The following is a 50,344-nucleotide window of genomic DNA, read 5'->3' on the forward strand; positions in this document are numbered from 1 at the left end:
GTTCCTGGTCGGCGAACACGCCTTCGAAGAGCATGCTCGACAGGTAGCGCTCGGCCGAGTCGGGGATGATCACGACGATGGTCTTGCCCTGCATCGCCGGCTCCTGCGCCAGGCGCACGGCGGCGGCCATGGCGGCGCCGCTGGAGATGCCGCAGAGCATGCCTTCTTCCTGCATCAGGCGCAGGGCCATGGCGCGGGCGTCGTCGTCGGTGACCTGCTCGACGCGGTCGACCATGGCCAGGTCGAGGTTCTTCGGCACGAAGCCGGCGCCGATGCCCTGGATCTTGTGCGGCGCGGGCTTGACCTCGGCGCCGGCCAGGGTCTGGCTGATCACCGGCGAGCTGGTCGGTTCCACGGCCACCGAGAGGATCGGCTTGCCCTTGGTGTTCTTGATGAAGCGCGACACGCCGGTGATGGTGCCGCCGGTGCCGACGCCGGCGACCAGCACGTCGACCGCGCCGTCGGTGTCGTTCCAGATTTCCGGGCCGGTGGTCTTCTCGTGGATCGCCGGGTTGGCCGGGTTGTCGAACTGCGCCGGCATGAAGTACTGGCCGGGGTTCTCGGCCAGCAGCTCCTCGGCCTTGGCGATGGCGCCCTTCATGCCCTTGGCCGGCTCGGTAAGCACCAGCTCGGCGCCCAGGGCCTTGAGCACCTTGCGCCGTTCCAGGCTCATCGAGGCGGGCATGGTCAGCACCAGCTTGTAGCCGCGCGCGGCGGCGACGAAAGCCAGGCCGATGCCGGTGTTGCCGGAGGTCGGTTCGACGATGGTCATGCCGGGTTTCAGGCGGCCGCTGGACTCGGCATCCCAGATCATGTTGGCGCCGATGCGGCACTTCACCGAGTAGCCGGGGTTGCGGCCCTCGATCTTGGCCAGGATGGTGACCCCGCGCGGAGCGATACGATTGATCTGGACCAGCGGCGTGTTGCCGATGGACTGCGCGTTGTCTGCGAAGATGCGGCTCATGATGAGTGTCCTTGTGGATCGATGCTGACCCACCAGCCTATTCCCCGGCGTCGCGGGCGTAAAGCCGCGAAACCGGCGGAAAGGTCGGCTGCAGCGCGTCGGCGTCGGTGAGAGGGTGGCGTGGTGCCGGTAGCGCTCGACGAATGGATGGGCGGCTGCGCATTCAGTGACTGAATGCCATGCCTGCGTTCACAGTCGACGGAGCTGCGCGGTATAGTCGCAGTCTGTCTCCCAGTTCCTACAGCCCGGGCCCAGGCCCGGCGTATACCGTTCGAGGATTCCCCGATGAAGTTCGAAGGCACCCAGTCCTACGTCGCCACCGACGACCTCAAGCTGGCGGTGAACGCCTCCATCACCCTGCAGCGCCCGCTGCTGGTGAAAGGCGAGCCGGGCACCGGCAAGACCATGCTCGCCGAACAGTTGGCTGAAGCCTTCGGCGCCAAGCTGATCACCTGGCACATCAAGTCCACCACCAAGGCCCACCAGGGTCTCTACGAATACGACGCGGTGAGCCGCCTGCGCGACTCGCAGCTGGGCGTGGACAAGGTCCACGACGTGCGCAACTACATCAAGAAGGGCAAGCTCTGGGAGGCCTTCGAGGCCGGCGAGCGGGTGATCCTGCTGATCGACGAGATCGACAAGGCGGACATCGAGTTCCCCAACGACCTGCTGCAGGAACTCGACAAGATGGAGTTCTACGTCTACGAGACGAACGAGACCATCAAGGCCAAGCAGCGCCCGATCATCATCATCACCTCGAACAACGAGAAGGAACTGCCGGACGCCTTCCTGCGCCGCTGCTTCTTCCACTACATCGCCTTCCCGGATCGCGAGACCCTGCAGAAGATCGTCGACGTCCACTACCCGGGCATCAAGGCCTCGCTGGTCAGCGAGGCGCTGGACATCTTCTTCGACGTGCGCAAGGTGCCGGGCCTGAAGAAGAAGCCCTCCACCAGCGAACTGGTCGACTGGCTGAAGCTGCTGATGGCCGACGACATCGGCGAAGCCGTGCTGCGCGAACGCGATCCGACCAAGGCCATCCCGCCGCTGGCCGGCGCCCTGGTGAAGAACGAGCAGGACGTGCAACTGCTCGAGCGCCTGGCCTTCATGAGCCGCCGCGCCAGTCGTTAACTTTCGGGCTGCTGCGCGTCGGCCATGCTGCGTTGGAATCAGACTCGGAAAGCTCATTTACAATCGTAAACTCCGCTTCCTCGTCTGATTCCGCCTTGCCTGGCTCTAGCTCGCAAGCCCTTGCACCGAGTGCAAAGGAGCGTCGCTCCTGTACCAATGAATCAACGAGGGTGCAGCCATGCTGCTCAACCTGTTCAACGAAATGCGCGCGGCCAAGGTGCCGGTGTCGGTGCGCGAGCTGCTCGACCTGATCAACGCGCTGCAGCAGCGCGTGGTGTTCGCCGACATGGACGAGTTCTACTACCTGTCGCGTACCATCCTGGTGAAGGACGAGCGTCATTTCGACAAGTTCGACCGGGCCTTCGGCGCCTATTTCAAGGGCCTGGAGAAGCTCGACGACCACCTCAAGGCGTTGATTCCCGAGGAGTGGCTGCGCAAGGAGTTCGAGCGCCTGCTGACCGACGAGGAACGCGCGCAGATCCAGTCCCTCGGCGGCCTGGACAAGCTCATCGAGGAGTTCAAGAAACGCCTGGAAGAGCAGAAGGAACGCCACGCCGGCGGCAACAAGTGGATCGGCACCGGCGGCACCAGCCCGTTCGGCTCCGGCGGCTTCAACCCCGAGGGCATCCGCGTCGGCGACGCCGGCAAGCGCCAGGGCAAGGCCGCCAAGGTGTGGGACCAGCGCGAGTACAAGAACCTCGACGACCAGGTCGAGCTGGGCACCCGCAACATCAAGATCGCCCTGCGCCGCCTGCGCAAGTTCGCCCGTGAAGGCGCGGCGGAAGAGCTGGACATCGACGGCACCATCGACCACACGGCGAAGGACGCCGGGCTGCTGAACATCCAGATGCGCCCGGAACGCCGCAACACCGTGAAGCTCCTGCTGCTGCTGGACATCGGCGGTTCGATGGACGCCCACGTGAAGGTCTGCGAGGAACTGTTCTCGGCCTGCAAGACCGAGTTCAAGCATCTCGAATATTTCTACTTCCACAACTTCATCTACGAGTCGGTGTGGAAGAACAACCTGCGCCGCTCCAGCGAACGCACCGCCACCTTCGACCTGCTGCACAAGTACGGGCCGGACTACAAGGTGGTGTTCGTCGGCGACGCGGCCATGGCGCCCTACGAGATCACCCAGGCCGGCGGCAGCGTCGAGCACTGGAACGAGGAAGCCGGCTACGTGTGGATGCAGCGCTTCATGGAGAAGTACAAGAAGCTCATCTGGATCAACCCGTACCCGAAGGACACCTGGAACTACACCGCCTCCACCGGCCTGGTGCGCGAGCTGGTGAAGGAACAGATGTTCCCGCTGACCCTCAGCGGTCTGGAAGAGGGCATGCGCTTCCTCTCGCGCGGCTGACGCGCGTATCCCCGTAGGAGTCGGTTCGAAGCACGGTTGCGGCTATCGTCTTGCCAAATCCCATGCCCGCGGCGGTAACATCGCGGGCACGGCGCACCGCACCGATGGGCAAGACATGACCGGCACCAGCTTTTCCCGCAACACCTGGCTCAACTCCCTGCACATGGCTTCGCTGACCGTTTCCCTGCTGGAAGCGGAAGGCCACGGCCTGGAAAGCATCCTCGAGGGCAGCGGCATCACCGCCGCCGACCTGCTCGACCTGCGTCGCCTGGTCAGCCCCTGGCAGGAGCAGCAGGTGTTCGCCAACGCCCAGCGCCTGGCCGCCGAGCCCGCGCTGGGGCTGCGCCTGGGCCTGCGCACACGGATTTCCGCCTACGGCCTGCTGGGTTACGCGCTGCTCTCCGCGCCGACCCTGGGCGAGGCGCTGCGCATCGGCCTGAGCTACCCGGTGCTGCTGGGCACCTACTTCCACCTGGCGCTGAGCGTCGAGGGCGACGTCGCCTGGCTGGTGGCCACCGGCTATAGCGAGGACGAGGCGCTGCGGCCGTTCAACACCGAGCTGTGCCTGGGCTCGCTGAAGGTCACCTGCGGCGACCTGCTGGGCCAGCCGCTGGACCTGCGCCGCGCCGAGTTCGAATACAGCGTCCCCGCCGAGCGCGAGGCGGCCTACACCAAGGGCTTCGGCTGCGGGCTGCGTTTCGGCGCCGCGCGCAGCGCCATCGGCTTCCCGGCCACCTGGCTGGAGCGGCGCCTGCCGTTGGCCGACCCGGTGACCCATCGCGAGATGCTCGAACAGTGCCGCCGGCAGAACATCGAGCTGGCCGCGCGCCGCGCCTGGCTGGACAAGGTGCGCGGCATCCTCGGCGAGCGCCTGCAGTCGCCGCCCGGCCTGGAAGAACTGGCGCGGCGCCTGAACTGCTCCTCGCGCAGCCTGCGCCGGCACCTGCAGCAACAGCAGACCAGCTACCAGCAACTGCTCGACGAACTGCGCTTCGCCCGCGCCAAGGAACTGCTGCAGGGCGGCGACATGCCGATCTACCGCATCGCCGAGGAACTCGGCTTCAGCGAAACGGCCAGCCTGCGCCACGCCTTCCAGCGCTGGAGCGGCCAGCCGCCGAGCCATTTCCGTGCCTGAACCCTTCGGCGGATAACGCTTGAGGCGTTATGCGCCCTACGCAATGGCCACCTCCGCCATTTCCGCGCGGGACAATGCGTAGGGCGAATAACCGTTCGCGGTTATCCGCCGCCAGCCGGAACGTTGGTGTTCGGGGGGAATGGCGGATAACGCTTGAGGCGTTATGCGCCCTACGCAATGGCCACCTCCGCCATTTCCGCGCGGGGCAATGCGTAGGGCGAATAACCGTTCGCGGTTATCCGCCGCCAGCCGGAACGCTGGTGTTCGGCGGGAACGGCGGATAACGCCTACTCATGGACGCGCCTCCAAGATCAGGTTGAACGGCGTTTCCGCCGCGCGGCGGAAGCGGCTGAAGCCGGCTTCCTCGAACACCGCGCGCAGGCGCGCTTCGCCGGCCTGGGCGCCGAGGCCGAGGCCGACTTCCTGGGACAGCGAGTTGGGCGTGCAGATGAAGGTCGAGGCGGCATAGAACAGCCGGCCCACCGGGGTCAGGTTGTCGTCCAGGCTGTCGCCGGCGTAGGGCTCCACCAGCAGCACCGTGCCGTCCGGCGCCAGGCGCTGCAGGGCGTGGCGGGCGGCGCCTACCGGGTCGCCCATGTCGTGCAGGCAGTCGAAGAAGCAGATCAGCTCGTACTCGCCCGGGTAGTCCTTGGCGCTGGCTGTGGCGAACCGCGCGCGCTCCTCGACGCCGGCTTCGCTGGCGCGCTGCGCGGCGGTTTCCACCGAGGGCGCGTGGTAGTCGAAACCGGCGAAGCGCGAGGCCGGGAAGGCCTTGGCCATGATGATGGTGGAGGCGCCGTGACCGCAGCCGATGTCGGCCACCCGTGCGCCGCTTTGCAGCTTGGCGACCACGCCGTGCAGGGCCGGCAGCCACTCCTCTACCAGATGCGCGCGGTAGCCGGGGCGGAAGAAGCGCTCGGTGCCACGGAACAGGCAGGGGTGGTGGTCGCCCCAGGGCAGGGCGCCGTCGCCGCGCATGGCGGCGATGAGCTTGTCCTTGTCCTGGTACAGCGAGGCCAGCACGCTAGCGCCGCCGGCCACGTACACCGGCGAGTCCTCGATGGCCAGCGCCAGGGCCTGTTCCTCGGGCAGGCGGAAGCTGCCGCCGGTGTGCTCCAGATAGCCGGCGGCGGCCTGCGCGCTGAGCCATTCGCGCAGCAGGCGCGGGTTGCAGCCGGTACGTTCGGCGAGGGTTTCCGGGCTGACCGGCTGGCCGTCGGCCATGGCCCGGTACAGGCCCAGTTCGTCGCCGAGGATGACGTTGGCGAGCAGCGCCGCGCCGCCCATGTCGGCGACCAGGCGGCCCATGAATGCGTTGAGTTTGGCTTCGTCCATGACGGCTCCTCCGCTGGGAGCGGCGGGTGACGCTCCGGGAATCGGGGAGTGCCGGCTCTCCATGGGCGCGGCGGACGGCGGGGCAGGGCGCCGGCCTGGGACGGGCGCGTGCCGGCAGCCGCAGTTCACGCGTCGTTGCCGGCCCGGACGGGCGCGCCCTCGGCGGGGCGTCGCTCCAGTCTACCGCCGTGGCGCGCGCGGGGCGGCCGGGGCGACGCCCGGCGCTGGCGAAAGGGATAATGCCAATTGGGTCTGCACAGGTTGCTGGCGCAATGCCATAACTGCATCCGCCACCTTTCGGGAGACGTCGCGATGAACAGCGCCGAACAGCAGCTCAACCGCACCCTGCACAGCCTGGTCTACAACCTGGAGCTGGCCTCGCACAACATCCGTACTTCGATGGCCTTCGTCGACGACGCGGTGCTGGCGCGGCTGATGGGCGCCGACGCGCAGCGCCTGAACCTGGCGGCGGAAGTCATGCACAACCTGCTCGGCGAACTCGCCCGGGGGCGCCTGAGCTGCCCGCAGGCGTGAGCCTTCAGCGGCCCTCGCCGAGGCCGCCGTTCTGCATGATCTGCGCGATGATCGGCACCGGGGTCATCAGGTGCGTGCGCATCATCTCGCTGGCGCGCGCGGCGTCGCGGGCGAGGATCGCCTCGACCAGCGCGGCGTGCTCCTGGCGCTTGAGTTCCAGGGCCTGCTCGGAGAACACCGTCTGCGTCAGCCACAGGTGGCGGTAGCGCTCGGCCTGGTCGAACAGATAGGTGCGCGCCTGTAGCAGGTGCTTCGAGCCGCAGCCCTGGGCGATGGCGCTGTGGAAGGCCTTGTGCCGTTCGTCCCAGACGTCCAGGCGCTGCTCGCGGGTCTTCACCTCGACCACCTTGGCCAGGGTATGCGAATGCGCCAGCACCTGCGCCTCCCAGGCGTCGTCGCCGCGCTGGATGGCCAGGCCGACGATCATCGCTTCGAGGTTGGCGCGGGCGTCGTAGATGTCGCGCATCTCTTCCAGCGACATGGGCGCCACCCGGTAGCCCTTCTGGCTGATAGCCACCACCAGGTGTTCCGCCACCAGTTGCGACAGGGCCTCGCGCAGCGGGCCGACGCCCAGGTCGTAGCGCTCCTTCAGGGTGCTCATCAGCAGCTTTTCGCCCGGTTTGAAGACGCCGCGGATGATGTCCTTCTTGAGCCGCTCATAACCGCTGACGGCCGAGTTCTGACGGGGGACGATCGCTTCCAAATCCAGCTCCTGTGGGCATTTGCGCTGGATCATACCCAAATGTCGGATGGACGAAAAACAATAGACAAGGCATTGCTTTGTCGTCGAACAATAAAAATGTAGACATTTTTAGTTTGTGGCGATATTTTTCTCCTGCCCGCCTGATCCAGGTCATTGCCGGACGGCGCCACCCCATCATTGCCAGGACACCGCCATGAACGCCTTCACCTCCATCCAGGACCTCGTCATGCCCCTGCCGCTGGAGACCCGCGGCTACTCGGTAGCGCCGTCGGCGCAGTCGCCGCGCCTGCTCGAGCTGACCGTCGCCCGCGAAACCGTGGCGGCCTTCGTCGAAGCCGTGGCGCAGTGGCCGGTACAGGCCCTGGAGTACAAGTCGTTCCTGCGCTTCCGCGTCGCCCAGATCCTCGACGAGCTGTGCGAAGGCACCCTGCGCCCGGTGCTGCTGAACACCATCCTCGACCGTGGCACCGGCGGCCTGCTGGTCAAGCCCGAGGGCCTGGATGACGTGGCCCAGGCCGAGGACATGGTGAAGTTCTCCACCGCCGTCGCGCACCTGATCGGCCGTTCCAACTACGACGCCATGAGCGGCCAGTTCTACGCCCGCTTCGCCGTGGTCAACAGCGACAACTCCGACAGCTACCTGCGCCAGCCGCACCGCGTGATGGAGCTGCACAACGACGGCACCTTCGTGAATCAGATCACCGACTACGTGCTGATGATGAAGATCGAAGAGAAGAACATGGAGGGCGGCGACTCCCTGCTGCTGCACCTGGACGACTGGAGCGAGCTGGACGAGTTCTTCCGCCACCCGCTGGCGCGCCGCGAAATGCGCTGGACCGCGCCGCCGAGCAAGAAGGTCAGCGAGGACGTGTTCCACGCGGTGTTCGACACCGACGCCGAAGGCCGCCCGACCATGCGCTACATCGACCAGTTCGTGCAGCCGAAGGACTACGAGGAAGGCATCTGGCTGAACAGCCTGTCCGACTCCCTGGAAACCAGCCCCGGGAAGATTTCCGTACCGGTGCCGCAGGGCTGCTTCCTGCTGATCAACAACCTGTTCTGGCTGCACGGCCGCGACCGCTTCGTGCCGCACGAAGGCCTGCGCCGCGAACTGATGCGCCAGCGCGGCTACATCGCCTACCAGAAGCCGCTGTACCAGCGCGGCCAGTAATTCCCCCAGCGTCACCCTTCCCCCGGGAGCGAGCTGGCTCGCGAAGGTCCGCGCACGGTCTTCGCCGGCCGGCTCGCTCCTGTGGGGTTTTTCAGCTGAGCCAGTGCGCGAGGTAATTGGCTGTGTACGATTTCATCATCATCGGCGGCGGCATCGTCGGCATGTCCACCGCGATGCAACTGACCCAGGTCTACCCGGACGCGAAGATTCTCCTGCTGGAGAAGGAATCCGGCCCGGCCCGTCACCAGACCGGGCACAACAGCGGCGTGATCCACGCCGGCGTGTACTACACCCCGGGCAGCCTCAAGGCGAAGTTCTGCCTGGCCGGCAACAAGGCCACCAAGGCCTTCTGCGACAAGCACGGCATCCGCTACGATGAGTGCGGCAAGCTGCTGGTGGCCACCAACGAGCTGGAGATGCAGCGCATGGGCGCGCTCTGGGAGCGCACCGCGGCCAACGGCCTGGAGCGCCACTGGCTGTCCGCCGGCGAGCTGCGCGAGCGTGAGCCGAACATCGTCGGCATGGGTGGCATCTTCGTGCCTTCCAGCGGCATCGTCAGCTACGCCGAAGTCACCGCCGCCATGGGCCGCGAGTTCCAGGCCGCCGGTGGCGAGATCCGCTACAACGCCGAAGTGACCGGCCTCGACGAGCGCGCCGAGGAAGTCATAGTGCGCACCACCGACAACGAGTTCCGCGGCCGCTACCTGGTGACCTGCTCGGGCCTGATGGCCGACCGCGTGGTGCGCATGCTGGGCCTGGAGCCGCAGTTCATCATCTGCCCGTTCCGTGGCGAGTACTACCTGCTGCCCAAGCAGCACAACCAGATCGTCAACCACCTGATCTACCCGATCCCCGACCCGTCGATGCCGTTCCTCGGCGTGCACCTGACGCGGATGATCGACGGTACCGTCACCGTCGGCCCCAACGCCGTGCTGGCGATGAAGCGCGAGGGCTACCGCAAGCGCGACATCAGCGTTTCCGACATGTTCGAGACCCTGACTTCGCCGGGCATCCTCAAGGTACTGGCGAAGAACCTGCGCCCGGGCCTGATCGAGATGAAGAACTCGCTGTTCAAGGGTGGCTACCTGAAGGAAGTGCAGAAGTACTGCCCGAGCATCGTCAAGGCCGACCTCACCGACTACCCGGCCGGCGTGCGCGCCCAGGCGGTGTCGCGCGACGGCAAGCTGATCGACGACTTCCTCTTCGTCAACACCAAGCGCAGCGTGAACGTCTGCAACGCGCCGTCGCCGGCCGCCACCTCGGCCATCCCGATCGGCGCCTACATCGTCGAGAGGGTCCGCGAGCAGGTCGCGGCGCAGGGCGGCAACTTCGTCACGGCCGCCACCCCGGACACCACCCTGGACAGCAACCTGCGGGCCGCCGGCTGAGCCGCCCGACACCTATAACGAGGAAGAACGCGTGCAACTCAAAGACTCCAGCCTGTTCCGCCAGCAGGCCTACATCGACGGCTCCTGGGTGGACGCCGACAGCGGCCAGACCCTGAAGGTCAACAACCCGGCCACCAACGAGATCATCGGCAGCGTGCCGAAGATGGGCGCCGCCGAGACCCGCCGCGCCATCGAAGCCGCCGACCGCGCCCTGCCGGCCTGGCGCGCGCTGACCGCCAAGGACCGTGCCAACCGCCTGCGCCGCTGGTTCGAGCTGATGATCGAGAACCAGGACGACCTGGCTCGCCTGATGACCATCGAACAGGGCAAGCCGCTGGCCGAGGCCAAGGGCGAAATCGCCTACGCCGCGTCCTTCCTCGAGTGGTTCGCCGAAGAAGCCAAGCGCGTCTACGGCGACATGATCCCCGGCCACCAGCCGGACAAGCGCCTGATGGTGATCAAGCAGCCCATCGGCGTCACCGCGGCCATCACCCCGTGGAACTTCCCCTCGGCGATGATCACCCGCAAGGCCGGCCCGGCCCTGGCCGCCGGCTGCACCATGGTCCTCAAACCCGCCTCGCAGACCCCGTACTCCGCCCTGGCCCTGGCCGAGCTGGCCGAGCGCGCCGGCATCCCGAAAGGCGTGTTCAGCGTGGTTACCGGCAGCGCCGGCGAAGTCGGCGGCGAGCTGACCGGCAACCCGATCGTGCGCAAGCTGACCTTCACCGGCTCGACCGAAATCGGTCGCCAGCTGATGGCCGAATGCGCCAAGGACATCAAGAAGGTCTCGCTGGAGCTGGGCGGCAACGCACCCTTCATCGTCTTCGACGACGCCGACCTGGACGCCGCCGTGGACGGCGCGCTGGTCTCCAAGTACCGCAACAATGGCCAGACCTGCGTCTGCGCCAACCGCCTGTACATCCAGGATGGCGTGTACGACGCCTTCGTCGAGAAGCTGAAGGCGGCGGTCGCCCGCCTGAGCATCGGCAACGGCCTGGAAAACGGCGTGACCACCGGCCCGCTGATCGACGCCAAGGCCGTGGCCAAGGTCGAGGAGCACATTGCCGACGCCGTGGGCAAGGGCGCCAAGGTCGTCGCCGGCGGCAAGCCGCACGCCCTGGGCGGCACCTTCTTCGAGCCGACCATCCTGGTCGACGTGCCGAACAACGCCGCCGTGGCCAAGGAAGAGACCTTCGGCCCGCTGGCGCCGCTGTTCCGCTTCAAGGACGAGGCCGACGTGATCGCCATGTCCAACGACACCGAGTTCGGCCTCGCCGCCTACTTCTACGCCCGCGACCTGGGCCGCGTGTTCCGCGTCGGCGAAGCGCTGGAGTACGGCATCGTCGGTATCAACACCGGGATCATTTCCAACGAAGTCGCGCCGTTCGGCGGCATCAAGGCCTCGGGCCTGGGCCGCGAAGGCTCCAAGTACGGCATCGAGGACTACCTGGAAATCAAATACCTGTGCATCGGCGTGTAAGCCGCGGCCACCCCCATTCCTGACCTGGAGACAGCTATGAACAGCAACCAGAGCCTGCAAGAACGGCGCATGGCCGCCATCCCGCGCGGCGTCGGCCAGATCCACCAGATCTACGCCGAGCGCGCCGAGAACGCCACCATCTGGGACGTGGAAGGCCGCGAATACCTGGACTTCGCTGGCGGCATCGCCGTGCTCAACACCGGCCACCTGCACCCGAAGGTGATGGCCGCCGTGCAAGCGCAGATGGTCAAGCTGACCCACACCTGCTTCCACGTGTTCGGCTACGAGGGCTACGTGGCCCTGGCCGAGAAGATCAACAAGATGATCCCCGGCGACTTCGAGAAGAAGACCCTGCTGGTGACCACCGGCGCCGAAGCCGTGGAGAACGCCATCAAGATCGCCCGCGCCGCCACCGGCCGCAGCGGCGTGATCGCCTTCACCGGCGCCTACCACGGCCGCACCCACTACACCCTGGCCCTGACCGGCAAGGTAGTGCCGTACTCCGCGGGCCTGGGCCTGATGCCCGGCGGCGTGTTCCGCGCGCAGTACCCGAACGCGCTGCACGGTGTGTCGGTGGACGACGCCATCGCCAGCATCGAGCGCATCTTCAAGAACGACGCGCAGCCGCGCGACATCGCCGCGATCATCCTCGAGCCGGTGCAGGGCGAGGGTGGCTTCAACCCGGCGCCGAAGGACTTCATGCAGCGCCTGCGCGCCCTGTGCGACGAGCACGGCATCGTGCTGATCGCCGATGAAGTGCAGACCGGTGCCGGGCGCACCGGCACCTTCTTCGCCATGGAGCAGATGGGCGTCGCCGCCGATCTGACCACCTTCGCCAAATCCATCGCCGGCGGCTTCCCGCTGGCCGGTGTGGCCGGCAAGGCCGAACTGATGGACGCGGTGGCCCCGGGCGGCCTGGGCGGCACCTACGCCGGCAACCCGATCTCCTGCGCCGCCGCCCTGGCGGTGATCGAGGCCTTCGAGGAAGAGAACCTGCTGCAGCGCGCCCAGGCCGTGGGCGAGATCCTCGGCGCCGGCCTGCGCCAGATCGGCGAGCGTCACGCCTGCGTGGGCGACGTGCGCATCCTCGGCGCCATGGTCGCGGTGGAGCTGTTCCAGGCCGACGGCCAGACCCCGGCCGCCGAGCTGACCGCGAAGATCGTCGCCAAGGCCCGCGACAAGGGCCTGGTGCTGCTGTCCTGCGGTACCTACTACAACGTCCTGCGCATCCTCGTGCCGCTGACCGTCAGCGACGCCGACCTGCAGCGCGGCCTGGGCATCATCGGCGAGTGCTTCGACGAACTGGCCTGACGTACCTCCGCGTGCCCGCGTCCCCTTTCCCTGAAGGGGACGCGCTGAAGAAAACAATGACGGACCCCGTACCCGCCCGTGCCCACGCACGGGTGGGTCGGGCCATTTCCGCCGCAGGGACGCTGCTTTACAAGGTGAGACCATGCAACAGCTCAACAAGAACAACCTGAGCCATGGGTTGAAATCGCGGCATGTAACCATGCTGTCCATCGCCGGCGTGATCGGCGCCGGCCTGTTCGTCGGTTCCGGCCGCGCCATCGCCGAGGCGGGCCCGGCGGCCATCCTCGCGTACCTGCTGGCCGGTTCGCTGGTGGTGATCGTCATGCGCATGCTGGCCGAGATGGCCGTGGCGTCGCCCGACACCGGCTCCTTCTCCACCTACGCCGACCGCGCCATCGGCAAATGGGCCGGCTACACCATCGGCTGGCTGTACTGGTGGTTCTGGGTCCTGGTGATCCCGATCGAGGCGAACATCGCCGCCACCATCATCAACAGCTGGGTGCCGCAGCTGGACATCTGGGTGCTGTCCCTGGCCATCACCCTGCTGCTGACCGTGACCAACCTGTTCAGCGTGAAGAACTACGGTGAGTTCGAGTTCTGGCTGGCGCTGGTCAAGGTGATCGCCATCGTCGGCTTCATCATCCTCGGCGCCTGCGCCATCCTCGGCTTGCTGCCCAGCACCGGGGTCAGCGGCGTATCGCGCCTGTGGGACAACGGCGGCTTCATGCCCAACGGCTTCGGCGCGGTGCTCAGCGCCATGCTGATCACCATGTTCTCGTTCCTCGGCGCGGAAGTGGTGACCATCGCCGCCGCCGAATCGGACGCCGCCGAGAAGCAGATCTCCAAGGCCACCAACTCGGTGATCTGGCGGATCACCCTGTTCTACATCCTGTCGATCTTCATCGTCGTCGCCCTGGTGCCCTGGACCGATTCGCGCCTCGCCGCCGACGGTTCCTACGTGACCGTGCTGGAAGTGCTCGGCGTGCCCAACGCCAAGGCGCTGATCGACGTGGTGGTGCTGACCTCGGTGACCAGCTGCCTGAACTCCTCGCTGTACACCGCCTCGCGCATGCTCTTCTCGCTGAGCAGCCGTGGCGACGCGCCGGCCATCGCGCGGGTGACCAGCCGCGCCGGTACCCCGGTGGTGGCGGTGCTGCTGTCGACCGCCGCGGCCTTCGCCACGGTGATCGCCAACTACCTGGTGCCCGCGCAGGTGTTCGGCTTCCTCATGGCCAGCTCCGGCGCCATCGCCCTGCTGGTGTACCTGGTGATCGCCATCTCGCAGCTGCGCATGCGCAAGCGCATGGACGCCGAGGGCAAGGCGCCGCAGTACCGCATGTGGCTGTTCCCCTGGCTGACCTGGGGCGTGATCCTGTTCATCGTCGGCGTCCTGGTGCTGATGCTGCTGCGCCCGGACCACCGCGTGGAAGTGACCGCCACCGCGCTGCTCAGCGTGCTGATCGTCTGCTCCGGCCTGCTGGTGACCCGCCGTCGCGCGCGCAGCGAGCAGGGCGCCACGCGCCTGAGAGTGGCCGAGCGCTGATAGCTCTTCGTAGGCGCGAGCCTGCTCGCGAACGGCTCCGCAGCGGGGCTGGTTCGCGAGCAAGCTCGCTCCTACAGGTTGCCCATACGCCGTGCCCTTGTAGGAGCGCGCCATGCGCGCGAATCGCGGGCATGGCCCGCGATAAAAAACGGGGCGCCCTTGGGCGCCCCGTTTTTCGTTGCATCAGGCCAGTTTCAGCAGGCCCATGCCCGTCACCAGCAGCGCCAGCCCGAGCCAGCCGCGCCACACCAGGCGCTGGCCGAACAGGGCCCAGCCCATGGCCACGGTGGCGAGGATGCCGAAGCCGCCCCAGATGGCGTAGGCCACCGACAGTTCGATGTCCTTCACCGCCTGCGCCAGGGCAGAGAAGGCGCCCAGCACGCAGAGGATCGAGGCCACGCCCAGGGCGCGCTTGCGGAAGCCGTCGGAGTACTTCAGCAGCAGGTTGGCGATCACTTCCAGCACGATCGCCACGCCCAGCCAGGCGAACGGAATCCAGTCGAGGCTCAGCATGCGACGGCCTCCGTGGTGGACGGCTCGCGCGGGCTGCGGGTGCCGGACTTGACCAGCAGGATGCCTGTGATCATCACGGCCAGGCCCAGGACCTTCTCCGGGGCCAACTGCTCGCCCAGCCAGGCGACGCTGACCAGGGTGATGAGGACGATGCCGATGCCTTCCCACAGGGCGTAGGCGACGCCAACCGGCACGCGCTTGATGGCCAGCGACAGGAAGTAGTAGGACAGGCCGATCATGGCGTACATCAGCAGATGGCCATAGAAGGGCGCGAAGGTGTTGGTGAACTTCATCGAGGTGGTGCCTACCACTTCGAAACCGATGGCGGTGAACAGATAGATCCAGGAACGCATGGTCGAGCCCTCCCTTGGGCAAGCCGCCGCCCTCGCGAAAGCTCGCGTGGCCAGGCGGAAAGTCGGAACGGGGAGGTGACGCAGGGCGAGCGGCGATTCGCTCGGCGCTTCGTCACCGAAGTCGAGACTTCGGGGAGGGCGCTAGAGGTCGCCGGTCCAACAGCGTTCGCGGGAAACCAGGCGGGAGGTGGAGAGGGTGTGAAGCTTTGTGTTCGACATAATGAACACTATATTGCCTGGGCTAATGGAAATTGGCAAATTCGATAGCCTCAGGTAATTGCTCTGCGGCAATCGGTCGCCATATTTCGGTGGCTCTGGCTTGGCGGTCCGAAGGGGTGTCAATTCGTCTGTGCAATATTCTGTTCGGCCTCGGTGTGCGCCGCCTTTTCACTGGGCAATACCGGCGAAATGGCGTGGCCTTCATTTGAAGGTTGTAACGGCGTCATTTGAGGAGATCGCCTGTTGGCCATGAAGACGGAAGATCGTAGTCGCAGCAACTCGCCGTCCCCGGTGTTCTGGTTGCTGGTCCACGACCACGCCAGGCTCACCGAGCGTCAGCGGTTGCAGGAAATCCGCCACGGCCTGAGCTGGCGCTGGGTGGAATCGGTGCGCGATACCTTCCGCATCAGCGGGCCGGGTTTCGTCGAGCTGTTCAACATTTCCCTGTCCACCTATGAGCGCAAGAAGAAGGCCGACCAGGCGTTGGACGCGGTGACCTCGGAGCGCCTGGACCGTCTCGCCTCGGTGGCCGTGCTGGCCGAGCAGGTGTTCGAGGATCGGCTGGCCGCGACGCAATGGCTGGAGCGTGGCAACGCGGCCCTCGGCGGCCAGGCGCCGTTCAGCCTGTGCGACACCGAGATCGGCGCCAACCAGGTACGCCGCGTGCTGCACGCGCTGGAGTGGGGCGGGGTCGCCTGATGCGGGCCTGGCGGGTCGCCAAGGCGGCGCGGGCCTCCGACCTTTCCGGTCAGGGCGCGGCCATCCTCGGCGGCCGCTGGAACCACCGCGACCTGCCCGCCGTCTACCTGGGCCTGACGCCGGCGATCTGCTGCCTGGAGACCTTCGTCCACGCCAGCGGCCAGCCGACCTTCCCGATGAAGATCACCTCGTTCCTGCTGCCCGAGGGCGACGACCTGTACCTCAGGCCCGATCCGCGCGACCTCCCCGAAGGCTGGAGCAGCCTGCCGGCCGACCGCCCGAGCATGGACTACGGCAGCCGCTGGTTGCGCGCCGGCGAACAGCTCGGGCTGATCGTACCGTCGGCGGTGCTGCCGCTGGAGTGGGACATCCTGCTCAACCCGCGACACCCGGCGATCAGCCAGGTGAAGGCCCTGGAGAGCTACGACTTCCTGTACGACGAGCGGATGTTCCAGGCGCGCGGCTGAAAACTTCTGGCGCCGGCCATCCGGGCGCTACATCAGGCCAGGCTGGCTGCGAGCCGGCCGACCTCGGCCAGCGTCGCGTCGCGCTGCTCCGCCGTGGCCGGGCTGCCGGTGAGGTAGGCGGCCACCAGGATCGGCGCGCGGCCCGGCGGCCAGAGGATGGCCACGTCGTTGCTGGTGCCGGTGGCCTTCGGGCCGGTGCCGGTCTTGTCGCCGACCTTCCAGTCCTTCGGCACGCCGGCGCGGATGCGGGCGTCGCCGGTCTGGTTGGCCAGCAGCCAGGCGCGCAGCTGCTCTCGGGAGGTGGGTTTCAGCACCTCCCCGAGTAGCAGCCGCTGCAGTGTTTCCAGCATCGCCGTCGGCGTGGTGGTGTCGCGTGGGTCGCCGGGGATGGCCTGGTTGAGCGTGGGTTCGTTGCGATCCAGGCGGGTGACCTCATCGCCCGTGCCGCGCAACCAGTCGGTCAGTCCGGCCGGGCCGCCGAGGCTGGCCAGCAGCAGGTTGGCCGCGCCGTTGTCGCTGAGGGTGACCGCCGCCTCGCAGAGTTCGGCGACGCTCAGGCCCGGCTTGCCGACGTGGCGCTCGGCGGTCGGCGAATACTCCACCAGGTCGCCCCGGCCGTAGACGATGCGCCGCGCCAGCTGTTCCTCGCCGCGATCGACGCGGGCCAGCACGCAGGCGGCGAGCAGCAGCTTGAAGGTGCTGCACAGCGGGAAGCGCTCGTCCTGGCGCAGGCCGAACCGGCGGCCGTCGGCGCTGTCGAGCACGGCCACGCCGAGGCGCCCGCCGCTGGTCTTTTCCAGGTGCGCCAGGCGTGCTTGCAGCGCAGCCAGGTCGGCGGCGCGGGCGTTGCCGGCGAGCAGGCCGGCCAGGGGCGCGAGCAGGAACGCGCGGTTGAGCTGTCTTCTGGTGAACATGCTGCCTCCTTGTCGAGGGGCGACTATCGGCCAGCCGGGCAGGGCGGGGCAAGCCGCCACGCCCATCGGTTTTTGCCGGGCCCGGCGCCATGGCGTTCTACCCTGAACGGGGCGCTTCGCATTCGTTGCAACCTTTCACCGCCCGCCGGGTTCAGAACCCTGAGGGCCGAAACTGGAGAGAGTCGATGAACCGCCCCGCCCATGAACACCCCATTGACATCAAGGTCCACTCCGGCCGCGTCGACGTGCGCTTCCACGGTGCCCTGGTGGCCAGCAGCGAAAACGCCCTGGTATTGCAGGAGGCCGGTTATCCACCGGTGTTCTACCTGCCCGAGGCGGACACCCGCCCCGGCCACTTCGTGCGCAGCCAGCACCACACGCGCTGCCCGTACAAGGGCGAAGCCAGCTACTACAACCTGGTGCACGACGGCCAGGTCGCCGAGAACGCGGCCTGGACCTATGAAGACCCGAAACCCGAAGTGGCGCTGATCCGTGGCCACGTCGCCTTCTATCCCGAGCAGGTCAGTATCCGCGCCGAAGACTGAAACCGACCTGCGCCTGCCGCACATGCAAGGGGACCACCCCATGTCCAGCAAGGCCATTCCGCTCGCCCAGCGCTACCAGCAGGTGCGCCGGGCCAGCGAACAGCTGATCGCCCACCTCGACGCCGAGGACGCGGTCGCCCAGTCGATGCCCGATGCCAGCCCGGCCAAGTGGCACGTCGCGCACACCACCTGGTTCTTCGAGACCTTCCTGCTCAGGCCGCGGCTGGCCGGCTACGAGGCTTTCGATGCCAGCTTCGGCTACCTGTTCAACTCCTACTACGAGGCCCTCGGCGCGCGCCAGCCCCGGCCGCAGCGGGGGATGCTGACGCGGCCGCCGCTGCGGCGGGTGCTCGATTACCGGCGGTACGTCGACGAGCACATGCTGACGCTGCTCGATGCCGCCCCCGACGCCGAGCTGGAAGCGCTGGTGAGCCTGGGCCTGGCCCACGAGGAACAGCACCAGGAGCTGCTGCTGATGGACATCCTCCACCTGTTCAGCCTGTCGCCGCTGGCGCCGGCCTTTGGCGAGGGCTACGCGCCGTCGGCCTGCGGGCCGCAGCGCTTCCTGGCCATCCAGGGCGGGCTGCTGGGCGTCGGCCATGACGGCGAGGGCTTCGCCTTCGACAACGAGCTGCCGGCGCACCGCTGTTTCCTGGCGCCGTTCGAGATCGCCGAGTCGCTGGTGAGCAACCGCCAGTGGCTGGCGTTCATCGCCGACGGTGGCTATCGCCGTGCGGAGTTCTGGCTGTCGGACGGCTGGGCCAAGGTGCAGGAGGAGGGCTGGGAGGCGCCGTTGTACTGGCGGATGCGCGACGACGGCTGGCACGAGTTCGGCTTGCACGGCCTGCGCCCGCTGGAGCCGGACGCGCCGGTGCTGCACGTCAGCTACTACGAGGCCGCCGCCTACGCCAGCTGGGCCGGCGCGCGGTTGCCGACGGAGATGGAGTGGGAAGTCGCCGCCCGCGACGGTCGCCTGCGCCAGCTCTACGACGGCGGCTGGCAGTGGACCCAGAGCGCCTACTCGGCGTACCCGGGCTTCCGCCCCGGCGCCGGCGCGGTGGGCGAGTACAACGGCAAGTTCATGGTCGGCCAGATGGTCCTGCGCGGCGGCGCCTGCATCACCCCGGCCGGGCATTCGCGGCCGAGCTACCGCAACTTCTTTCACCCGGAGAAACGCTGGATGTTCGCCGGCCTGCGCCTGGCCCGCGACCTTTCCGAGCAGGCCGCGCTGGACCCGCACGCCCGCGAGCTGGCCGAGGACCTGGTGGCGGGCTTCTCGCTGACGCCCCGGCAGCTGTCGCCGAAGTACTTCTACGACGCCGCCGGTTCCGAGCTGTTCGAGGCCATCTGCCGCACCCGCGAGTACTACCCGACGCGCAGCGAGACGGCGCTGCTGGGGCGCATAGCCCCGGCGATCGCCGCGCGCATCCCGGCCGACTGCACCCTGGTGGAGTTCGGCAGCGGCGCCAGCGAGAAGACCTGCCTGCTGCTGGACGCCGCGCCGCAGATCGTCCGCTACGTGCCCGTCGACATCAGCCCGGCGGCCCTGGACAAGGCCGCCGCGCGTCTGCAACGGGACTACCCGGCGCTGCGCATCGAGCCGCTGTGCGCCGACTTCACGCGCCTGGAGGCGCTACCGCCGGCTCTGGCCGATGGCGCGCGGCTGGGCTTCTTCCCCGGCTCGACCATCGGCAATTTCGACCCGCCGCAGGCCCTGGGCTTCCTCCAGGGCGCCCACGAGCTGCTCGGGCCGGGCGCCAGCTTCATCGTCGGGGTCGACCTGCGCAAGGACCCGAAGCTGCTGGAGGCCGCCTACAACGACGCCGAAGGCGTGACCGCGCGCTTCAACCTGAACCTGCTGCGGCGCATCAACCGCGAGCTGCGCGCCGACTTCCAGCTCGACCAGTTCGAGCACCTGGCGCTGTGGAACGCCGAGTCGAGCCGCATCGAGATGCACCTGGTCAGCCGGAGCGACCAGTTCGTGCGCATCGCCGGCGTGGACTACGCCTTCCGCGCCGGCGAGCGCCTGCACACGGAAAACTCCTACAAATACGGCCTCGACGACTTCCGCGAGCTGGCCGAGCGCGGTGGCTGGCTGGTGCGCGAACACTGGCTCAGCGCCGAGCCGGCGTTCGCGGTGTTTCGCCTGCAGGCCTAGCGTTCCAGGCCCAGGCGACGATGCCAGTCGGCGATGGACTCTTCCGGGTAGCCGTCGAAGTACAGGTCGCGCGGGTGCTTTTCTACCTCGACCCAGCTCGCCCGGGAGTCGAGCAGCAGGTGGGTGTGCTCCGGTGGCACCGGCAGCGGCGTGTCGATGGCCGAGGCGAACGGGTGGATCAGCTCCGGCCACTCCGGGCTGAACAGCCACAGCGCGCTGCCGCATTCGCCGCAGAAGTTGCGTTCGGCGCTGCTGGTGCGGGTGCGCTGGCCCGGCTCGCGCAGCTTGGCGTGGTACACGCGCAGGTGTTTGCGCCCGCGCACCTTGAGGCTCGCGGCGTCGCCGCCGAGGTTGATGGCGTAGCCACCGCCGCCCTGGGTCTTGCGGCAGATCGAGCAGTAGCAACGCTGGTAGGGGTAGGGATGGGCGCTGTCCAGGCTGAAGGTCACGGCGCCGCAGTGGCAGGAGCCTTCCAGTCGCATGGCGAATCTCCTTCGTGGTCAAGGGCAACGCCAAGGGTGGTCGATGATGAGTGGATGCGAGCGGCGCGACGACGGATGGTCGGGGCGTCCTGAATATTGTATGTTGATCGTAATTTAATGATGGCGAAGCCATCGTCAGGCAGGTGAAATCATGGCTGTGCAACGTATCGTGGTAACCGGGACCGGGGTGGTCAGCCCCCTGGGGTGTGGCACCGAAGTGGTCTGGCGGCGGCTGTTGCAGGGGCGCTCGGGGATTGCCCGGCTGGCCGAGGAGTTCGTCCGCGACCTGCCCTGCGAGGTCGGCGGGCGAGTGCCGGATATCACCGAGGACACCGAGGCCGGCTTCGACGCCGAGCGCGCGGCGCCGGCCAAGGAGCAGAAGAAGATGCACCGCTTCATCCTCTTCGCCCTGGCCGCCGCCGAGGAGGCCCTGGCCCAGGCCGGCTGGGCGCCGCAGGACGCGCGCGAGAAGACCCGCACGGCCACGGTGATCGCCTCCGGCATCGGCGGCTTCAGCGCCATCGCCGACGCCGTGCGCACCACCGACGAGCGCGGGCCGCGGCGGTTGTCGCCGTTCACCATTCCCTCGTTCCTGGTCAACCTGGCGGCCGGCCACGTGTCCATCCGGCATGGCTTGCAGGGGCCGATCGGCGCGCCGGTGACCGCCTGCGCGGCGAGCGTCCAGGCCATCGGCGACGCCGCGCGGCTGATCCGCGCCGGCGAGGCCGACATCGCCGTGTGCGGCGGCGCCGAAGCGTCCATCGACCGCGTCGCCCTGGGTGGCTTCGCCGCCGCGCGGGCGCTTTCCAGCGGCTTCAACGACCGCCCGCAGGAAGCCTCGCGGCCGTTCGACCGCCAGCGCGACGGCTTCGTCATGGGCGAGGGCGCCGGGATTCTGGTGATCGAGTCGCTGGAGCATGCCCTGGCCCGTGGCGCGCAGCCGCTGGCCGAGGTGGTCGGCTATGGCACCAGCGCCGACGCCTATCACCTCACCGCCGGCCCCGAGGACGGCAACGGGGCGCGCCGGGCCATGCAGCAGGCCATCGCCCAGGCCGGCATCGACCCGGCGCAGATCGGCCACCTCAACGCCCACGCCACCTCCACGCCGGTGGGCGACAAGGGCGAGCTGGCGGCGATCCGCTCGGTGTTCGGCGACCAGGGCGGCGTCGCGGTCAGCGCCACCAAGTCCGCCACCGGCCACTTGCTCGGCGCGGCCGGCGGGCTGGAGGCGATCTTCACCCTGCTGGCCCTGCGTGACCAGCTGGCGCCGGCCACGCTCAACCTGCTGGAGCCGGACGAGGCCGCCGCCGGCATCGACCTGGTGTACGGCGCGCCGCGCCCGCTGCAGACGGAGTACGCGCTGTCCAACGGCTTCGGCTTCGGTGGGGTCAACGCCAGCGTGCTGCTGCGCCGCTGGACCGGCGCCTGAGGCGAACCCAAGGCGCCCGGCGCTGTCGGATCGTCACTGAATCCCCTTATCATTCAGCGACATCTTCCAGGGCCGGAGCCTTCCGATGCTGTCTGCCGTAAGGCGCTACAAACTGCTGCTGTCCGAATCCCTGGCGCGCTACTTCCCGCGCACCACCGCCTACCTGCGCGAGCAGAACGAAGCCGCGCAGGCGCCCGCGCCCAAGCGCAAGCCGCGCGCCGCCAAGCCCAAGGCCGAGGGCGCCGAGGCCAAGCCGCGCAAGAAGGCCGCCGAGGGCGAGTCGGCGTCGGCCAAGCCCGCCGCCGAAGGCGCCAGCGGCATCTACCCGGCGCGCGCCATGGCGGTGCGCCCGGAGCAGGTCGAGGCGATGCGCGAGCGCGTGCGCCAGGCGGTCAGCGCCGGGGTGATCAGCCCACCGTCGGACGAGCAGTGGGCGATGATCCTCTGCCGCCAGCCGCTGGCGCGGATCTTCGCCGGGGCCGGCTCCGGCAAGTCCACCACCCTGGTGTTGCGCCTGGTGTTCATGCTCTGCCACCTGGGGATCGAGGCCGACAAGGTCACGGTGATCTCCTTCACCAACGCCTCCTGCGTGCAGCTGCGCGAGCAGCTGGTGCGGGTCCTGGCGTTCTGGCAGTACCCCTTCGACATGGCCCGCGCCCGCGAATGCGTGCGCACCTTCCACTCCGCCATGGGCGTGCAGGCCCGCGAACTGCTGGGCAAGCAGCGCTGGTTCGAGCAGCTGGAAGAGAAGAACCCTGGCGAGCCGGACAACCCGCTCACCGGCGGCCGCCTGCGCCCGGCGCAGCAGCGTCTGCTGCTGGAGGCCTACGAAGAGTGCTACGCGGTGAACGGCGCCTTCCGCGCCAAGGTGCACCGCCTGCTCGGCCTGGACAAGCCGGAGGAAGTGCCCGGCCCGGCGCCGGTGCAGCCGTTCCGCCTGCCCGGCGAGTTCGTCGAGGCGCCGCTGGTGGAAGTCTTCTTCGCCCAGGCCGGCTTCATGGAAAGCCTCGGCTACCGTCCGCAGGAGCTGAAGGTGGCCGAGCTGGACTGCTCGACCCGCGAGAAAATCTTCCTCGAGGCCCTGGCGATCTACTGGAGCTTCTTCATCGCCCTGCTCAAGCGCCAACGCCTGACCACCTTCAACGCCGCCTTCCAGCAGCTCACCAAACGCTTCGCCGAGGGCGATGCCAAGCTCGAAGCGGCCGAGCCGATGACCCACCTGCTGATCGACGAATTCCAGGACATCTCGCCGCAGATCGTCCTCTGGCTGCAGGCCCTGCACCGCTTCCTGGCGCGCGCCGGCAAGGCGCCGAGCCTGATGGCCATCGGCGACGACTGGCAGTCGATCTACGGTTGGCGCGGCAGCTCGCCGGAGCTGTTCATGGACTTCGACAAGCACTTCCCGAGCAAGGGCCACAGCCGCCAGAGCACGGTGCTGCTACTGGAAACCAACTACCGCAGCATCGAACCGGTGATCCGCGACGCCGAATCGGTGCTGGCCGAGGTCGCCTTCAAGCAGGCCAAGACCTGCCGCGCCTTCAAGGCGATGCAGCCGGGCGACCACGGCGTGCGCCTGGAAGCCCGCTTCGACATCGCCCGCGACCTGCCCAAGCTGCTGGCGGAGATCCGTACCCAGAGCGAGCACGTCGCCGCGCGCGGCAGCCGCGAAAGCACCGCGGTGATGCTGCTGAGCCGGCGCAACGAGCCGCTGCAGCAGATCAAGGCGCAGCTCGACGACACGCTGCCGGTGAAGGCCATGAGCATCCACCGCGCGAAAGGCCTGCAGGCGGAAGTGGCGATCATCGTCGACGACTGCGCCCCGCCGGAGCGCCACCCGCTGCGCAACGTGCTGTACGCCCACAGCGGCTTCTTCCGCAACAGCTACGACCAGGCGATGCAGGACGAAAGCCTGCGCCTGGCCTACGTGGCGATCACCCGCGGGGTGAGCCGGGTGTTCTGGTACACGCGCAAGGTGCAGGGCGCGGCGGCGTTGCTGGCGCGAAAGGGCTAGCGGGCTAGGGACTCTTCGTATTGGCTCTTGACCGGTGCTCCGGGATACTCAGCTCCCTCTCCCCAGCCCTCTCCCTGAAGGGAGAGGGTTAGGGAGAGGGGCTCTCAGGCTCTTCGTTATCCCCAGCCTCTTCGATCCGCTCCTTGCCATCCCCCACCAACCGCAGGCTGCGCGTCGTCACCAGGCTGATGCCTTCCTCGCGCAGCTTGCCGAAGATGCTGAACAGCAGGTCGCTGCGGGTGCCGGACACCCCGCGCGGGCTGTTGACGTAGCCGCTGGCGGCCAGGGTCAGGCCCTGGTCGTTGAGCTGGGTGAAGCTGACCGAGGGTTTCGGCGTGTCGAGGATCGACGGGTGCTCGGCGTAGGCCGCCAGGAGCAGTTCGCGGACCTTGTGCACGTCGGTGTCCAGCGGCAGGGTCAGGCTGACGCCGACGCTGCCCAGGGCGCCGCCCATGGTCACGTTGCGCACGTTCTGGGTGATGAGTTGCGAGTTCGGCACTATCACCGTGGAGTTGTCCGACTGCTGGATTTCCGTGGCGCGCACGTTGATGCGGCGGATGTCGCCTTCCACGCCGCTCAGGCTGACCCAGTCGCCGACCTTCACCGGGCGTTCGGTGAGCAGGATCAGGCCGCTGATGAAGTTCTGCACGATCGCCTGCAGGCCGAAGCCGATGCCCACCGAAAGGGCGCTGACCACCCAGGTCAGGCTGGTCAGGTTGATGCGCAGCGCCGAGAGGGTCAGCAGGCCGAGCAGGACGAAGCCGAGGTAGCCCACCAGGGTCACCAGCGAGGCGCGCATGCCGGCGTCCATGCTGGTTTCCGGCAGCAGGTCCTCGGCCAGCCAGCGCTTGAGCAGGCGCAGGGCGAACAGGCCGCCGAGCAGGGTCAGCAGGGCCAGCAGGATGTCCTGCGGGACGATGTTGAGGTTGCCCAGCACCTGCCCGCCCTGGGCCAGGCGCTCGACCCCGGCGAGCAGTTCGTCGGGGCTGCTGGCGGTGGGGGAGAGCACTACCATCAGGGTCATCAGCGCCAGCAGGGTGCGGCCCACCCCGGCCAGCAGGGTGGCGGCCTGGGCCTGGTGCTGGGGGGCCAGGCCGAGGGCGCGGGCGAGGGTCTTGCCGGTGGCCTGGCGCGGCGACAGCAGGGTGTCGCAGAGGTCGCCGAAGAAGGCCGTGAGCAGGTAGCCGATCACGACGACGGCGCTGACCCAGAGCAGCTTGGTGGCGAGGAAGAAGGCCAGCGACAGGTAGCCGGTGAGCAGCGCCAGGACGATCGCCACCACCACCAGCAGGGCGGCGAAGTGGATCACCCCGGCCAGCGCCGGGCGCGGGTGCTCCTCGTCGTCGGCGCTGCTGCGGCGCAGGCGCAGCAGGGCGATGCCGAACAGGCCGGCGATCAGCAGCGCGGTCAGCCCGTTGACCGCCACGGTCAGTGCCAGGCTGGCGCCGATGGTGTTGTTGATGCGCGACTGCACGCCCAGCGCCATCACCACTATGGCCAGCAGCCCGGGGAAGGGGGCTATCGCTTCGGCGGCGCTGTCGGGCAGCGGCAGCAGGCGCCAGCTTGGCCGGCTGGTCATCAGCAGGGCGCGGCCGAGGCCGCTGATGAAGGCGCTGAAGATCGCCAGCGTGACGATCTGCTCGGTCAGGCCGGCGAGCACGGCCGGGAACTTCGCGCTCCAGTCCAGCCCCTGGGCCAGCAGCGCGGCGGCGCCGCCGAGGCTGGCGACGCTGGCCAGGGCCACCGCCAGCGCCAGGCTGCTGCGGCGCAGCCGGCCCTCGGGGACGAAGCGGTTGACCAGGTGCGTGGCCAGGCGTTCGAGCAGGCGCCGGCCGGGCACGCAGAGCAGCACGGCGGCGAGCAGGCAGGCCAGCAGCGGCAGGCGCCCGCCGTTGTTCCAGGTGCTGGCGACGCCCCGCGCCAGGTCGTCGCCGAGGTTGCCCAGGCGCGCCAGGTCCTCGTCGGTGGGGCGGGTCAGGGTCGACCAGAACACCGGGCTGAAGGGCGGCGCCGAGCGCGTGGCGATCTGTGAATTGAACAGGCTGCGGCGCAGGTTGACGATCTGCGCGGCGAGGTCGCGGGCCGAGCGCAGGACGTCGGCGGCCTGGGTGGCGCGGGCTTGCAACTCGTCCTTCTGGCTGCTCAGCTCGCTGCGCTGCAGGGCCAGGCCGGCGGCCTCGCCTTCGCTGGGCGGGCCGAGCACGTTGAGCTGGTCGGCCAGGCGCTCGAGGCGCGCCTGCAGTTCCTCGTTGCGCACGGTGGCGAGCTTCTGCACTTCCAGGGTGGCCTGGCGCAGGTGCGCCAGGTCGTCGTCGCCGACCTGGTCGGAAACCCCCTGGCGTATGCTTTCCAGGCGCTCGGCGAGCATTTCCGGGCTGGCGTCCTCGGCCAGCGCCGAGAACACCGCCGGCGCCGCGTCGGGCACCGGCGCGGCCAGGGCGCAGGCGCTGCACAGCAGGCTCAGCAGCAACAGGCAACGAAACAGGAACTGGCGATCCCCCGGCATGCTTGCATCCTTCGGTTCGGCACTCGCGGATTTCGACTGGAGCGCGCGGCGACAATTCCCTAGAGCATAGCGAGCCGGCGGCGAGGGGAGGGTGTGCTGTGGTAAAGGGTCATAAATGTTGGCCATACCGATCCCCTTTTGGCCGCCAACGCTGTTCAGCCGGCCGCCCGGGAATCGGCAGAATCGCTGCACCTAGAACAACAAAGCCGAGAGGTTTTCCCATGCTGACCGTCTATAGCGACGATCATCGCCTGCATTTCGGCCAGTCCGAACTGGTCGATGGCAAACTCCAGCCCTGCTTCGAGATGCCCAGCCGCGCGGACACCGTGCTGGCCCGGGTGAAGTCGCAGAACCTCGGCGACGTGATCGCGCCGAAGGACTTCGGTTTCGACGCCATCCACCGCGTGCACGACCCCAAGTACATCGCCTTCCTCAAGGGCGCCTGGGCCCGCTGGGCCGCCGAGGGCCACAGCGGCGACCTCGTCTCCACCACCTTCCCGGCCCGTCGCCTGCGCCGCGACGGCCCGATCCCGACCGCCCTGATGGGTGAGCTGGGCCACTACAGCTTCGACACCGAGGCGCCGATCACCGCCGGCACCTGGCAGGCCGTGTACAGCTCGGCGCAGGTCGCGCTGACCGCCCAGGACCACATGCGCCAGGGCGCGCGCACCGCCTTCGGCCTCTGCCGTCCGCCGGGCCACCACGCCGGCAGCGACTTCATGGGCGGCTACTGCTTCATCAACAACGCCTCCGTGGTCGCCCAGGCCTTCCTCGACCAGGGCGCCAAGCGCGTGGCCATCCTCGACGTCGACTACCACCACGGCAACGGCACCCAGGAGCTGTTCTACAACCGTGGCGACGTGCTCTTCGCCTCGATCCACGGCGACCCGCTGGTGGAATACCCGTACTTCCTCGGCCACGCCGACGAGCGCGGCGAAGGCGCGGGCGAAGGCTTCAACCACAACTACCCGCTGGCCCACGGCACCGGTTGGGACGGCTGGTCCGCCGCGCTGGAAGACGCCTGCCGCAAGATCGCCGCCTACGCGCCGGACGCGGTGGTGGTCTCGCTGGGCGTGGACACCTACAAGGACGACCCGATCTCCGAGTTCAAGCTGGACTCCCCGGACTACCTGCGCATGGGCGAACGCATCGCCGCCCTGGGCCTGCCGACCCTGTTCATCATGGAAGGCGGCTATGCGGTCGAGGCCATCGGCGTCAACGCGGTCAATGTCCTGCAGGGATACGAAGGCGTCGCTCGCTAAGAGCACGCCGTTTCGAGGAGCGAGTCATGCGCAAGAACAACAAGATCATCCGCGGCCTGCTCGGCGCCGCGCTGCTGACGGCTGCCGGCATCGCCAGCGCCGAACCGGTGGTGCGCATCTACAACTGGTTCGATTACATCGGCCCGGACACCCTCAAGGGCTTCCAGAAGGACAGCGGCATCGCGCCGAAGTACGACGTCTACGACAGCAACGAGGTGCTGGAAGCCAAGCTGCTTTCCGGGCATTCGGGTTACGACCTGGTGGTGCCCAGCGACAGCTTCCTGCCCAACTACCTCAAGGCCGGCGTGTTCCAGAAGCTGGACAAGAGCAAGCTGCCGAACTGGAAGAACCTCAACCCGGCGCTGCTCAAGGTGCTGGAGAGCAAGGACCCGGGCAACCAGTACGCCGTGCCGTACATGTGGGGGACCAACGGCGTCGCCTACAACGTCGACAAGGTGAAGGCCATCCTCGGCGAGAACGCGCCGGTGGATTCCTGGGACCTGATCTTCAAGCCGGAGAACCTCGCCAAGCTCAAGCAGTGCGGCGTGGCCTTCCTCGACTCGCCGACCGAGGTGATCCCCGAGGCGCTGGCCTACCTGGGGCTGTCGCCGAACAGCCACAACCCCGAGGACTACGCCAAGGCCGAGGCGCTGCTCGCCAGCCTGCGCCCATACATCACCTACTTCAGCTCCTCGAAGTTCGTCACCGACCTGGCCAACGGCGATGTCTGCGTGGCCATGGCCTGGTCCGGCGGCGCCATGCAGGCGGCCAACCGCGCCAAGGAAGCGAAGAACGGCATCCACATCGAATACCGCATTCCCAAGGAAGGCACCGCGGCCTGGTTCGATGTGCTGACCATCCCCAGGGACGCGCAGAACGTCGAGCAGGCCCACGCCTTCCTCAACTACCTGCTGCGCCCGGAAGTGGTGGCGCCGATCTCCGACTACGTGGCCTACGCCAACCCCAACCAGGCGGCGGACAAGCTGATTTCCGCCGAGCTGCGCGACAACCCCAACGTCTACCCGCCGGCCGAGGTGCAGGCCAAGCTGTACTCGGTGGAGATGCTGCCGCCGAAGCTGGAGCGCATCCGCACCCGCACCTGGAGCAAGGTCAAGACCGGGCAGTGAAGGGCGGCGCCGGCGGATTTCCGTTGGCGCCCGCCGTCGCTTAGCTGGAATAATCGGCGGTACTCCCTTGGGGTACCGCCGTTTTCACGTCTTGGTGCCCGCTTTTCCACTGCCGAGCCTTGCCATGAAACTGCCTGACCACCGCTACGCCCCCCGTTCGCCCGCTTCGTGGAGGTGCGCATGACGCCGCCGACCACGCGCAAGGGCGCCGACGCCTTCGCCCTGCAGGTGATGCTGGTGCTGTGCCTGATCTGGGGCATCCAGCAGGTGATGGTGAAGTTCGCCGCCGGCGACATCGCGCCGATCATGCAGGCCTTCGGCCGCAACCTGGTGGCCGCCGTGCTGGTGGGCCTGCTGGTGCTCTGGCGCGGCGACTGGAAGGCGATCCGCCAGGGCACCCTGCCCGGCGGCGCGCTGGCCGGGCTGCTGTTCGCCCTGGAGTTCCTGTTCATCGCCCAGGGCCTGGTGTACACCTCCGCCTCGCACATGGCGGTGTTCATCTACACGGCGCCGATCTTCTCCGCCCTCGCCCTGCACTTCCTGCTGCCCAGCGAGCGCCTGCGGCCGCTGCAATGGCTGGGCATCGCGGTGTGCTTCGGCGGCATCGCCCTGTGCTTCGGCGGCGGATTCGATGTGCACAACATGGACGGGCGCATGCTGCTCGGCGACTTCTTCGGCGTGCTCGCCGGGGCATCCTGGGGGGCCACCACCGTGGTGGTGCGCACCACCCGGCTGTCGGAAGCGCCGGCCAGCCTGACGCTGTTCTACCAGTTGCTCGCCGCGGCCCTGGTGCTGCCCTTCATCGCCCTGGCCCTGGGCGAGTTCGGCAACGTGCGCTTCACCGCGGTGGGCGTGGGCAGCGTGCTGTTCCAGGGCGTGGTGGTGTCGTTCTTCAGCTACTTCACCTGGTTCTGGCTGTTGCGCCGCTACCTGGCCTCGAACCTGGCGGTGTTTTCCTTCATGACGCCGCTGTTCGGCATCGCCTTCGGCGTGCTGCTGCTGCGCGAGCCGCTGGCCTGGAACTTCATTGGCGGCGCCGCGCTGGTGCTGGCGGGGATTTCCCTGGTGAGCGGCGAGGCGTGGATTCGCCGCAAGCTGCGTGGCGAGCGTGGCTGACCTTGACCCATGTCAGCGGGGACCGGGCGGCGAGACGCTAGTCTTTGTTGCAAGGAGTGAGTGGCACGGGCGGAGAGTGGGACGCCGGGCTACTCTACTCTGAGGGCGGCCCACGCAGTATCGGGCCGCCCGACCTCATTACCGCAAAGGAGGCCCCCCATGAAACTCTGGCTGCAATCCTTGGCATGGAAACTGGGTGTCGCGCTCGGCCTCATCGAGCCTCCGCGCCTGCAACCCATCCCCGTTCGCAGCGACGAGCAACGTCGCTACGCCGAGCAGCGCCGACGCCACTGACGGCGCGCCGCCGGCTTCCTGAGCCCCCCTTGCGCGCCACCCCTCGGCGCGCTGCGGGTGAGTGCGGCGCAATGCGAAGCAAGCGGAACGCACTGGCATGCTCCAGCGCATCGACGCATGGCTACGGCGTTCGCCGTCGCTGCGTCGTTCCTTTCTCTTGTTCTCCGGCCTGGTCGTCCTGCTGGTCGGCCTGACCTTCTGCCTGTTCAGCTACCTCTCCTATCGCAGCAGCCTGCGCGCCCACGCCGCCAGCGTGCTGGCGGAAAACTCCGAGCTCATTGCGGAGAACCTGCAGCACCGGGTGCAGATGCTCAACCTGATCCTCCAGCTCAGTCAGCCCGACCCCGCCGACGCGGCCGCCAGTCTGGACGACCCGGCGTTGCAGCGGCGCCTGGCCGAGCGCCTGTGGCGCGGCGTTTCGAGCATGCCCGGGCCGCGCCATACGCTGTTCTACGGCAACAACCGGGGCCAATTGATCAGCGTCAGCCGCCAGGGCCGGGAGGATGCCGAGTTGCTGCTGCGCCTGGACAACCAGGAGAAGACGCTGTTCCAGCTACCCGAGGGGCCGCGGGGCGAGTGGTCGCTGATCGGCCGCCTGGCAAGCCCCAACGACGTGCTCCAGCGCCCCTGGTTCCAGGCCGGCCAGCGCTCGCCGCAGAGTGCCTGGACCGCGCCCTACCAGTCGCTCACCGGGCAGGGCAGGGTGCTCGCCAGGGTGCGCGGCATACCGGGTCCCGATGGGCAGATCCAGGGCGTGCTGGGCCTGGAGATCACCCGGGACGAGATCGACGAATTCGCCCGGTCGTTGCGCATCAGTCCGCGCGGCATGGCCTTCGTCGTGGACCCGGACGGCCAGATGATCACCAGCAACCTGGCGGACGAAGTGGACGCTCCGGCCGCCCTCGCGCCTTTCCTCGAGGCGCTGACCAGCCGCGTGGCGCTGGCCTCCATCGGCGAGCAATTGATGACCCTGCAAGACCTGCGCGTGGAGGGCGAAGTCTACGAACTGTACGCCCAGCGCCTGGCGGTGGGCACCGGAGAGCGCTGGATTTCCGTGACCCTGGCGCCGCTCGGCGATTTTTCCGGCACGCTCAACCTGCAGCTGCTGATGCTCGGTAGCGGGGTGGCGCTGATCCTGCTGGTGGCGCTGTGCATGCAGTGGCTGCTCACCGGCTGGCTGACCCGCGACCTGGCGCGCCTGGCAGGGGAGGTGCGGCAGCTGGGGGAGGGTGGCACCTCGGTGGATTTCCAGGTGCAGCGGCGCGACGAGGTGGGCCAGTTGGGCGACGCCCTGCGGCAGATGCACGCCGACCTCAACACCGATCCGCTGACCGGCCTGTGCAGCCGCTCCGGGCTGGTGCGCACCCTGGAGCGCGCGGTGAGCAAGCAGCGCGCCGGCGGCGCGCCCTTCGCCCTGCTGTTCCTCGACCTCAACGGTTTCAAGGCGATCAACGACCGCTTCGGCCACGACGCCGGGGACCTGGCGCTGATCGAGGCCGCCGGCCGCCTGCGCAATGCGGTGCGCCAGGGCGACCTGGTGGCGCGCCTGGGCGGCGACGAGTTCGTGGTGCTGCTCTGGCGGGTGCCGTCGGCTGAGGTGGTGCAGACCGCCGCGAACAACCTGCGGCGGGCGCTGCAGCCGCCGTTGGGCAGCTTGCGCGTGCTGGCCGGCGAGGAGGACGTGCATGTCGGTACCGCCATCGGCACGGCCCTCTGCCCGCAGGACGGCAAGGATGTGGAAACCCTGCTGCGCTGCGCCGACCAGGCGATGTACGCCGACAAGCAGGCCGGCAAGGCCGGGCGCTGACCCCTCAGGCGTGGGCCAGCAGCCAGGCGTCGATGATCGCGCGCAGGCGCTCGCCGGAGAAGCTGGCGAAATGCCCGCCGTGCACGGTGCGCACCGGCAGCTGGCGCAGGCGCTCCATGCTCCGGGCGTAGGCGTCGAGGTCGGAGTGGTAGGCGTCTTCGATCAGCGGGCCGTCGTAGACGATGTCGCCGGAGAACAGCGTTTGCGTCCTGGCTTCCCACAGGCTGATGCCGCCCGGCGAATGCCCGGGGGTGTGCAGCACTTCCAGCACGCGGTCGCCCAGGTCGAGCACGTCGCCTTCGTCGATGGTGCGAGTGGCCGGCGCCGCCTTGACCCGGTATTCGGCGTAGCACAGCGGGCAGTCCGGGTGCGCCTCGAACATCTCGTCGCCGACGAAGGCCGTGGCCAGGGTGCGCTCGCCGTCGGGGCTGGCGAGGATGTCGGCCTCGGCCGGGTGGCACAGGCGCTCGGGGAATTCGTGGTGGCCGGCGATGTGGTCGAAGTGGGTATGGCTGGCTACCGCCAGCAGCGGCCGCGCGGTCAGCCAGGGCAGTTGCTCGCGCAGGCTGACCAGGCCGGAACCGCTGTCCACCAGCAGGTCGCGGTCGCGGCCCTGGATATGCCACATGTTGCAGCGGTAGAAGGGGCGCACCCAGGGCTCGTGGATCAGGCTGACGCCGTCGTAGCAGTGGCGGACTTCGAACCAGCGGTCGCGGGTGACGATTTTCATGGGGCGGGTTCCGAGCGGGGTATGGGCGCGCGCCGTGCGCGCGATCGCGGGCGCGGCCCGCTCCTACAGGGTGGCATAGGAGCGGGCGGTGGCGTAGGGCGAATAACCGTTCGCGGTTATCCGCCGCTGGGCCCCGCATCGATGACCAACGGCGGATAACGCTGTGGCGTTATGCGCCCTACGTGGGCGTTACGGCGCGAACGGCGCCGCTTCCATCACTTCCACGATCAGCGGGCGGTCGCTCGGCGCGGTGCGCAGCAGCTCCTGCAGGTGCGCGTGGTCGCGCGCGCGCTCGGCTTCGCAGCCGAAGCCCTTGGCGATGGCGAGGAAGTCCGGGGTGTAGATGTCCACGCCCAGCGGGGTGATGTCGCGGCGTTCCATGTAGCGCTTGATCTCGCCGTAGCCGTGGTTGTTCCACAGCAGCACGACGATGCCCACCCTGGCTTCCACGGCGCTGGCCAGTTCGGTCATGGTGAACTGCAGGCCGCCGTCGCCCATCAGGCTGATCACCGGGCGGCTCGGGTCGCCGAGCTTGGCGCCGATGGCCGCCGGCAGGCCGTAGCCGAGGGTGCCGTAGCCGGTGGAGGCGTTGAACCAGCGGCGGCCGCCGTCCAGCTCCACCAGGTGGTTGCCGCTGTACACGGTCTGCGTCGAGTCGCCGACGAAGCGTGCGTCGGGCAGAACTTCGAGAATCTTGCCGAACAGGGTGCGGTAATGCGCCCAGCCGCTGAAGTCCTCGGCCAGCTGCGCGCGCACCTTGGCCGCGCGCTGCGCGCCGGGGCTGCTGGCGTCGGCTTCGCGGGCCGGCAGCAGCTCCAGCAGGGCGCGCATGGCGGTGCGCGCGTCGGCGTGGATGGCCACGCTCGGCGCGTGGTTGCGCATCAGCTGCTGCGGGTCGATGTCGACGCGGATCAGCTCGCCGCCGATCCTGAAGTTGCCGTCGAAGACCACGTCGTAGTCGGTCTCGCCCAGCTCGGTGCCGATGGCCAGGACCACGTCGGCCTCTTGCGCGAGTTCACGCACCGGCACCAGCGACTGGTTGCTGCCGATCAGCAGCGGGTGCTCCGGCTGCAGCAGGCCCTTGGCGTTGATGGTCAGCGCGGTCGGGGCGTCGAGCGCGGTCGCCAGGGCGCGGGCTTCGGCCTGGGCTTCGACACAGCCGCCGCCGAGCAGCAGCAGCGGCTTCTGCGCCTTGGCCAGCTTGGCCGCCGCCTCGTGCAGCGGCGAGCGCGCCGGGGCCGGGCGGGCCAGTTGCACGCGCAGGCGCACCTGCATGTGCTCGGCCGGCGCGGTGATGATGTCCAGCGGCAGCTCGATGTGCACCGGGCGCGGGCGCTCGCTGTCGAACACGGCGAAGGCGCGGGCCAGCACGGCCGGCAGTTCCTCGACGCTCATCAGGGTGTGGCTGAAGGCGGTCACCCCGGCGGTCATGGCGCGCTGGTTCGGCAGCTCGTGCAGGTAGCCGTTGCCGTGGGCCAGGCGCGAGCGCTCGTTGACGCTGCTGATCACCAGCATGGGGATGGAGTCGGCGTAGGCCTGGCCCATGGCGGTGAGGATGTTGGTCATGCCCGGGCCGGTGATGATGAAGCACACGCCCGGCTTGCCGGTGACGCGCGCGTAGCCGTCGGCCATGAAGCCGGCGCCCTGCTCGTGGCGCGGGGTGATGTGGCGGATGTCGCTGCCCGGCAGGCCGCGGTACAGCTCGACGGTGTGCACGCCGGGGATGCCGAAGACGGTATCGACGCCCCAGGCTTCGAGTTGCTTGACGAGGAATTCGCCGCAGGTGGTCATGGCAGTTCCTTAGTGTTCGTGGGTGAGGTCGTTGTCATCAAAAAACAGGGCGCGGAGATCGACTCGCCGCGCCCTGTTTCATTGCCGTGTCGCGGTCAGGCGGCGCTGGCGGCGACCGCCGGGCGGCGCGACAGCAGGCTGACGGCGACGAAGCTGACCAGGCCGATGGCCAGGCTGTAGTAGATCGGGGTGTTGGCGTCGAAGCCATCCTTGAGCATGAACACCAGGGCGGTGATGAAGCCCAGGGTCATGCTGGTGATGGCGCCGGCGGTGGTGGCGCGCTTCCAGTAGATGGCGCCGATCAGCGGGATCAGCATGCCGCCCACCAGCAGGTTGTAGGCCAGGGTCAGGGCGCTGATCACGTCGTTCACCACCAGGGCGATGGCCAGTACCACCAGGCCGGTGAGGGCGGTGAACAGGCGGTTGATGCCCAGGCTGGAGGTCTTGCCGCCGCGCAGTTTCGGCAGCAGGTCTTCGGTCAGGGTGGTGGAGGCGGCGAGCAGGCCGGCGCTGGCGGTGGACATCATCGCGGCCAGGGCGGCGGCGATCACCAGGCCGCGGATGCCGTCCGGCAGCGAAGCCTGGACGATGGCGGCGAAGGCGTTGTTGACGTTGTCCAGGTTGGGCAGCAGGACCTTGGCGCACATGCCGATCAGCGCGCCGACCAGGCCGTAGATCACGCAGTACACGCCAGCGACGGTGCCCGCGTACTTGGCCACGCCTTCACTGCGCGCGGTGAACACGCGCTGCCAGATGTCCTGGCCGATCAGGATGCCGAAGAAGTAGATCAGGAAGTAGGTGATGATGGTGTCGTAGCCGATGGTGTGGAAGCTGAAGGCGCTGGCCGGCAGCTTGGCCACCAGCTCGTCCCAGCCGCCCACGCGGTACAGGCAGATCGGCAGCAGCAGGAACATCAGGCCGACGGTCTTGATGATGAACTGGACGATGTCGGTGAGGGTCAGCGACCACATGCCGCCGATGGTCGAGTAGACCACCACGACGCCGCCGCCGAGCAGCACGGAAACCCAGAACGGCAGGCCGAAGAGCACCTGCATGACGGTGCCGATGGCCAGGGTGGAGACGGTGCCGATCATCAGCGCGTAGGCGAACATGATCACCGCGCTGGCCTGGCGGGCCATCGGGTTGTAACGACGCTCCAGCACCTGGGTGACGGTGAAGATGCGCAGCTTCAGCAGCGGTTTGGCCAGGAACAGGTTCAGGGCGATGATGCCGGCGCCGAGCGCGGCGCACAGCCAGAAGCCGGAAATGCCGTGGACATAGCCCAGGCGCACGGTGCCGACGGTGGAAGCGCCGCCGAGCACGGTGGCGGCCATGGTGCCCATGTAGAACGACGGGCCGAGATTGCGTCCCGCTACCAGGAAGTCCTCGTGGGTCTTCGCCCGGCGCATGCCGTACCAGCCCAGTACCAGCATGCCGGCGGCATAGATCAGAACGACGATTATATCCAAGGCCATGATCGGCTCCTCACACTCGAATTGTCATTGTTGCCGTCCGCGGATGGCGGACGGTAGGCCATCGGACCGGTGGTAACCGGTCCGCTGGCGTTCTCACAGGTACTACTGTTGCTCGCGCTTCAGGCAGGAAGCGGGGGAACTCAGGCGGCCGGTTCGTTGATGCCGCGAACCGGACGATCGTGGCTGCCGACCCAGCGCGGGCCTTGCGGGCCGTAGACACCGGCGGATTCCGGGAAGGTGCGCAGCAGGGTCAGGTAGAGCAGGGCGGCCAGGCCCAGGGTCACCGGCAGGCTGATGTCGATGCCACCGGCCAGCTCGCCCAGCGGGCCGACGAACTGCCCCGGCAGGTTGACGAAGCACAGGCCGGCCAGCGCGCTGGGGATCCAGGCGCCCATGCCGCGCCAGTTCCAGCCGTGGTGGAACCAGTAGGCGCCGCCTTGCTGGCCACGGGTGAACACCTGCAGGTCATCGGCGTGGTAGAAGCCGCGACGGGTCACCAGGCCGAGGATCATGATCACCATCCAGGGGCTGGTGCAGGTGATGATCAGCACGGCGAAGGTCGACACGCTCTGCACCAGGTTGGCGGCGAAGCGGCCGATGAAGATGAAGGCGATCGACAGCAGGCCGATGAACAGGGTGGCCTGTACGCGGTTCAGCAGGCGCGGGAACACGCTGGACATGTCCAGGCCGGTGCCGTACAGCGAGGTGGTGCCGGTGGACATGCCGCCGATGGTGGCGATCAGGCAGACCGGCAGGAAGAACCAGCTCGGCGAGATGGCCAGCAGGCCGCCGACGTAGTTGTTCGCGGCGATGTAGTCCGGCGCCTTGACCGCGACGATGGTAGCGGTGACCAGGCCGAAGAAGAACGGGATCAGGGTGGCCAGCTGCGACAGCAGCACCGCCAGCATGATGCGCTGCTTCGAGGTTTCGCGCGGGATGTAGCGGGCCCAGTCGCCGAGGAAGGCGCCGAAGGACACCGGGTTGCTCATGGCCAGCAGGGTGGCGCCGATGAACGCGGCCCAGAAGCCCGGGGCGCCCAGCTGCACGGTGCCGGCGTAGCTGGCGTCGAACGGGCCGGCGAAGGCGAACACGCCCAGCAGGAACAGCAGGCTGGCGGCCCACACGGCGATCTTGTTGACCAGCAGCATGAAGCGGAAGCCGTAGATGCACACGATCAGCACCAGCACCGCGAACAGGCCGTAGGCCAGGCCCAGGGTCAGGTCGGTTTCCGGCAGGCCGAACAGGCGCTTGGCGCCGCCGACCAGGGCGTCGCCCGAGCTCCAGACCGAGAGCGAGAAGAAGGCGATGGCGGTGAGCAGCGACAGGAACGAACCGACGATCCGCCCGTGCACGCCGAAGTGGGCGCCCGAGGAAACCGCATTGTTGGTGCCGTTGATCGGCCCGAACAGGCCCATCGGGGCGAGGATCAGCGCGCCGACCAGCACTCCGAGGACGATCGACCAGACGCCGGCCTGGAACGACAGGCCGAAGAGCACCGGGAAGCTGCCGAGAACGGCGGTGGCGAAGGTGTTGGCGCCACCGAAGATCATGCGGAACAGGTCGGTGGGCGTGGCGTTGCGCTCGGCGTCCGGGATCTGCTCGACCCCGAACGTCTCGATGGTTGTGATTGCGTGTTGGTTGTTCTTGTTATCCATGACTTCCTCCCGGGAAAGGCCCTGTCTTACGGCGTCGGCGCCGGTGACAGATGCTCGTGCACGGCCAGCCAGCGGCCTTGTTGTTGTTCACGGCGGAAGACGATGGTCTCCCGTTCGTGGCTCAGGCTTTCCTCTCCCTGGATGCGCAGCCGCGTGGCGACGTCGTGGCTGAAGATCGCCACGTCCTCGCCCTGCAGGCTGACAAAGGTATTGCTGGACTGGCAGTCGAGAACCTCGAAGCCGTCGTCACGCAACCAGCCTTCCCACACCTCGCGGTACGCCGCGCGCGACAGCAGCGGCTGCGGCCAGGTGTGGAAGATGAAGCTGGCGTCTTCGCTGAAGGCCGCGAAGTAGGCCTCGGTGTCGGTGCGCGAGAAGGCTGCCACGAGCTCGCGGGCAGCCTCCAGCACCTGTGCTGCGCAGGCGTCTTTGTGCATGGTCGGTCTCAGCGGCGCTCTACGCCCGGGAGGATGCAGAGCATTTCGTAGAGCAGGTTGGCGCCGAGCAGCGAGGTGTTGCCGGTGGTGTCGTAGGGCGGGGAGACTTCCACCAGGTCGCAACCGATGATGTCCAGGCCCTGGCAGCCGCGCACGATCTCCATCGCCTGGATGGTGGTCAGGCCGCCGATTTCCGGGGTGCCGGTGCCGGGCGCCCAGGCCGGGTCGATGCCGTCGATGTCGAACGACAGGTACACCGGGCCGCCACCGACCTTCTCGCGCACTTCGGCCATCAGCGGGGCCAGCGACTGGTGCCAGCACTCTTCGGCCTGCACCACGCGGAAGCCCTGCTTGCGGCTCCAGTTGAAGTCTTCGGCGGTGTAGCCCTGGGCGCGCAGGCCGATCTGCACCACGCGGTCGCAATCCAGCAGGCCTTCTTCCACGGCGCGGCGGAAGGTGGTGCCGTGGGCGATCTTCTCGCCGAACATGTGGTCGTTGACGTCCGCGTGGGCGTCGATGTGGACCAGGCCGACCTTGCCGTGCTTCTTGTGGATGGCGCGCAGGATCGGCAGGGTGATGGTGTGGTCGCCGCCGAGGGTCAGCGGGAGGATGCCGTGGTCGAGGATCTTGTCGTAGGCTTCCTCGATGATGCGCACGGCCTCCAGCAGGTTGAAGGTGTTGATCGCCACGTCACCGATGTCGGCGATGTTCAGCGAGTCGAACGGCGCGGCGCCGGTGGCCATGTTGTACGGGCGGATCATCACCGATTCGGCGCGGATCTCGCGGGGCCCGAAACGGGTGCCCGAGCGCAGGGAGGTGCCGATGTCCAGGGGCACGCCGACGAAGGCGGCGTCGAGCTGGTTGAGCTCTTCCGGAGACTGGATATGCGGCAGGCGCATCATGGTGGCGATGCCGCCGAAGCGCGGCATTTCGTTTCCGCCCAAGGGCTGGTGGAGTTTCTTGTCCATGGGTAGGCCTCACAGGATTCGCTGTTTTCGTGGAAACAGGCTTGTTGATACTGAGGCCGGATTCTGGTCATGGCGGGTAGTGGAAAGAATCGCTGGCTACAAATAATCAGTTCAGAGTTTTCTAAACTTATTTCCACGGCTAGACTGCGCTGCCCTGTCGCAGCCTGAACGGCCCCGGGCCCGCCGTGCGTGACTTGTGGGGCCGGCGGCGACGAGCGGTCTGGCCGAGTGCCAGTCCAACGCCGGCTGAACTGGAGCCCCTTACCCCCGATTTCCGGAGTCCTCGATGAGCGCCAGCGCCCTGCCCGACGTCAAGCTTTTGCGGATTTTCGCCTGCGTGGTGCGCAACCAGGGCTTCGCCTCGGCGCAACAGGAGCTGAACCTGTCGACCTCGGCGATCAGCACCTACATGAGCCAGCTGGAGAACCAGCTGGGCATCGTGCTCTGCCACCGTGGTCGCGGCGGCTTCGGGCTGACCAGCAAGGGCGAGCTGTTCCACCAGGAAACCCTGCGCATCCTCGGCGAACTGGAAGGCTTCGAGCGCTACGCGGCGACCTTGAAGGGCGAGCTGCGCGGCACCCTCAACCTCGGCGTGCTGGACTCCACGGTGAGCGACCCGGCGCTGCCGCTGGCCGACGTCATCGGCTCCTTCAGCGGCTTGCACCCGGCGGTGCACCTGCACCTGCAGGTGCAGAGCCCCTATGAACTGCAACTGGCGGTGCTGGACAACCGCCTGGACCTGGCCATCGGCTCGTTCTTCAGCCGCATGAACGGCCTGGTCTACCAGCCGCTGTATAGAGAGCAGCACTGGCTGTACTGCAGCGACCGCCACCCGCTGTTCGACGGCCGGCGCATCCCCGCCGAGCTGATCACCCAGCAGCGCATGGTCGGCCGCGGCTACTGGAGCCAGGCGGAGCTGGCGCGCCATGGCTTCAAGCACAGCGCGGCGACCGTGGAAAGTATGGAGGCGCAGCTGATCCTGATCCTCTCCGGCGGCTACATCGGCTACCTGCCCGAACACTACGCGCACTCCTGGGTCGAGCAGGGCCGGCTGCGCGCGCTGTCGCCGGCGACCTTCGGCTACCAGGCGCCGTTCTCGCTGATCCTGCGTCGCGGCCGCTCCCGCGAGCCGCTGATCCAGAACTTCCGCGACCTGTTGCGCACCCAGCCGGGCAAGCCATGAGCCGCGCCCGCTGCGAACGCTGCCTGCGCCCCGAGGGGCATTGCCTGTGCGCGCTGATCCCGCGCCTGGACAACCGCACCCGGGTGCTCCTGCTGCAACACCCCAGCGAAGTCGGCCACGCGCTGAACACCGCGCGCCTGGCCGCCCTCGGCCTGGCCAACGCCGAACTGCGGGTCGGCGAGGACTTCAGCGACCTCGACTTCTCCGGCGAAGACGCCTGGCTGCTGTTCCCCGGCGAAGACGCCCTCGAACTGGCCGAGCTGGCCGCCCGCCCGACGCCGCGCCCGCGCCTGCTGGTGGTGCCCGACGGCACCTGGCGCAAGGCCCGCAAGCTGCTGCACCTCAACCCGAACCTGGCGGCGCTGCCACGGGTGGTGCTGCCCCAGGGCCTGAGCTCACGCTACCGCCTGCGCAAGGCCCCGGCCGAAGGCGCGCTCTCGACCATCGAAGCCATCGTCCACGCCCTCGACGCGCTCGATGCCCCACAATCCCACGCCGCCCTGCTGCGCCCGTTCGAAGCGCTGATCGAAGGACAGATCGCCGCGATGGGCGAAGAGACGTTCCAGCGCAATCACCAGCGCGAGTTGAAATCTCCAGGCGAATCGTAGGGCGGATTACCGTTCGCGGTTATCCTCTGTCGGCCAATGCACCGAAGCCCGACGAAAATGGCGGATAACGCCTTGGGCGTTATGCGCCCTACAGTTCATCCCGTCCTTACCCTGGATTCCACCATGCACATTCGCCAACGCGTCGCCGCGGACAACCCGGCGCTGCTCGACATCTGGCTGCGCGCCGTGCGCGCCACCCATCACTTCCTGCAAGCCGCGGATATCGACGCGCTGCTGCCGCAGGTGCGCGACCTCTACCTGCCGGCCGTCGAGGTCTGGGTGGCGGCCGACGCCACGGATCGCCCGCTGGGCTTCATCGGCCTGGACCAGGCGCACGTGGAGATGCTCTTCATCGACCCCGAGCGGCGCGGGCAGGGCATAGGTAGCGCGTTGCTCGACCGTCTGCGCGACGCGCGTGGCGTTCTCAGCGTCGACGTCAACGAGCAGAATCCCCAGGCGGTGGGGTTCTATCGCCACTACGGCTTCCGCGACACCGGGCGCTCCGAGCTCGACGGGCAGGGACGGCCTTTCCCGCTGTTGCACATGAGCCTGTAGGGACGGCTGGGACTGTAGGAGCGCGCCATGCGCGCGATCGCGGGCGTGGCCCGCTCCTACCAGGCACGGGGCCGAAGTCTCTGGATCCTCCGCGTTCGCGGGGACGCCGCTTGGGAGTACGTGCCATACCCAAACCCGTCACTCCCGCGAACGCGGGAGCCCAGTGTCTTGGGTGGTGAACGCTCCGGCGAGGGGCCGGGCTTCAGCCTCGTCCATGAGCGGATGCCGTAGACAAGGCAGTTGGCCCCAACGTCGGACGGGTGCTTCAGGCCAGCTGTTCGGCCACCAGGAAGCTGTCGAAGTGGATGCTCCGCGCCCCCAGGCGCAGCAGGCTGTCGGCGAACAGTTCGTTGCGCGTGGCGTCGCAGTCCCAGGCGGCCTCCCAGTCCTCGCGGCTGGCCCAGTGCACGCAGCCGAGCAGGTGGCGGCCGTCGTCGCTGGCGCGCAGTTCGGCGCCGAGGTAGCCGGGCTGGGCGTGGAACAGTTCGCGCAATTGCTCCAGGTAACGCCCGAGGCCTTCGGCGATGTCGGCGCGCTGCGCCGGCGCCATCTCGATGTCGATCAGCAGGGCGAAGTGCCCGTTGGCCTGGGTGGCGCCGGCGTCCGTGTTGCAATAGGCGCTGGAAATGATCATGGCTTGGCTCCTGGGTCTTGAAGGCAGACGCCGCCGAGGGTAAAACCTCAACTTAACTTGAGGTCAAGCGCCATGCCGAAAAATCCCTCCGCGTCGCCCATCCATCACGATCTGAGCGTCGGCGAGCTGGCCCGACGCAGTGGCGTGGCGGTATCCGCGCTGCATTTCTACGAAGCCAAGGGGCTGATTCACAGCACCCGCAACGCCGGCAACCAGCGGCGCTACCCGCGTGACGCGCTGCGCCGGGTGGCGGTGATCAAGGTGGCGCAGCGGGTCGGCATTCCCCTGGGCGAGATCGCCGAGGCGCTCGCCGGCCTGCCCGCCGGGCGCAGCCCGCTGGCGGCCGACTGGGCGCGTCTGTCGGCGCGCTGGCGTGACGACCTGGATGAGCGCATCGCCAAGCTCATGCTGTTGCGCGACCAGCTCAACGGCTGCATCGGCTGTGGCTGCCTGTCGCTGGACGCCTGCCCGCTGCGCAATCCCGGCGACCGCCTGGCGGAGCAGGGGCCGGGGGCGCACTGGGAGGCTCAGCCGACGGACAGCTCGCGGGCGTAGACCTCGCGGTCGACGTTGCCGCCGCTGAGCACCAGGCCCACCTTCAAGCCGCGCAGCACCTCGCGCTCCTGCCAGGCGGCGGCCAGCGCGGCGGCCCCGGCACCCTCGGCGACGTTGTGGGTGGCGGTGAAGTACAGGCGCATGGCCGCGCCGATCTCCGCGTCGCTGACCTGGACAATGTGGTCGGCGCCGGCGCGGATCATCTCCACCGCGTTCGGTTCCGGCGTGGTGCAGGCCATGCCATCGGCCAGCTGCGTGCTGGTGGCGTGGAACACCGGCGCGCCGGCGGCGAAGGACAGCGCGTAGGCCGGCGCGTGGCTGGAAACCACGCCGACGATGCGGGTCTTCAGGCCGAGGGCGTCGCGCGCCGCGATCATCCCGCAGATGCCCGAGCCCATGCCGATCGGCACGTAGCACACGTCCAGGTCGGGGTGGGCGCGCAGCAGCTCCAGGCTATAGCTGGCCACGCCGGCCACCAGCCAGGGGTGGAAGGAGGGGATCAGGTGCAGGTGGTCGCGCGCGGCCAGGTCGGTGGCGTATTCGCGGGCGGCCTGGAAGTCCTCGCCGTGCTCGATCAGGTTGGCGCCCAGGGCGCGCATGGCGGCGTTCTTCTCCTGGCTGTTGCCGTGCGGCACCACTATGGTCGCCGGCATCTCCAGGCGCGCGGCGGCGAAGGCGATGGACTGCCCGTGGTTGCCGCGCGTGGCACTGATCACTCCGGCCGGGCGCGGCGACTGCGCCGCCAGGTGGTGGAAATAGTTCAGCCCGCCGCGCAGCTTGAAGGCGCCCACTGGCGAGTGGTTCTCGTGCTTCACCCAGGTTTCGCAGCCCAGCGCCTGCACCAGCAGCGGCCAGCGGATCTGCGGGGTGGGCGGCAGGCTGCGGTGGACGATGGCGGCGGCGGCTTCGAGGGCGGGCAGGCTGAGCGGCATGGTGGGAGCTCCTGTGGTGGAACCTTCAGTCTAGGGGCGCGCGTGCCGGCGGCGACAGGTACAGCTGACATACAGATTGCGCTCCGGCCGCAGTCGTCTTTGCCGCCACCGCGCCCAGGGTGTGCCGGCGGACCGGTACAGTTGCAGCGCCGAACTGTTCCTGTCGAAGGCCGGCGCCGCTGGCATAGCATGGCTGACCGCACACGCGAAGAGTCGCTCCCACCATGCACGTCACCTCCGGCCGTTGGCAGTTCGGCCTGTTCCTGTCCCTGGTCACCGCGGTGCTCTGGGGCATCCTGCCGATCAAGCTGAAGGAAGTCCTGAAGGTCATGGACCCGATCACCGTGACCTGGTTTCGCCTGGTGGTCTCCGGCGGCCTGCTGCTGCTCTGGCTGGCCGCGCGCCGCCAGCTGCCGCGCTTCCGCCCGCTGGGCCGGCGCGGTGGCGGCCTGGTGCTGCTGGCGGTATTGGGGCTGACCGGCAACTACGTGTTCTACCTGGTCGGCCTGCGCCAGCTGACCCCCGGCACCACCCAACTGGTGATCCAGATCGCGCCGATCCTGATGCTGCTGGGCAGCCTGTTCGTGTTCAAGGAAAGCTTCAGCGTCGGCCAGGCCGTGGGCCTGGCGATCCTGCTGGGCGGCTTCGGGCTGTTCTTCAACCAGCGCCTGGAGGAACTGTTCGGCTCTCTGGGCGAATACACCACCGGCGTGCTCATCGTCGTGCTCGCCGCCTTCGTCTGGACCTTCTATGGCCTGGCGCAGAAGCAGTTGCTGACGCAGTGGAGCTCGGTGCAGGTGATGATGGTGATCTACCTGGGCTGCGCGCTGCTGCTCAGCCCCTGGGCGCAGCCGCAGCAACTGTTGCAGCTGAGCCCGTTGCAGACCTGGCTGCTGCTGGCCTGCTGCCTGAACACCCTGGTGGCCTACGGCGCCTTCGCCGAGGCCCTGGCGCACTGGGAGGCCTCGCGGGTCAGCGCGACCCTGGCGCTGACGCCCCTGGTGACCATCGCCGCCATGGCCGTGGCGGCCTGGCTATGGCCCGCGCACCTGCATCCGGAAGACCTCAATGGCCTGGCCTACCTGGGCGCGCTGCTGGTGGTCTGCGGCTCCGCGCTGACCGCCCTGGCGCCGTCGCTGCTGCGCAGTTACCGCGCGCGGCGGGCGCGCCTGGCGGTTTCGTCCTGAGGTCATACAGCGGAATCGCGCCCGTGGAGAGAGGTCTGCGTTCGGTTAAGGCACTGGCTCCCCGCATTCGCGGGGATGCTGAAGGAGGTGTCATTTCTGAACCTCGTCATTCCCGCGAACGCGGGAGCCCAGTGTCTTCCGGGATAGGGGACGATGGGCAGCGCTGTGTTCCGCGCCATCCTACGGGGCGCACGGGTGGGGCCTGGTACAGAAAATGATCCTGCACTGGGCGAAGCTTGAAGCAGCCACTCGCGCCATTGGTGCGCAGCTCAATTTTCCAGCGAGATGTGGCTGACGGTTCCGGGGATGGAGTCAATGCGATTGTCCCAGGCGGATGGCCTGGAGCTTGTCGAAGTCCGGCTCGCTGCTGCCGTCGGCGATGATGCTGCCGTCGGGGTAGGTGAATTGAGTGTGGTTACCCTCCTTTTTCACCTTTGGCCCTGCGGAGTAAACAACGTAGTCAGTATGCAAAACTGGTTCGAAGTTGATCCTTTGAGCGTTCGGGGTTCTGTAAGTTAGATAAATATCTCCACTACCTAGCAAACGAACCTGTTTTGCATAAGATCCCAGAAACTCTTCGTCTACCCAAGGGTAGTAATCCTCTTTTATCAGTAGGTTGCCGGTGACGTCTTTCGTCTGATCGGGATAAGAGCGTTGCTGAGGCAGGTTGTCGTCAAAAATTGCGATCACGCCCCCTCCTCGGCCTGACTGAACAGTTGGTCCGAACCTCTCTGTATTCTGATAGCTGATGCCAAAAGTTACGTTACTCAATTTCCATTGGCATGCACCACCCCCATTTTTGTCCAACTTGACCTCGTACAGATCACTCTGCCCTAGGCGCTGTGGTTGCATCTCAATGGGGTAGAACCCGTCAATTTCGTATGCCACTCCATTGGCCGATTCTCGGCTTGGGCATTTAGCCGAGCGGTACATCACTCGCATGCTCCTGGCGGCGAGGTCCTGCGGCACCTTGATGGTGATGGACACCTGCTCGTCACCGGGCATCGGGGCGAAGGTCGGTTGATGGGCGCAGCCACTGAGACTCGCCAGTAACAGCAGGGCGCCACCAGCGCCATTGATCACGGTTTTCATGCCGGCTGGCCCTTCTCGTCGATGCTATTGGGAAACCCGATGTCCATCTCGTCCGGGTAGCGGGTGGGGATGGCCTGGGTGATGTCGTGCTTGTCGGTGACGCCGTCGTGGACTTTGCATTCGCGGGTGCGGACCCGGTATTGCACGAAAGGACGAGGGCTGCCATCGTCCTGGCGAGCGGTATAGGTCACGTGCTGCAGCGCGAACTGGCCGGGGTGGGGCAGGATATTGTTCATGGCGTCACTCCTCGGTGGGGCGCTTGCTGTGGGTGAGTTCGATGGGCTCGCCGAACTCCCGCTCCAGGCGGCGGAAGCGCTCGATCGCCTCGGCGCCGCCTTCGAGTCGCTCGGTCATGCTCAGTGCCATGGGCAGCAGCGCTTGCAGGTCGAGGAACAACTGGTTGCGTACGCGCTCTTCCTCGGGGCTGTTCTGCGAGTGCGTTTTCAGCTGTTCCTCGAAGGCCGCTCGCTCCTCCTTGCGCAGCATTGGCCGAGCGGGATCGCACAATTCCAGCAGCTGGTTGTGCAGGAAAGGCAGGTACTGCGAGCTCATGAAGTGGTTCACGGGGTCGATGCGGTGGCTGCCGGTTTCCGGGTTGCTGTAGGGCGGGAAGTACTTCTTGAGGCTGTCCCGCGAGAGGGACTGGATGAACGCCTTCTGCTGCTCGTTGGCGAGGCGGCTTTTCTCGTCGCTGAGGCTGGGCACCAGGTAGAGCTTTGCGGATTTCGGCAGCTGCATGGTGAGCACGCGGTGGCGAGGTGCCCCCAGGCCATCCTTGCTGCCCGCGCCGGAGAGCCGGGTATCGGCGATCTGCACGGTCTGCTCGGTCTTGAAGAACAGCACCGATTCACCGTGGTGCCAGTACGGGTCGCCGAACTCGACGATCTTGCTGACCGGCAGTTGAGCGAGGGACCACAGGTAGCCGAGGTCCGGCCCCAGCGGGCCGAGCGCGTCGTACAGCCAGTTGTCCAGTTCCGCCTCGGGCGGGACGCAGGGAATCGGGTCGGCGTCGTTGATATGGCGGTAGTGCCGGAAGCGCAGGTGCTGCATGGCCATGGCGGTGAAGGTGCGCGGCATGCCGTAGGTGTAAAGCAGGGGCTCGCGATCCTTCAGTTCGGCCGAGTGAATCAGCCCCAATGCGCCGCCTAGGCTGTGGCCGCAAACAAACAGCTTCCTATCGCGACTTTGATCCTGTATTTCCTCAAGGCGTTCGCCGAATAGCTTCTTTGCAACCTCGAACCCTTGCAGAAAACCAAAATGGACCTTGCCTTTCTCTGTCAGGTGGGTACAAGGCGCCTTGGTTTCACAGCGCGAGCCATCGGCCGCCACCGGCTGGTACTGGAGGTCGGTCAACCAGTCCTGGAACTCCAGGGTTCCCCGCCAGGCCACCAGCAACTGCGTCTTGTTGCTGGCGTAGAACAGTTGGGTGTTCTTGATGATATGCAAAGGAATGTCCGGTTCGCCCCTGGGCACCTTTGCCGTGCGCGTATCCAGCATCACCGCTGTGGTATAGCGTTCGCTGAAGGGGACATCCACCACCAATGCCGGCAGCCATTGGCCGCGGCGAGTGGGCGGCGGAAAGGACGGGGTACGGGAAAGGTCCTGGCACTGGCGGAAGAAGAACTCCTCCACCGAGCCGCTCAGCGTATTGGGCGAGCGCTGCAGCTTCCAGTTGCGCTCCTTGTAGGTCACCTCGGTGTAGGAGAGGTCTGCCATCATGCCCAGGTTGTGGGCATTGGCCATGCTGTACTCCGGCTGGTGATGCAGCACCAGGTTCCAGGCGCGGAACGGGCAGATTTCCAGCACATGCCGGCGATCCAATCCATCGGCACCCACGGTAAAACCACTGAATGTGGGATCGGGGAAGTGGAAGGCCGGTGGTGATGCGTCTGTCCACTTGGGCTGGATATTCGGCAGGCGGTCGCACAGTTGGCCTATGCGCAAATAGTGGTAGGCATGTCCCTCGGCCTGGGCCGTTTTCTCCACCGGGGAATCCGGCGGCGCTCCCTCATAGGTGTAGGCATACACCCGCTCGCGGCGCCGTTCGCCCCTTACAGCGCGCAGGCGACGGGTCTGCAGTACTTCCGCCAGAGGGTCGGCGGCCAGCAGCAAGGTGACGGGCAGCTTGTGCAGGCCCTCCAGGCGAATCACCCCCTGGGCATCGCTCTGCCCGCTGAACTCCGGCATCACGTCGCAGCGGGTGGCTTCGTTCATGGCCCTATAGGGCTGATGGGGCAGGGGATCCCCCTGTTCATCCAGCAGCTGGAATTCGAGCCAGTATCGTTTCTGCTTGCTTCGAACGATTACGTTCTTGACTGTACAGATGGTATCGGTGCGAACGGTATATTCAGACATAAGAAATCATCCTTGAATCTAATGCTTGAGGTTGTTTTTAATGGATTGAAGTTTTTCGAAATCTGGCTCGCTGCTACCGTCGGAGACCACGCTGCCGTCGGGATAGGTGAACTCTATATATTTTCCGACTGAGTGCTCTTTCGGCCAGACTGAATACACGGGAAATCTGTCATGCAAGACTGGCTCGAACTTTATTGATTTGGCCTGCAATACCCTGTAGGAAAGATAGATATCCCCTTTTCCTGTGAGCCAAACTTGCGTTTCGTAATGCCCTCTAAACTGCCGGTCTACCCAGGGGAAATAGTCTTCTTTGATCAATAAATCCCCACTTATTTCGACTGGAGGATACATTGAGCGTCGCTGGGTAAGGTTTTCATCGAAGGCCACTATTACCCCCCCTCCACCTCCTGGGGTAGCATTTTCTCCAAAAATTTTCGTATTTCGGTAACTAACGCCAAAGGTCACATTGCTCAACTTCCACTGGCAGGCGCCACCCCCATCCCTGGCCAGCTTGGCTTCATACAGGTCGCTCTGTCCCACCTGCCGGGGTTGCACTTCGATGGGATAGAACCCGTCCACCTCATAGGCAATCCCGTCGGCCGACTCCCGGCTCGGGCATTTGGCCGAGCGGTACATCACCCGCATGGTGTCCGCCGCCAGGTCTTTGGGTACCTTTACGGTGACGGTGACTTCCTCTCCATTGGGCGGTGGAGAAAAAACCGCACTTTGCGCACAGCCGTTGATGCTGAAAAGAATGGCCAGATAGGCTGTCGCAGCAACTCCAGAAGTATTCATTTGGTATTCTCAGTCTCTCCCCAAAAGGGGTGTTTATTATCGAGAACTAACTTGGTCGGAGCGGTGAAGGCGAAAATTTATGTTCGCTCCACTCCGTCAGCGGAAAAGTTGGTATGTCCGTAGCAAAGGAACTTTATGCATTAAAAAACTAGGCGGGGCGTTGTAATTCACGGAGTGCCTGGTCAGTTCTTGACGAGGGCCAAGCGGACCGCCGGAGACCAATGCCGCCATGGCCCCGTAGCCGGAAGTTGTTAAGAAGAGACGAATAATCGCAAAGGCTTTAAGGCCTTTGTTCATCAAGTGTTGAACTGAGCGCCTGCGCGCTGTCGCGCGCGGGATGAGTGGCGTTGACGAGATAGAGCACAGGCTCATCGAACAGGCATCCCCGTCTGATAAAAGCCTGCTTTTAACAACATCAACCGTTGGGCCGCGATAGGCCATGTCTGAATTATGCTGGCGAAATTGCGTCAGTCTTTGCTGTCAGCCTTCTTGTGGCGCCGGCAATGATTTGTGTCGATAAAAAAAGGCCGGTCACGGGACCGGCCTTCTTCATCATGCGGGAAAACTCAACGCCCGCGAATCACTCGCCAGGCCAGGGCGCCGAGCGCGCCGCCGGCCAGCGGGGCGAGCCAGAAGGCCCACAGCTGTTGCAGCGCCCAGGGCCCGGCGAAGACCGCCACCCCCAGGCTGCGCGCCGGGTTCACCGAGGTGTTGCTGACCGGGATGCTGATCAGGTGGATCAGCGTCAGCGCCAGGCCGATGGCCAGCGGCGCGAAGCCGGCCGGGGCGTCGCGGTCGGTGACGCCCATGATGACGAACAGGAAGATCGCGCTCATCAGCACTTCGCAGAGCAGCACCGCCTGCAGGCTGTAGCCGCCCGGCGAGTGCTCGGCGTAGCCGTTGGCGGCGAAGCCGTTGAGCGGGTCGAAGCCCACCGCGCCATTGGCGATGCAGTAGAGCGCGGCGCCGGCGAGCAGGGCGCCGATCACCTGGACCAGCACATAGGGCAGCAGGTGGCTGGCCGGGAAGCGCCCGCCGACGCACAGGCCCAGGCTCACCGCCGGATTGAGGTGGCAGCCGGACACCGGGCCGATGGCGTAGGCCATGGTCACCACGGTCAGGCCGAAGGCCAGCGACACCCCGAGCAGGCCGATGCCGACGTTGCCGAATTGCGCGGCCAGCACGGCGCTGCCGCAGCCGCCGAGGACCAGCCAGAAAGTGCCGATGAGTTCGGCCGCCAGTTTGCGAAGCATGTTTCCCTCCCAGGAACACAGGTGCCGCCGGAGTGGCGGTGTGGGCGGGGATGCTAGGCAAGGCGGGCGGGGAGGGCTTTTGGTCGAAGTCCTAGGTCTGTGTAGGAAATTAGCCTTATTGATTTGGCTTTTGTAGGTATTGATTGAGGGGATTGGCGGGCTTGTCGGAAACAGACCGTCAG

At 67.3% G+C, this 50,344-nt stretch carries 46 protein-coding genes; 25 read left to right on the forward strand and 21 right to left on the reverse strand.

Annotation, left to right across the window (positions count from 1 at the left end; genetic code table 11):
- The coding region (gene cysK / locus P3W75_RS24995; RefSeq protein WP_276230003.1) for a cysteine synthase A at positions 1-964 on the reverse strand (964 nt) is incomplete at its 3' end.
- Positions 965-1,249: 285 nt separating this feature from the next.
- Between cysK and P3W75_RS25000 the strand changes: the two genes are divergently transcribed.
- The 3 genes from P3W75_RS25000 (at position 1,250) to P3W75_RS25010 (ending at position 4,590) form a co-directional block, all read left to right on the forward strand.
- A complete protein-coding gene (locus P3W75_RS25000; RefSeq protein ID WP_276230004.1) occupies positions 1,250-2,095 on the forward strand; it encodes an AAA family ATPase in 846 nt (281 codons plus the stop codon).
- 178 nt (positions 2,096-2,273) lie between these two features.
- A complete protein-coding gene (locus P3W75_RS25005) occupies positions 2,274-3,455 on the forward strand; it encodes a vWA domain-containing protein (RefSeq protein ID WP_276230005.1) in 1,182 nt (393 codons plus the stop codon).
- A gap of 115 nt (positions 3,456-3,570) precedes the next feature.
- On the forward strand, positions 3,571-4,590 hold the full coding sequence (locus P3W75_RS25010) for an AraC family transcriptional regulator (RefSeq protein ID WP_276230006.1): 1,020 nt from the start codon (positions 3,571-3,573) through the stop codon (positions 4,588-4,590).
- A 291-nt stretch (positions 4,591-4,881) separates the two neighbouring features.
- Here P3W75_RS25010 and P3W75_RS25015 read toward each other — a convergent pair whose 3' ends face one another.
- Positions 4,882-5,925: a class I SAM-dependent methyltransferase gene (locus P3W75_RS25015; RefSeq protein WP_276230007.1), complete on the reverse strand. Its 1,044-nt coding sequence runs from the start codon at positions 5,923-5,925 to the stop codon at positions 4,882-4,884.
- 312 nt (positions 5,926-6,237) lie between these two features.
- Between P3W75_RS25015 and P3W75_RS25020 the strand changes: the two genes are divergently transcribed.
- Positions 6,238-6,459: a hypothetical protein gene (locus tag P3W75_RS25020; protein WP_276230008.1), complete on the forward strand. Its 222-nt coding sequence runs from the start codon at positions 6,238-6,240 to the stop codon at positions 6,457-6,459.
- Positions 6,460-6,463: 4 nt separating this feature from the next.
- Here the strand turns inward: P3W75_RS25020 and csiR are convergent, their stop codons facing one another.
- On the reverse strand, positions 6,464-7,162 hold the full coding sequence (gene csiR, locus P3W75_RS25025; RefSeq protein ID WP_276230009.1) for a DNA-binding transcriptional regulator CsiR: 699 nt from the start codon (positions 7,160-7,162) through the stop codon (positions 6,464-6,466).
- A gap of 193 nt (positions 7,163-7,355) precedes the next feature.
- On the opposite strand from csiR, the gene glaH reads away from it, so the two are divergent.
- The 5 genes from glaH to gabP all read left to right on the forward strand — a co-directional run bounded on the left by glaH (position 7,356) and on the right by gabP (position 14,055).
- Complete coding sequence (gene glaH / locus P3W75_RS25030; protein ID WP_276230010.1) at positions 7,356-8,333, forward strand: glutarate dioxygenase GlaH; 978 nt, start codon at positions 7,356-7,358, stop codon at positions 8,331-8,333.
- A gap of 122 nt (positions 8,334-8,455) precedes the next feature.
- Entirely contained in the window at positions 8,456-9,721 is a 1,266-nt protein-coding gene (gene lhgO, locus P3W75_RS25035; RefSeq protein WP_276230011.1) for an L-2-hydroxyglutarate oxidase, read from the forward strand.
- A 31-nt stretch (positions 9,722-9,752) separates the two neighbouring features.
- The gene (gene gabD, locus P3W75_RS25040) at positions 9,753-11,201 is read left to right on the forward strand and encodes an NADP-dependent succinate-semialdehyde dehydrogenase (protein ID WP_276230012.1); all 1,449 of its coding nucleotides are present in this window, start codon (positions 9,753-9,755) and stop codon (positions 11,199-11,201) included.
- A gap of 36 nt (positions 11,202-11,237) precedes the next feature.
- A complete protein-coding gene (gene gabT / locus P3W75_RS25045; protein ID WP_276230013.1) occupies positions 11,238-12,512 on the forward strand; it encodes a 4-aminobutyrate--2-oxoglutarate transaminase in 1,275 nt (424 codons plus the stop codon).
- A 142-nt stretch (positions 12,513-12,654) separates the two neighbouring features.
- Positions 12,655-14,055, forward strand: a complete 1,401-nt coding sequence (gabP, locus tag P3W75_RS25050) for a GABA permease (RefSeq protein WP_276230014.1) — start codon at positions 12,655-12,657, stop codon at positions 14,053-14,055.
- Between the two features lie 183 nt (positions 14,056-14,238).
- On the opposite strand, the gene mdtI is transcribed toward gabP, so the two are convergent.
- Positions 14,239-14,568, reverse strand: coding sequence for a multidrug/spermidine efflux SMR transporter subunit MdtI (gene mdtI / locus P3W75_RS25055; RefSeq protein WP_276230015.1), 330 nt, complete (start codon positions 14,566-14,568; stop codon positions 14,239-14,241).
- The gene (locus P3W75_RS25060; RefSeq protein WP_276230016.1) at positions 14,562-14,921 is read right to left on the reverse strand and encodes an SMR family transporter; all 360 of its coding nucleotides are present in this window, start codon (positions 14,919-14,921) and stop codon (positions 14,562-14,564) included. The genes mdtI and P3W75_RS25060 overlap by 7 nt, the downstream gene beginning before the upstream one ends.
- 468 nt (positions 14,922-15,389) lie before the next feature.
- On the opposite strand from P3W75_RS25060, the gene parS reads away from it, so the two are divergent.
- Both parS and P3W75_RS25070 read left to right on the forward strand, forming a co-directional pair.
- Positions 15,390-15,839 carry a type II RES/Xre toxin-antitoxin system antitoxin gene (gene parS / locus P3W75_RS25065; RefSeq protein ID WP_276230017.1) on the forward strand — a complete coding sequence of 150 codons (450 nt, stop codon included), beginning with the start codon at positions 15,390-15,392 and terminating at the stop codon, positions 15,837-15,839.
- Positions 15,839-16,306 carry an RES family NAD+ phosphorylase gene (locus P3W75_RS25070; RefSeq protein WP_276230018.1) on the forward strand — a complete coding sequence of 156 codons (468 nt, stop codon included), beginning with the start codon at positions 15,839-15,841 and terminating at the stop codon, positions 16,304-16,306. Before parS ends, P3W75_RS25070 begins: the two co-directional genes overlap by 1 nt.
- A 32-nt stretch (positions 16,307-16,338) precedes the next feature.
- Here P3W75_RS25070 and bla read toward each other — a convergent pair whose 3' ends face one another.
- Positions 16,339-17,220 (reverse strand): class A beta-lactamase, encoded by an 882-nt coding sequence (bla, locus tag P3W75_RS25075; protein ID WP_276230019.1) that lies wholly within the window; start codon positions 17,218-17,220, stop codon positions 16,339-16,341.
- Positions 17,221-17,405: 185 nt separating this feature from the next.
- On the opposite strand from bla, the gene P3W75_RS25080 reads away from it, so the two are divergent.
- On the forward strand, positions 17,406-17,765 hold the full coding sequence (locus tag P3W75_RS25080) for a DUF427 domain-containing protein (RefSeq protein ID WP_276230020.1): 360 nt from the start codon (positions 17,406-17,408) through the stop codon (positions 17,763-17,765).
- A 40-nt stretch (positions 17,766-17,805) separates the two neighbouring features.
- Positions 17,806-19,923: an ergothioneine biosynthesis protein EgtB gene (gene egtB, locus P3W75_RS25085; protein WP_276230021.1), complete on the forward strand. Its 2,118-nt coding sequence runs from the start codon at positions 17,806-17,808 to the stop codon at positions 19,921-19,923.
- Here egtB and P3W75_RS25090 read toward each other — a convergent pair.
- Complete coding sequence (locus P3W75_RS25090) at positions 19,920-20,405, reverse strand: GFA family protein (protein ID WP_276230022.1); 486 nt, start codon at positions 20,403-20,405, stop codon at positions 19,920-19,922. The two genes, egtB and P3W75_RS25090, sit on opposite strands and share 4 nt — an antisense overlap.
- A gap of 151 nt (positions 20,406-20,556) precedes the next feature.
- Between P3W75_RS25090 and fabF the strand changes: the two genes are divergently transcribed.
- Together fabF and P3W75_RS25100 are read left to right on the forward strand one after the other, a co-directional pair.
- Positions 20,557-21,834, forward strand: coding sequence for a beta-ketoacyl-ACP synthase II (gene fabF / locus P3W75_RS25095; RefSeq protein ID WP_276230023.1), 1,278 nt, complete (start codon positions 20,557-20,559; stop codon positions 21,832-21,834).
- Positions 21,835-21,919: 85 nt separating this feature from the next.
- Complete coding sequence (locus tag P3W75_RS25100; protein ID WP_276230024.1) at positions 21,920-23,845, forward strand: DEAD/DEAH box helicase; 1,926 nt, start codon at positions 21,920-21,922, stop codon at positions 23,843-23,845.
- Positions 23,846-23,933: 88 nt separating this feature from the next.
- Here P3W75_RS25100 and P3W75_RS25105 read toward each other — a convergent pair whose 3' ends face one another.
- Complete coding sequence (locus tag P3W75_RS25105; RefSeq protein ID WP_276230025.1) at positions 23,934-26,351, reverse strand: DUF3772 domain-containing protein; 2,418 nt, start codon at positions 26,349-26,351, stop codon at positions 23,934-23,936.
- A gap of 221 nt (positions 26,352-26,572) precedes the next feature.
- On the opposite strand from P3W75_RS25105, the gene P3W75_RS25110 reads away from it, so the two are divergent.
- The 5 genes from P3W75_RS25110 (at position 26,573) to P3W75_RS25130 (ending at position 31,957) form a co-directional block, all read left to right on the forward strand.
- A complete protein-coding gene (locus P3W75_RS25110; RefSeq protein ID WP_276230026.1) occupies positions 26,573-27,613 on the forward strand; it encodes a histone deacetylase family protein in 1,041 nt (346 codons plus the stop codon).
- 26 nt (positions 27,614-27,639) lie between these two features.
- Positions 27,640-28,740 carry an extracellular solute-binding protein gene (locus tag P3W75_RS25115; protein ID WP_276230027.1) on the forward strand — a complete coding sequence of 367 codons (1,101 nt, stop codon included), beginning with the start codon at positions 27,640-27,642 and terminating at the stop codon, positions 28,738-28,740.
- 180 nt (positions 28,741-28,920) lie between these two features.
- A complete protein-coding gene (locus P3W75_RS25120; protein WP_276230028.1) occupies positions 28,921-29,856 on the forward strand; it encodes a DMT family transporter in 936 nt (311 codons plus the stop codon).
- A gap of 159 nt (positions 29,857-30,015) precedes the next feature.
- Positions 30,016-30,150 carry a PA1414 family protein gene (locus P3W75_RS25125; protein ID WP_276230029.1) on the forward strand — a complete coding sequence of 45 codons (135 nt, stop codon included), beginning with the start codon at positions 30,016-30,018 and terminating at the stop codon, positions 30,148-30,150.
- A gap of 97 nt (positions 30,151-30,247) precedes the next feature.
- The gene (locus tag P3W75_RS25130; RefSeq protein WP_276230030.1) at positions 30,248-31,957 is read left to right on the forward strand and encodes a sensor domain-containing diguanylate cyclase; all 1,710 of its coding nucleotides are present in this window, start codon (positions 30,248-30,250) and stop codon (positions 31,955-31,957) included.
- 4 nt (positions 31,958-31,961) lie between these two features.
- On the opposite strand, the gene P3W75_RS25135 is transcribed toward P3W75_RS25130, so the two are convergent.
- The 6 genes from P3W75_RS25135 to speB all read right to left on the reverse strand — a co-directional run bounded on the left by P3W75_RS25135 (position 31,962) and on the right by speB (position 39,013).
- Positions 31,962-32,687 carry an MBL fold metallo-hydrolase gene (locus P3W75_RS25135; RefSeq protein WP_276230031.1) on the reverse strand — a complete coding sequence of 242 codons (726 nt, stop codon included), beginning with the start codon at positions 32,685-32,687 and terminating at the stop codon, positions 31,962-31,964.
- 189 nt (positions 32,688-32,876) lie between these two features.
- Positions 32,877-34,478, reverse strand: coding sequence for a 5-guanidino-2-oxopentanoate decarboxylase (locus P3W75_RS25140; RefSeq protein WP_276230032.1), 1,602 nt, complete (start codon positions 34,476-34,478; stop codon positions 32,877-32,879).
- Between the two features lie 95 nt (positions 34,479-34,573).
- Complete coding sequence (locus tag P3W75_RS25145; protein ID WP_276230033.1) at positions 34,574-35,953, reverse strand: sodium:solute symporter; 1,380 nt, start codon at positions 35,951-35,953, stop codon at positions 34,574-34,576.
- Positions 35,954-36,093: 140 nt separating this feature from the next.
- The gene (locus P3W75_RS25150; RefSeq protein WP_276230034.1) at positions 36,094-37,608 is read right to left on the reverse strand and encodes a purine-cytosine permease family protein; all 1,515 of its coding nucleotides are present in this window, start codon (positions 37,606-37,608) and stop codon (positions 36,094-36,096) included.
- A gap of 26 nt (positions 37,609-37,634) precedes the next feature.
- The gene (locus P3W75_RS25155) at positions 37,635-38,045 is read right to left on the reverse strand and encodes a YybH family protein (protein WP_276230035.1); all 411 of its coding nucleotides are present in this window, start codon (positions 38,043-38,045) and stop codon (positions 37,635-37,637) included.
- Positions 38,046-38,053: 8 nt separating this feature from the next.
- Positions 38,054-39,013 (reverse strand): agmatinase, encoded by a 960-nt coding sequence (gene speB, locus P3W75_RS25160; RefSeq protein WP_276230036.1) that lies wholly within the window; start codon positions 39,011-39,013, stop codon positions 38,054-38,056.
- 286 nt (positions 39,014-39,299) lie between these two features.
- Here speB and P3W75_RS25165 point away from each other — a divergent pair, with 286 nt between their 5' ends.
- The 3 genes from P3W75_RS25165 to P3W75_RS25175 all read left to right on the forward strand — a co-directional run bounded on the left by P3W75_RS25165 (position 39,300) and on the right by P3W75_RS25175 (position 41,359).
- Positions 39,300-40,196 carry a LysR family transcriptional regulator gene (locus P3W75_RS25165; RefSeq protein ID WP_276230037.1) on the forward strand — a complete coding sequence of 299 codons (897 nt, stop codon included), beginning with the start codon at positions 39,300-39,302 and terminating at the stop codon, positions 40,194-40,196.
- Positions 40,193-40,804, forward strand: a complete 612-nt coding sequence (locus tag P3W75_RS25170) for a tRNA-uridine aminocarboxypropyltransferase (protein ID WP_276230038.1) — start codon at positions 40,193-40,195, stop codon at positions 40,802-40,804. Before P3W75_RS25165 ends, P3W75_RS25170 begins: the two co-directional genes overlap by 4 nt.
- A 123-nt stretch (positions 40,805-40,927) precedes the next feature.
- Entirely contained in the window at positions 40,928-41,359 is a 432-nt protein-coding gene (locus P3W75_RS25175; RefSeq protein WP_276230039.1) for an acetyltransferase, read from the forward strand.
- Positions 41,360-41,624: 265 nt separating this feature from the next.
- Here the strand turns inward: P3W75_RS25175 and P3W75_RS25180 are convergent, their stop codons facing one another.
- Positions 41,625-41,993, reverse strand: a complete 369-nt coding sequence (locus P3W75_RS25180; RefSeq protein WP_276230040.1) for an antibiotic biosynthesis monooxygenase family protein — start codon at positions 41,991-41,993, stop codon at positions 41,625-41,627.
- Positions 41,994-42,065: 72 nt separating this feature from the next.
- Between P3W75_RS25180 and soxR the strand changes: the two genes are divergently transcribed.
- Entirely contained in the window at positions 42,066-42,548 is a 483-nt protein-coding gene (gene soxR, locus P3W75_RS25185) for a redox-sensitive transcriptional activator SoxR (protein ID WP_276230041.1), read from the forward strand.
- Here the strand turns inward: soxR and P3W75_RS25190 are convergent.
- On the reverse strand, positions 42,521-43,480 hold the full coding sequence (locus tag P3W75_RS25190; RefSeq protein ID WP_276230042.1) for a threonine dehydratase: 960 nt from the start codon (positions 43,478-43,480) through the stop codon (positions 42,521-42,523). The two genes, soxR and P3W75_RS25190, sit on opposite strands and share 28 nt — an antisense overlap.
- A gap of 224 nt (positions 43,481-43,704) precedes the next feature.
- Between P3W75_RS25190 and P3W75_RS25195 the strand changes: the two genes are divergently transcribed.
- Positions 43,705-44,667, forward strand: a complete 963-nt coding sequence (locus tag P3W75_RS25195) for a DMT family transporter (RefSeq protein ID WP_276230043.1) — start codon at positions 43,705-43,707, stop codon at positions 44,665-44,667.
- Positions 44,668-44,979: 312 nt separating this feature from the next.
- Here P3W75_RS25195 and P3W75_RS25200 read toward each other — a convergent pair whose 3' ends face one another.
- The 5 genes from P3W75_RS25200 to aqpZ form a co-directional block, all read right to left on the reverse strand.
- Complete coding sequence (locus P3W75_RS25200) at positions 44,980-45,759, reverse strand: hypothetical protein (RefSeq protein WP_276230044.1); 780 nt, start codon at positions 45,757-45,759, stop codon at positions 44,980-44,982.
- Complete coding sequence (locus tag P3W75_RS25205) at positions 45,756-45,995, reverse strand: hypothetical protein (RefSeq protein ID WP_276230045.1); 240 nt, start codon at positions 45,993-45,995, stop codon at positions 45,756-45,758. Before P3W75_RS25205 ends, P3W75_RS25200 begins: the two co-directional genes overlap by 4 nt.
- Positions 45,996-45,999: 4 nt before the next feature.
- Entirely contained in the window at positions 46,000-48,114 is a 2,115-nt protein-coding gene (locus P3W75_RS25210; protein ID WP_276230046.1) for a lipase family protein, read from the reverse strand.
- Positions 48,115-48,132: 18 nt separating this feature from the next.
- The gene (locus P3W75_RS25215) at positions 48,133-48,909 is read right to left on the reverse strand and encodes a hypothetical protein (RefSeq protein ID WP_276230047.1); all 777 of its coding nucleotides are present in this window, start codon (positions 48,907-48,909) and stop codon (positions 48,133-48,135) included.
- Between the two features lie 566 nt (positions 48,910-49,475).
- On the reverse strand, positions 49,476-50,162 hold the full coding sequence (gene aqpZ, locus P3W75_RS25220; protein ID WP_276230048.1) for an aquaporin Z: 687 nt from the start codon (positions 50,160-50,162) through the stop codon (positions 49,476-49,478).
- Between the last annotated feature and the right edge of the window lie 182 nt (positions 50,163-50,344).

The sequence above is a fragment of the Pseudomonas citronellolis genome (assembly GCF_029335315.1).
GTDB classification, from domain to species: Bacteria; Pseudomonadota; Gammaproteobacteria; order Pseudomonadales; family Pseudomonadaceae; genus Pseudomonas; species Pseudomonas citronellolis_A.

Excerpts from the sequence above, each read along its gene's own strand:
- P3W75_RS25000 (WP_276230004.1), top strand. The coding sequence starts at position 1,250 with ATGAAGTTCGAAGGCACCCAGTCCTACGTCGCCACCGACGACCTCAAG.
- P3W75_RS25005 (WP_276230005.1), top strand. The coding sequence starts at position 2,274 with ATGCTGCTCAACCTGTTCAACGAAATGCGCGCGGCCAAGGTGCCGGTG.
- P3W75_RS25010 (WP_276230006.1), top strand. The coding sequence starts at position 3,571 with ATGACCGGCACCAGCTTTTCCCGCAACACCTGGCTCAACTCCCTGCAC.
- P3W75_RS25015 (WP_276230007.1), bottom strand. The coding sequence starts at position 5,925 with ATGGACGAAGCCAAACTCAACGCATTCATGGGCCGCCTGGTCGCCGAC.
- P3W75_RS25020 (WP_276230008.1), top strand. The coding sequence starts at position 6,238 with ATGAACAGCGCCGAACAGCAGCTCAACCGCACCCTGCACAGCCTGGTC.
- glaH (WP_276230010.1), top strand. The coding sequence starts at position 7,356 with ATGAACGCCTTCACCTCCATCCAGGACCTCGTCATGCCCCTGCCGCTG.
- gabT (WP_276230013.1), top strand. The coding sequence starts at position 11,238 with ATGAACAGCAACCAGAGCCTGCAAGAACGGCGCATGGCCGCCATCCCG.
- gabP (WP_276230014.1), top strand. The coding sequence starts at position 12,655 with ATGCAACAGCTCAACAAGAACAACCTGAGCCATGGGTTGAAATCGCGG.
- mdtI (WP_276230015.1), bottom strand. The coding sequence starts at position 14,568 with ATGCTGAGCCTCGACTGGATTCCGTTCGCCTGGCTGGGCGTGGCGATC.
- P3W75_RS25060 (WP_276230016.1), bottom strand. The coding sequence starts at position 14,921 with ATGCGTTCCTGGATCTATCTGTTCACCGCCATCGGTTTCGAAGTGGTA.
- parS (WP_276230017.1), top strand. The coding sequence starts at position 15,390 with ATGAAGACGGAAGATCGTAGTCGCAGCAACTCGCCGTCCCCGGTGTTC.
- P3W75_RS25070 (WP_276230018.1), top strand. The coding sequence starts at position 15,839 with ATGCGGGCCTGGCGGGTCGCCAAGGCGGCGCGGGCCTCCGACCTTTCC.
- bla (WP_276230019.1), bottom strand. The coding sequence starts at position 17,220 with ATGTTCACCAGAAGACAGCTCAACCGCGCGTTCCTGCTCGCGCCCCTG.
- P3W75_RS25080 (WP_276230020.1), top strand. The coding sequence starts at position 17,406 with ATGAACCGCCCCGCCCATGAACACCCCATTGACATCAAGGTCCACTCC.
- egtB (WP_276230021.1), top strand. The coding sequence starts at position 17,806 with ATGTCCAGCAAGGCCATTCCGCTCGCCCAGCGCTACCAGCAGGTGCGC.
- P3W75_RS25090 (WP_276230022.1), bottom strand. The coding sequence starts at position 20,405 with ATGCGACTGGAAGGCTCCTGCCACTGCGGCGCCGTGACCTTCAGCCTG.
- fabF (WP_276230023.1), top strand. The coding sequence starts at position 20,557 with ATGGCTGTGCAACGTATCGTGGTAACCGGGACCGGGGTGGTCAGCCCC.
- P3W75_RS25100 (WP_276230024.1), top strand. The coding sequence starts at position 21,920 with ATGCTGTCTGCCGTAAGGCGCTACAAACTGCTGCTGTCCGAATCCCTG.
- P3W75_RS25105 (WP_276230025.1), bottom strand. The coding sequence starts at position 26,351 with ATGCCGGGGGATCGCCAGTTCCTGTTTCGTTGCCTGTTGCTGCTGAGC.
- P3W75_RS25110 (WP_276230026.1), top strand. The coding sequence starts at position 26,573 with ATGCTGACCGTCTATAGCGACGATCATCGCCTGCATTTCGGCCAGTCC.
- P3W75_RS25115 (WP_276230027.1), top strand. The coding sequence starts at position 27,640 with ATGCGCAAGAACAACAAGATCATCCGCGGCCTGCTCGGCGCCGCGCTG.
- P3W75_RS25120 (WP_276230028.1), top strand. The coding sequence starts at position 28,921 with ATGACGCCGCCGACCACGCGCAAGGGCGCCGACGCCTTCGCCCTGCAG.
- P3W75_RS25125 (WP_276230029.1), top strand. The coding sequence starts at position 30,016 with ATGAAACTCTGGCTGCAATCCTTGGCATGGAAACTGGGTGTCGCGCTC.
- P3W75_RS25130 (WP_276230030.1), top strand. The coding sequence starts at position 30,248 with ATGCTCCAGCGCATCGACGCATGGCTACGGCGTTCGCCGTCGCTGCGT.
- P3W75_RS25135 (WP_276230031.1), bottom strand. The coding sequence starts at position 32,687 with ATGAAAATCGTCACCCGCGACCGCTGGTTCGAAGTCCGCCACTGCTAC.
- P3W75_RS25140 (WP_276230032.1), bottom strand. The coding sequence starts at position 34,478 with ATGACCACCTGCGGCGAATTCCTCGTCAAGCAACTCGAAGCCTGGGGC.
- P3W75_RS25145 (WP_276230033.1), bottom strand. The coding sequence starts at position 35,953 with ATGGCCTTGGATATAATCGTCGTTCTGATCTATGCCGCCGGCATGCTG.
- P3W75_RS25150 (WP_276230034.1), bottom strand. The coding sequence starts at position 37,608 with ATGGATAACAAGAACAACCAACACGCAATCACAACCATCGAGACGTTC.
- P3W75_RS25155 (WP_276230035.1), bottom strand. The coding sequence starts at position 38,045 with ATGCACAAAGACGCCTGCGCAGCACAGGTGCTGGAGGCTGCCCGCGAG.
- speB (WP_276230036.1), bottom strand. The coding sequence starts at position 39,013 with ATGGACAAGAAACTCCACCAGCCCTTGGGCGGAAACGAAATGCCGCGC.
- P3W75_RS25165 (WP_276230037.1), top strand. The coding sequence starts at position 39,300 with ATGAGCGCCAGCGCCCTGCCCGACGTCAAGCTTTTGCGGATTTTCGCC.
- P3W75_RS25170 (WP_276230038.1), top strand. The coding sequence starts at position 40,193 with ATGAGCCGCGCCCGCTGCGAACGCTGCCTGCGCCCCGAGGGGCATTGC.
- P3W75_RS25175 (WP_276230039.1), top strand. The coding sequence starts at position 40,928 with ATGCACATTCGCCAACGCGTCGCCGCGGACAACCCGGCGCTGCTCGAC.
- P3W75_RS25180 (WP_276230040.1), bottom strand. The coding sequence starts at position 41,993 with ATGATCATTTCCAGCGCCTATTGCAACACGGACGCCGGCGCCACCCAG.
- soxR (WP_276230041.1), top strand. The coding sequence starts at position 42,066 with ATGCCGAAAAATCCCTCCGCGTCGCCCATCCATCACGATCTGAGCGTC.
- P3W75_RS25190 (WP_276230042.1), bottom strand. The coding sequence starts at position 43,480 with ATGCCGCTCAGCCTGCCCGCCCTCGAAGCCGCCGCCGCCATCGTCCAC.
- P3W75_RS25195 (WP_276230043.1), top strand. The coding sequence starts at position 43,705 with ATGCACGTCACCTCCGGCCGTTGGCAGTTCGGCCTGTTCCTGTCCCTG.
- P3W75_RS25200 (WP_276230044.1), bottom strand. The coding sequence starts at position 45,759 with ATGAAAACCGTGATCAATGGCGCTGGTGGCGCCCTGCTGTTACTGGCG.
- P3W75_RS25205 (WP_276230045.1), bottom strand. The coding sequence starts at position 45,995 with ATGAACAATATCCTGCCCCACCCCGGCCAGTTCGCGCTGCAGCACGTG.
- P3W75_RS25210 (WP_276230046.1), bottom strand. The coding sequence starts at position 48,114 with ATGTCTGAATATACCGTTCGCACCGATACCATCTGTACAGTCAAGAAC.
- P3W75_RS25215 (WP_276230047.1), bottom strand. The coding sequence starts at position 48,909 with ATGAATACTTCTGGAGTTGCTGCGACAGCCTATCTGGCCATTCTTTTC.
- aqpZ (WP_276230048.1), bottom strand. The coding sequence starts at position 50,162 with ATGCTTCGCAAACTGGCGGCCGAACTCATCGGCACTTTCTGGCTGGTC.